The organism is Streptococcus sp. STC1396, assembly GCF_058933875.1.
This window is the reverse complement of sequence record NZ_JBZYCU010000001.1, coordinates 1-57671: the sequence shown is the minus strand read 5'-3', so window position 1 is coordinate 57671 and position 57671 is coordinate 1. Positions and strand designations below refer to the sequence as shown.

At 40.7% G+C, this 57671-nt stretch carries 49 protein-coding genes, 4 pseudogenes and 1 other annotated feature (1 of these 54 running past the window's edge); of the genes and pseudogenes, 7 read left to right on the top strand and 46 right to left on the bottom strand.

The window, feature by feature from the left end; genetic code table 11:
- The 7 genes from metK to AC5FEC_RS00235 form a co-directional block, all read right to left on the bottom strand.
- On the bottom strand, positions 1-456 hold the 5' portion of the coding sequence (gene metK / locus AC5FEC_RS00265; RefSeq protein WP_493660907.1) for a methionine adenosyltransferase. It extends 735 nt beyond the left edge of the window; the window shows 456 of its 1191 coding nt (coding positions 1-456); the start codon lies at positions 454-456; its stop codon lies off the left edge, out of view.
- Positions 457-848: 392 nt separating this feature from the next.
- Complete coding sequence (locus AC5FEC_RS00260) at positions 849-1316, bottom strand: deoxycytidylate deaminase (RefSeq protein WP_037616427.1); 468 nt, start codon at positions 1314-1316, stop codon at positions 849-851.
- A gap of 102 nt (positions 1317-1418) precedes the next feature.
- Complete coding sequence (rplT, locus tag AC5FEC_RS00255) at positions 1419-1778, bottom strand: 50S ribosomal protein L20 (protein WP_003003310.1); 360 nt, start codon at positions 1776-1778, stop codon at positions 1419-1421.
- Between the two features lie 45 nt (positions 1779-1823).
- Entirely contained in the window at positions 1824-2024 is a 201-nt protein-coding gene (gene rpmI, locus AC5FEC_RS00250; RefSeq protein WP_002895038.1) for a 50S ribosomal protein L35, read from the bottom strand.
- 33 nt (positions 2025-2057) lie between these two features.
- On the bottom strand, positions 2058-2588 hold the full coding sequence (gene infC / locus AC5FEC_RS00245; RefSeq protein ID WP_037616322.1) for a translation initiation factor IF-3: 531 nt from the start codon (positions 2586-2588) through the stop codon (positions 2058-2060).
- Positions 2589-2604: 16 nt separating this feature from the next.
- Positions 2605-2735 (bottom strand) — a sequence feature (ribosomal protein L20 leader region).
- Between the two features lie 26 nt (positions 2736-2761).
- The gene (cmk, locus tag AC5FEC_RS00240) at positions 2762-3439 is read right to left on the bottom strand and encodes a (d)CMP kinase (protein WP_493660906.1); all 678 of its coding nucleotides are present in this window, start codon (positions 3437-3439) and stop codon (positions 2762-2764) included.
- 9 nt (positions 3440-3448) lie between these two features.
- Positions 3449-3904 carry an SAG1386/EF1546 family surface-associated protein gene (locus AC5FEC_RS00235; RefSeq protein ID WP_493660905.1) on the bottom strand — a complete coding sequence of 152 codons (456 nt, stop codon included), beginning with the start codon at positions 3902-3904 and terminating at the stop codon, positions 3449-3451.
- Between the two features lie 45 nt (positions 3905-3949).
- On the opposite strand from AC5FEC_RS00235, the gene AC5FEC_RS00230 reads away from it, so the two are divergent.
- Positions 3950-4147, top strand: a complete 198-nt coding sequence (locus AC5FEC_RS00230; protein ID WP_280513234.1) for a ferredoxin — start codon at positions 3950-3952, stop codon at positions 4145-4147.
- Here AC5FEC_RS00230 and AC5FEC_RS00225 read toward each other — a convergent pair.
- The 22 genes and pseudogenes from AC5FEC_RS00225 to pcrA all read right to left on the bottom strand — a co-directional run bounded on the left by AC5FEC_RS00225 (position 4144) and on the right by pcrA (position 31117).
- On the bottom strand, positions 4144-4632 hold the full coding sequence (locus AC5FEC_RS00225) for an EbsA family protein (protein ID WP_037616331.1): 489 nt from the start codon (positions 4630-4632) through the stop codon (positions 4144-4146). The genes AC5FEC_RS00230 and AC5FEC_RS00225 overlap by 4 nt on opposite strands.
- A 70-nt stretch (positions 4633-4702) precedes the next feature.
- Positions 4703-7170: pseudogene (locus AC5FEC_RS00220) on the bottom strand (LTA synthase family protein).
- Positions 7171-7190: 20 nt separating this feature from the next.
- Positions 7191-8840, bottom strand: coding sequence for a rhamnan synthesis F family protein (locus AC5FEC_RS00215; RefSeq protein WP_493660904.1), 1650 nt, complete (start codon positions 8838-8840; stop codon positions 7191-7193).
- A gap of 17 nt (positions 8841-8857) precedes the next feature.
- Positions 8858-10066, bottom strand: coding sequence for an ABC transporter ATP-binding protein (locus AC5FEC_RS00210; protein ID WP_493660903.1), 1209 nt, complete (start codon positions 10064-10066; stop codon positions 8858-8860).
- Complete coding sequence (locus AC5FEC_RS00205; protein WP_037616339.1) at positions 10066-10875, bottom strand: ABC transporter permease; 810 nt, start codon at positions 10873-10875, stop codon at positions 10066-10068. The genes AC5FEC_RS00210 and AC5FEC_RS00205 overlap by 1 nt, the downstream gene beginning before the upstream one ends.
- Positions 10876-10880: 5 nt before the next feature.
- Positions 10881-11816, bottom strand: a complete 936-nt coding sequence (locus tag AC5FEC_RS00200; protein WP_493660902.1) for a glycosyltransferase family 2 protein — start codon at positions 11814-11816, stop codon at positions 10881-10883.
- A complete protein-coding gene (gene cps2T, locus AC5FEC_RS00195; protein WP_493660901.1) occupies positions 11813-12961 on the bottom strand; it encodes a beta 1-4 rhamnosyltransferase Cps2T in 1149 nt (382 codons plus the stop codon). Before cps2T ends, AC5FEC_RS00200 begins: the two co-directional genes overlap by 4 nt.
- Before the next feature lie 171 nt (positions 12962-13132).
- The gene (locus AC5FEC_RS00190) at positions 13133-14377 is read right to left on the bottom strand and encodes a glycosyltransferase family 4 protein (RefSeq protein ID WP_493660900.1); all 1245 of its coding nucleotides are present in this window, start codon (positions 14375-14377) and stop codon (positions 13133-13135) included.
- Between the two features lie 9 nt (positions 14378-14386).
- Complete coding sequence (locus AC5FEC_RS00185; protein WP_493660976.1) at positions 14387-15688, bottom strand: DUF2142 domain-containing protein; 1302 nt, start codon at positions 15686-15688, stop codon at positions 14387-14389.
- Positions 15675-18608, bottom strand: a complete 2934-nt coding sequence (locus tag AC5FEC_RS00180; protein ID WP_493660899.1) for a rhamnan synthesis F family protein — start codon at positions 18606-18608, stop codon at positions 15675-15677. The genes AC5FEC_RS00185 and AC5FEC_RS00180 overlap by 14 nt, the downstream gene beginning before the upstream one ends.
- A 26-nt stretch (positions 18609-18634) precedes the next feature.
- Positions 18635-19414, bottom strand: a complete 780-nt coding sequence (locus AC5FEC_RS00175; RefSeq protein WP_493660898.1) for a glycosyltransferase family 2 protein — start codon at positions 19412-19414, stop codon at positions 18635-18637.
- Positions 19404-19763: a DUF2304 domain-containing protein gene (locus AC5FEC_RS00170; RefSeq protein WP_002912850.1), complete on the bottom strand. Its 360-nt coding sequence runs from the start codon at positions 19761-19763 to the stop codon at positions 19404-19406. The genes AC5FEC_RS00175 and AC5FEC_RS00170 overlap by 11 nt, the downstream gene beginning before the upstream one ends.
- A complete protein-coding gene (locus AC5FEC_RS00165) occupies positions 19763-20479 on the bottom strand; it encodes a glycosyltransferase family 2 protein (RefSeq protein WP_493660897.1) in 717 nt (238 codons plus the stop codon). Before AC5FEC_RS00165 ends, AC5FEC_RS00170 begins: the two co-directional genes overlap by 1 nt.
- Positions 20476-21447: a glycosyltransferase family 2 protein gene (locus AC5FEC_RS00160; RefSeq protein ID WP_493660896.1), complete on the bottom strand. Its 972-nt coding sequence runs from the start codon at positions 21445-21447 to the stop codon at positions 20476-20478. Before AC5FEC_RS00160 ends, AC5FEC_RS00165 begins: the two co-directional genes overlap by 4 nt.
- Positions 21448-21473: 26 nt before the next feature.
- The gene (locus AC5FEC_RS00155) at positions 21474-22448 is read right to left on the bottom strand and encodes a glycosyltransferase family 2 protein (protein WP_493660895.1); all 975 of its coding nucleotides are present in this window, start codon (positions 22446-22448) and stop codon (positions 21474-21476) included.
- A gap of 6 nt (positions 22449-22454) precedes the next feature.
- Positions 22455-23729, bottom strand: a complete 1275-nt coding sequence (locus AC5FEC_RS00150; RefSeq protein WP_493660975.1) for a lipopolysaccharide biosynthesis protein — start codon at positions 23727-23729, stop codon at positions 22455-22457.
- Between the two features lie 71 nt (positions 23730-23800).
- Positions 23801-24655 carry a dTDP-4-dehydrorhamnose reductase gene (gene rfbD, locus AC5FEC_RS00145; protein ID WP_493660894.1) on the bottom strand — a complete coding sequence of 285 codons (855 nt, stop codon included), beginning with the start codon at positions 24653-24655 and terminating at the stop codon, positions 23801-23803.
- Positions 24656-24778: 123 nt separating this feature from the next.
- Positions 24779-25987 (bottom strand): beta-carotene 15,15'-monooxygenase, encoded by a 1209-nt coding sequence (locus tag AC5FEC_RS00140; protein ID WP_493660893.1) that lies wholly within the window; start codon positions 25985-25987, stop codon positions 24779-24781.
- A gap of 42 nt (positions 25988-26029) precedes the next feature.
- Complete coding sequence (locus tag AC5FEC_RS00135) at positions 26030-26956, bottom strand: glycosyltransferase family 2 protein (protein ID WP_148881272.1); 927 nt, start codon at positions 26954-26956, stop codon at positions 26030-26032.
- 98 nt (positions 26957-27054) lie between these two features.
- On the bottom strand, positions 27055-28335 hold the full coding sequence (locus AC5FEC_RS00130; protein ID WP_493660892.1) for an O-acetylhomoserine aminocarboxypropyltransferase/cysteine synthase family protein: 1281 nt from the start codon (positions 28333-28335) through the stop codon (positions 27055-27057).
- A 98-nt stretch (positions 28336-28433) separates the two neighbouring features.
- Positions 28434-28832, bottom strand: a complete 399-nt coding sequence (locus AC5FEC_RS00125) for an NUDIX hydrolase (RefSeq protein WP_217472344.1) — start codon at positions 28830-28832, stop codon at positions 28434-28436.
- Positions 28829-31117 (bottom strand): DNA helicase PcrA, encoded by a 2289-nt coding sequence (pcrA, locus tag AC5FEC_RS00120; RefSeq protein WP_493660891.1) that lies wholly within the window; start codon positions 31115-31117, stop codon positions 28829-28831. Before pcrA ends, AC5FEC_RS00125 begins: the two co-directional genes overlap by 4 nt.
- Before the next feature lie 147 nt (positions 31118-31264).
- Between pcrA and AC5FEC_RS00115 the strand changes: the two genes are divergently transcribed.
- Complete coding sequence (locus tag AC5FEC_RS00115; protein WP_493660890.1) at positions 31265-32455, top strand: cation diffusion facilitator family transporter; 1191 nt, start codon at positions 31265-31267, stop codon at positions 32453-32455.
- 7 nt (positions 32456-32462) lie between these two features.
- Here the strand turns inward: AC5FEC_RS00115 and AC5FEC_RS00110 are convergent.
- The 8 genes and pseudogenes from AC5FEC_RS00110 to ccpA form a co-directional block, all read right to left on the bottom strand.
- Positions 32463-32609, bottom strand: a pseudogene (locus AC5FEC_RS00110) (transporter substrate-binding domain-containing protein); the annotation flags it as partial.
- A gap of 196 nt (positions 32610-32805) precedes the next feature.
- Entirely contained in the window at positions 32806-33363 is a 558-nt protein-coding gene (gene lepB / locus AC5FEC_RS00105) for a signal peptidase I (protein WP_234549967.1), read from the bottom strand.
- A 154-nt stretch (positions 33364-33517) separates the two neighbouring features.
- Positions 33518-35467, bottom strand: a complete 1950-nt coding sequence (thrS, locus tag AC5FEC_RS00100) for a threonine--tRNA ligase (protein WP_493660889.1) — start codon at positions 35465-35467, stop codon at positions 33518-33520.
- Positions 35468-35571: 104 nt separating this feature from the next.
- Positions 35572-35928, bottom strand: coding sequence for a hypothetical protein (locus AC5FEC_RS00095; RefSeq protein ID WP_037616380.1), 357 nt, complete (start codon positions 35926-35928; stop codon positions 35572-35574).
- A gap of 330 nt (positions 35929-36258) precedes the next feature.
- On the bottom strand, positions 36259-36624 hold the full coding sequence (locus tag AC5FEC_RS00090; RefSeq protein ID WP_493660888.1) for a hypothetical protein: 366 nt from the start codon (positions 36622-36624) through the stop codon (positions 36259-36261).
- A gap of 36 nt (positions 36625-36660) precedes the next feature.
- Entirely contained in the window at positions 36661-37974 is a 1314-nt protein-coding gene (locus AC5FEC_RS00085; protein WP_493660887.1) for a glycosyltransferase family 4 protein, read from the bottom strand.
- A gap of 1 nt (position 37975) precedes the next feature.
- Positions 37976-38974: an LTA glycolipid anchor biosynthesis glycosyltransferase, IagA/BgsA family gene (locus AC5FEC_RS00080; RefSeq protein ID WP_493660886.1), complete on the bottom strand. Its 999-nt coding sequence runs from the start codon at positions 38972-38974 to the stop codon at positions 37976-37978.
- A gap of 282 nt (positions 38975-39256) precedes the next feature.
- Positions 39257-40261, bottom strand: a complete 1005-nt coding sequence (ccpA, locus tag AC5FEC_RS00075) for a catabolite control protein A (RefSeq protein ID WP_304948438.1) — start codon at positions 40259-40261, stop codon at positions 39257-39259.
- Positions 40262-40422: 161 nt separating this feature from the next.
- Between ccpA and AC5FEC_RS00070 the strand changes: the two genes are divergently transcribed.
- Positions 40423-41505 carry a M24 family metallopeptidase gene (locus AC5FEC_RS00070; protein WP_493660885.1) on the top strand — a complete coding sequence of 361 codons (1083 nt, stop codon included), beginning with the start codon at positions 40423-40425 and terminating at the stop codon, positions 41503-41505.
- 135 nt (positions 41506-41640) lie between these two features.
- On the opposite strand, the pseudogene AC5FEC_RS00065 reads toward AC5FEC_RS00070, so the two are convergent.
- The 4 genes and pseudogenes from AC5FEC_RS00065 to AC5FEC_RS00050 form a co-directional block, all read right to left on the bottom strand.
- Positions 41641-41919: pseudogene (locus AC5FEC_RS00065) on the bottom strand (type I restriction enzyme endonuclease domain-containing protein); the annotation flags it as partial.
- Positions 41919-42020, bottom strand: a pseudogene (locus AC5FEC_RS00060) (SAM-dependent DNA methyltransferase); the annotation flags it as partial. The pseudogenes AC5FEC_RS00065 and AC5FEC_RS00060, both read right to left, overlap by 1 nt.
- A gap of 404 nt (positions 42021-42424) precedes the next feature.
- Entirely contained in the window at positions 42425-42922 is a 498-nt protein-coding gene (locus AC5FEC_RS00055) for a hypothetical protein (RefSeq protein ID WP_493660884.1), read from the bottom strand.
- Positions 42923-43207: 285 nt separating this feature from the next.
- Positions 43208-43660 (bottom strand): Rrf2 family transcriptional regulator, encoded by a 453-nt coding sequence (locus AC5FEC_RS00050; protein ID WP_493660883.1) that lies wholly within the window; start codon positions 43658-43660, stop codon positions 43208-43210.
- 344 nt (positions 43661-44004) lie between these two features.
- Between AC5FEC_RS00050 and AC5FEC_RS00045 the strand changes: the two genes are divergently transcribed.
- The 3 genes from AC5FEC_RS00045 to AC5FEC_RS00035 are packed head-to-tail and all read left to right on the top strand — an operon-like array spanning position 44005 to position 47672.
- Positions 44005-45339 carry an SPFH domain-containing protein gene (locus tag AC5FEC_RS00045; protein ID WP_493660882.1) on the top strand — a complete coding sequence of 445 codons (1335 nt, stop codon included), beginning with the start codon at positions 44005-44007 and terminating at the stop codon, positions 45337-45339.
- 49 nt (positions 45340-45388) lie between these two features.
- Positions 45389-46474, top strand: coding sequence for a TFIIB-type zinc ribbon-containing protein (locus AC5FEC_RS00040; protein WP_493660881.1), 1086 nt, complete (start codon positions 45389-45391; stop codon positions 46472-46474).
- Between the two features lie 16 nt (positions 46475-46490).
- A complete protein-coding gene (locus tag AC5FEC_RS00035; RefSeq protein WP_493660880.1) occupies positions 46491-47672 on the top strand; it encodes a TPM domain-containing protein in 1182 nt (393 codons plus the stop codon).
- A gap of 90 nt (positions 47673-47762) precedes the next feature.
- Here the strand turns inward: AC5FEC_RS00035 and AC5FEC_RS00030 are convergent, their stop codons facing one another.
- The 3 genes from AC5FEC_RS00030 to AC5FEC_RS00020 all read right to left on the bottom strand — a co-directional run bounded on the left by AC5FEC_RS00030 (position 47763) and on the right by AC5FEC_RS00020 (position 52788).
- Positions 47763-48605 (bottom strand): metallophosphoesterase family protein, encoded by an 843-nt coding sequence (locus AC5FEC_RS00030; RefSeq protein WP_493660879.1) that lies wholly within the window; start codon positions 48603-48605, stop codon positions 47763-47765.
- Between the two features lie 103 nt (positions 48606-48708).
- Complete coding sequence (locus tag AC5FEC_RS00025) at positions 48709-52074, bottom strand: FtsX-like permease family protein (RefSeq protein WP_493660878.1); 3366 nt, start codon at positions 52072-52074, stop codon at positions 48709-48711.
- A 12-nt stretch (positions 52075-52086) separates the two neighbouring features.
- Complete coding sequence (locus tag AC5FEC_RS00020) at positions 52087-52788, bottom strand: ABC transporter ATP-binding protein (protein ID WP_493660877.1); 702 nt, start codon at positions 52786-52788, stop codon at positions 52087-52089.
- Positions 52789-52936: 148 nt separating this feature from the next.
- On the opposite strand from AC5FEC_RS00020, the gene AC5FEC_RS00015 reads away from it, so the two are divergent.
- On the top strand, positions 52937-53491 hold the full coding sequence (locus AC5FEC_RS00015) for a TetR/AcrR family transcriptional regulator (RefSeq protein ID WP_037616420.1): 555 nt from the start codon (positions 52937-52939) through the stop codon (positions 53489-53491).
- Between the two features lie 128 nt (positions 53492-53619).
- Here AC5FEC_RS00015 and AC5FEC_RS00010 read toward each other — a convergent pair whose 3' ends face one another.
- Together AC5FEC_RS00010 and AC5FEC_RS00005 are read right to left on the bottom strand one after the other, a co-directional pair.
- On the bottom strand, positions 53620-55674 hold the full coding sequence (locus AC5FEC_RS00010; protein ID WP_493660876.1) for a C69 family dipeptidase: 2055 nt from the start codon (positions 55672-55674) through the stop codon (positions 53620-53622).
- 195 nt (positions 55675-55869) lie between these two features.
- Positions 55870-57582 (bottom strand): C69 family dipeptidase, encoded by a 1713-nt coding sequence (locus AC5FEC_RS00005; RefSeq protein WP_493660875.1) that lies wholly within the window; start codon positions 57580-57582, stop codon positions 55870-55872.
- Between the last annotated feature and the right edge of the window lie 89 nt (positions 57583-57671).

Sequence of the window (57671 nt, the reverse complement as noted above, 5' to 3'; positions counted from 1 at the left end):
GAGCGAGATAGGAAGCGGCATGAGCTCTGGCGTTTCATCCACTGCAAAGCCAAACATAAGCCCCTGATCTCCAGCTCCAATCAAGTCCAATGGATCTTGGTCTGTATTCCCACGAACCTCCAAAGCTTCATTGACACCCTGAGCAATATCTGGCGACTGCTCCACCAAAGATGGATGCACACCGACTGTCTCTGCCGAAAAGCCATACTCTGTATTGGTGTAGCCAATCTCTGCAATGGTATCACGAACCACACGATTAATGTCTACATAAGCTGTGGTTGAAATTTCCCCAAAAACATGAACTGAGCCCGTATAAACTGCTGTTTCAGCAGCCACATGGGCATCTGGATCCTGACTCAAGACAGCATCCAAAATAGCATCGGAAATTTGGTCTGCAATCTTATCGGGATGTCCCTCCGATACAGACTCAGACGTGAAAAGTTTACGTTCTGACATAAAAATGTCCCCCCTTAAAAAATATTAAACAAATAAACAAACTCCAAAATGATTGCAAATCATATCACCTACGAGTTACGACGCGAAAGAAATAAAACGATACTTTTTTATTTCTGAAGCTAGTAAGACGCATCGGTTGACCGCAATATAGGGGCAACCGTAGAATGACGAGCGACTTTGGAGCCGTCATTGTTTGCGAGTTACAAAGTACTGATAGAAGTTTCCTACCATCTTATCGGGACTATATAACCTTTTCATTATATCACTTTTTAATAAATAATGCTGAATTCTTTTCAAAAGAAAAGTTATAGCCCAAAACTATAACTCAAACTCTATTATTAGCTCAGATGGAACTGGGGATTGCAGGGGCTTTTGTATCACCTCCCACCAGCCTAAACCAAATCCGTCTGAGCAATAGCTTCCTTAACATCTTCCAACGGCAGATGCATCAGTTCCACTTCTTTTTCCTTGTAGAGGTACTGGGCATAGTCATCTATCCGATATTGGTTGATATAGACCACCCGTTTGCAACCTACCTGAAGCAGCTGCTTGGTACAGTTGAGACAGGGGAAATGGGTCACATAAGCCGTAAAACCTTTAGGCACGCCTCGCTCCGCTCCTTGCAAGATAGCATTGACCTCCGCATGCAAGGTCCGTACACAATGCCCGTCAATGACCAAACACTCATGATCGATGCAGTGCTCCGTGCCTGAAACGGATCCATTATAGCCGGTCGAAATAACCTTATTATCCTTGACTAAGACCGTTCCAACCTTAGCCCGTTTGCAGGTCGAACGATTGGCAATCAAAAGTGCCTGCGCCGCAAAATATTCATCCCAAGCTAACCGATTTGACATCATCATTCACTCCTCCATCCATTCTCACTATATTATACTAAAACACTTAGCGATTGTCACCCTAACAAGAAAAAAGCTGAAACATCGTTTCAACTTTTTATCTTCTTATTTAGCAAGTTTAGCTTTAGCTGCATCTGCAAGAGCTGTGAAAGCTGCTGCATCGTTAACAGCTAAGTCAGCAAGCATTTTACGGTTAACTTCGATCTCAGCCAATTTCAAACCATGCATCAATTGTGAGTATGAAAGTCCGTTCATACGAGCTGCCGCATTGATACGAGTGATCCAAAGTTTGCGGAAGTCGCGTTTTTTCTGACGACGGTCACGGTATGCATAGTAGTAAGAGTTCATTACTTGCTCTTTTGCAGTACGGAACAAGATGTGTTTTGCTCCATAGTAACCTTTTGCTAATTTTAAAATACGTTTACGACGTTTGCGTGATACAACGCCACCTTTAACACGTGCCATGTTTATTTTCCTCCAATATTTCCTAGATAAGTGTCACAAAATCTCTTACTTAAGACCTGTAAGCATTGCTTTGATACGTTTGAAATCTCCTGCATGCACCATTCCTGCTTTACGAAGATGACGACGTTGTTTCTTAGTTTTTCCGTGGAAACGGTGAGAAGTGTAAGCACGGAAACGCTTCAAGCCACCAGAACCTGTACGTTTGAAACGTTTAGCTGATGCGCGGTGTGTTTTTTGTTTTGGCATGGTAAAATCTCCTTTTTCTAACTTTCTGACAGTTTATTTTTTGTCACTAATCGGTGCCATTTGCATGAACATCTGACGTCCATCCATTTTAGGTCTTTGCTCAATGATCGCAACATCTTGAGTCGCTTCAGCAAAGTCTGCTAAGACCTTAGCTCCAATCTCTTTGTGGGTAATCATCCGACCTTTAAAGCGAATAGATACCTTAACTTTATTCCCTTTTTCAAGGAACTTGCGTGCGTTACGAAGCTTTGTATCAAAGTCCCCTTTATCAATCGTTGGACTGAGACGTACTTCTTTCACAGTGACAACGCTCTGTTTTTTACGTTGTTCTTTCTGCTTTTTCTGGTACTCAAACTTGAACTTGCCATAGTCCATAATTTTCGCAACAGGTGGTTTAGCTTGTGGCTGAATCAGGACCAAATCGACATTCGCCTCATCCGCAAGAGATTGCGCTTCACTAAGTGGTTTAATACCTAATTGTTCGCCGTCAAGACCGATCAACCGAACTTCACGCACACGAATTTCATCATTGATGAATAAGTCTTGTTTTGCTATGGTTTTCACCTCTTTTTTTATTTTTCGAGAAAAACAAGTGCGGACCTGCTAACGCAAACCCGCACTACATGATAGTATTTCATCACTGAAACTGAATCCTGTAGAGCCAGACAACGTTAGTCGCAAGGCGAGAAGTTCTCACTTCTGCTTTTCTCAACTCTACTATCATATCAAGTTTCTTTTTATTTGTCAATGATTTTTTTCGCTTTTTCTTCAATAAATGCGACAACTTCTGCGATTCCAACACCTGTCGTGTCAAAATGAATCGCATCAGCCGCTGGTTTTAAAGGCGATACAGCGCGATGACTGTCTTTATAGTCCCGCTCAGCAATTTCCTTTTTAAGAGTTTCCAAATCAGCCGGAATACCTTTTGCAAGATTTTCTTTATAACGGCGCTCCGCTCTCTCCTCGACCGATGCAACTAGAAAAATTTTAAGTTCTGCATTTGGCAATACGACCGTTCCAATATCACGACCATCCATGACAATGCCACCTTGAGCAGCAATCAACTGCTGCAAATAAACTAGTTTTTCACGTACTTCTGGGATAGCCGACACCCACGACACATTATTGGTAACTTCATTTTCACGAATCGGATGGGTCACATCTACATCCCCAACAAACACCAGCTGCTCACCGTTATCTGCACGACCAAAACTGACCGAATAAGTCTCAAGCAGTTCCACAATCTCTGCTGCGTCATTTTCAGTCAAATGATTTCGCAAAGCCAAATATGTCGCTGCACGGTACATGGCTCCAGTATCTAAATAGGTATAATTAAAATCTTTTGCAATGATTTTTGCAACAGTGGATTTCCCACTTGAAGCAGGTCCATCAATAGCAATTTGAATCTGTTTCATAACCCGCTCCTACTGAATCTTAACAACATCACCTGGATTGGCGTACCAGGAACCAGTGGACATGTGCGATGGATTTAGCTGCTCTAATTTTGCAATAGAAATGCCTGCACGCGCAGCAATAGCCGCCTCACCTTCACCAGGCTGAACCGTCAAAGTCCCTTCAGATGATTCTGTCGTTTCTCCTTCAGGTGTAGCCGCCGCCTCTGTTGAAGCAGGTTGCTCCGTACTACTTGACGAGGCAACAGCAGCAGAAGTCCCATAAAAGCCTTCCATACTCGTCTTCTTATTACTTCCACCAATAGAAAGGTAGACCAAGAAGCACGTAACTGCAATGACCAATATCAAAAAAACAGTTACTAAAACCGTCAAAATACGATCTACTCGACTCGCTTGAACTTTTTTAATTCTTTTCAATTTCTCTTCTCCATTATCGTATACATCTGCTTCCCATGGTTCTTTTTCCATGACTTCCTCCTTGAGTTTTTCTAAAAATCTTATTACAATATGAGTATGAAAATTACACTCATTCCCGAACGCTGCATTGCCTGTGGGCTCTGCCAAACTTACTCAGACATCTTTGACTATCACGATAATGGCATTGTCAAATTTTATCAAGATGACCAACTGTTAGAAAAAGAAGTCCCTGACCATCCCGATATTCTCGAAGCCATCAAAAATTGTCCAACCAGAGCACTGCTAAAAGATTAGTTTTTCTTAGCCTTATCACCATAATAGACTTCAAAATAATCTAGAAGAGTAAAATTATCTACCAATTCGACTTCCCCTTTAAAATGCTCATTCAGAGCCAAGGCGTTGACAAAATATTTTTTTGGCCATTTGCGCATACAGAAGGTTCTGCTACGACTTTTCCCTGTAAAATGAAGAGTGATTGAGGTCTTTGTTACTTCTAACTTCTCGATAGTTGAAATGTCAATCTTGATTGGCGTAAAAGGATTTGCCGTAATAATCCGCAAGATCCCATCATCATATATGGTGAAATATCGATGCACACCAATGCCCAACAAAACCATAAATAAGAAGAAGGAAAAGAGAACAAGAGTTGGTACTCTAGAACTTTCATACATTAAGGCCAGCCCTATAAAGATCGGGATAACCGACAAAGACCAATAAATAACTAAAACCGACATTTCTGGTTGCCAATGATAGCGTACTTTCCCAAAAATCTTTATCATATCTTCACCCCCTTACTACTAGTTTAGCATAAAATAATAAAAAATAGAATTGGTAAACCTATTCTATTTTTTATTTCGCTGGCATAGCGAAGAAATCCTTTGAAAGATAGCCTTTTCCGCCAACCATATCATATTCGATCAATTTCAAATCATCTGCAATTTCTTGTGCTAATGGCTCCAGTGCCTTCTTGTCCACACTAGCCTTATGAAGAACTTCGGTCAATAAAGCATAGTAAGGAGATACTTTAGAATTGGTCTGCTCAAGCAACAAGGCAGAAAAATCACTAGAGTTAACCAAAGGATAGTCCAGCTTGGGTGTCTCATAATTACTCCAGATAAAGTAATCTGTTAGAAATTGGTTTTCAGGATGATCCTTAAAAGCTGATTGAGGATATAAGCCTGGTAAATGATCACCATAAAAGACCACTGTTATCTTTTTATCAATCTTAGAAAGCTTATCCAAAAAATCCTTGGTCGCATTGTCTGTGTGGTAGAGCATCCTTACATAGCTGGATAAGGATTTATTTCCTGCCTCCGTGAAACCTGGGTAACTAGCAGACATATAAATCGGATTGACTTCCGTCCAAGGCATATGATTTTGCATCGTCATAACTGAGAAAAATTGACTTTGGTCTGTTTTTAGGCGATCTAAGACTTGATTATAGGTCGTTTTATCACTATAGTTTCCACCAATATGATCTCCCTGCAACCCTTGAGTTCCATAATGAATAAAGGTATCATATCCCAGATCTTTATAAATGATGTCTCTGGAATAATTACTTGGTGAGGCCAAATGAATCACGGTACGATTTTGAGAAGTGTAAAAATCACTGATAGCCGGAAGTTTGTTCATCTTTGGCACTACTTCCGTATAAATAACTGAAACAGATGGTGACAAATTATAAAATGGCAGACCGGTCAACGTTTGAAACTCCATATTTGCTGTTCCACCGCCATAACCGTCTGACTGCATCAACCCACTGGTTGTCTTAGACATAATTTCCTGAATATTTGGAATTGGATTTTCTGACATAGACACGCCGTCAATCCGGGCAGGATCAGAAAAACTTTCACTGAGGACATAAATGACAGTCTGCTGTTCAATGTTATGTTGACGTTCCTGATTAATGGAATCAGCAAGTTCTCCATATTTTTTTCTATTTCCTGAATTTTTTCTTTGGAATATCCTGCCGGCTGGATCATAGCCTTATCTGATAATTGAGTAAACCAAACAAAAGAGATAGACCTCATTTGCGAATTAACTGTATTACCAAACCAAGTCAAGTCATGATAATTATTTAAAATAGAGATAACGGGGATGTTGTCAGCTACTTTACCATTTTCTTTCGAAGAGAATATCTGTAAAATACCTAGAAAAAAAATAATAGGAAAAGCCAGTAACATAAGCTGCATTTTTATCATCGATAAAATTTTCCCAGGTAAAATCCTTCTACGGAAAAACCAATAGAAAGCTCCAAGAGCTGCCAATCCTGCAATAGTATAGATTCCATAATTGCCACCAAGAAAATCAAATAAAATTTTTGGATTTTTTAGCCAGCTAACATCACTTGGCAGAATAGGTTCGTGACGATATTGAAATTTCAAACTACTGGCAATGGTTGCAAGAATAATCGTAGCCAATATGACAATGCTTGCTAAGAAAATTTGATTGAAAACAAGGTAGATAAAAATAAATGCTGCAAAAAATACTGCTATCTGAAAGAGACTTGCCCCTGCAAATAAATGCAGTTCTAAAACCGAAACATCTCCTCGAATACTATTTTGAATAGTATAGTTGAAAATGACAGAAAGAACTGCGCTGCATAAAACAGCAACTGAAAAACTGCCTCTGTTTTTCGAAATATCTTTTAATCCCTTTATCCCTAAAAAGCTAGGGATCAAAAATAAAAGAAAGAGTAAAATAATAAAACCAATTAATTTTAAAATAGAATCTTGAGAGATTTCAAATCCTTTATCTGTAAGATAAGTCGTCAGCAAACTTTGGTGCTGAAAAACACCTGTCATCTTATCATCTGTTAAAGACAAGAAAATAAGGGACTGAGACAGAAAGAGTTTCTCTAGAAAATATTTATTGTATTTATCAACAATAAAATAGTCCAGAGAATTATATTTTTTTAAAGAAGGGAAATAGTTTATAAGATAGGCGAAGAAAAAAATAAGGAGCAAATAAGGTAGGCCGTTCACTTGAAAAAAGTGATTACTAAGTAAATTTTCTGTCTTAAAGTCAAAATCATTAATATGCTGAGTAACCGTTAGCAAGTAAGAAAATAGTATGTAAGAAGCATAGACGATAGCAGACCATATTAGCAGCTTTCGACTTAGCAGTTGGGATACAATCTGCCCTAAGCCAAATAGAGCCACGATTAAACCAAGAAAAACAAACCCTAAGCTACTGTAATTTTCTATGTTCTTATTTACTTGAAGTAAAAATAGAGTGGTGACGGCTGTAATATCTAAAAATAAAAAGCTGATAAGCAAATAAGAAATCTGCTTATAATAATTAATCAAAAGTTTCATTTTTCTTTCTAAGAAACAGATTATCGTGCCTTTAAAAGACTCGATAAATAAGTTCTAACTTTTTTTGCTAGGCTCTTATGAACCAGTTTCCCTTTCTGCTGGATTAATTGTTCTGCTTCTCTTTGCAAGTCTAATAGAGCAGGCAATGGGGTTTTAGGCATGATTTTAAAATCATAGTCCTGATCCCAAGCCAAATAAACCAATAAACTTTCTAAAACTTGAGGTTCTATTTGAGCTGATAACTGGTACTCATTTTGAAAAAGACCAGTCAATACGGAAGGTTTAAACCAAAAAAAGCCACCATACACTCTGGCAAAAACAGGATGTTGTTCAAAATCAAACGGTTTCTGGCAATGGAGCTCCTGCCAAATTGCAGCCATTTCTTTCCGAAATATTTTTTGCTCAAACAATCCATATCTGACTAAACTTGGAAGATCTGGTATAACGATCCCAAGCTTAGCATCTTGTTCCAAGACTTTAATACTAGCATTGGCATTTTCAAACATCATCTCCATCAAATCTCTACGCATCGCTTTATCAAGCTGAGGCATTCCATCTACTAAAATTGCAGTAGAAATATGCCCAACGAAAGCAAATTGCTGCAGCAACTCACTCTGTTCAAGCATCGCCTTCATAGGATTTTCTTCTTTTCCAAAAAGAACCTGATAGCGGTCTGATACGTTTCCCAAAAGCTGAGCAAAGATTGCTTCGTCAGCTGTCGTCACCACAAATTGGTATTGTAGAGGAAGAATTTCCCAATTTTCTTTAAATTGCTCAAAGATTTGAAGATCTGTCACATGAATATGAAGCGCCACCGGCTTTTCTGGTGAGTCATTCTTATCATCTATCAAAAGCTGCTTATCCTGCAAAAGGCAGGGTACATCTGGACCAACATATTCAAATATATGCTCAGAAATTAAAGAAACAGGATAAGAAGTTCTCTCTTTGATTTCTTCCAGCAGATACCTCGCAGAAAAAGGATTGCCACTGATAGCTTTCACTTTCAAAAAGGGAACCTTTTTCTCAAGAATAGTAAAAGGCTTATAATAAGTAAAGTCTGGATGAATTAAATCCGCTGCTTCTTCTAGACGAGTATCAAAGGCAGCCTGATAGGTAAAACCTGCCTCTGTAAAATATTGGGTGAATTTCGTCTCGTAGTGGTCAATTACATCTTGAACATCAGTAAAATCTTTTACCTGTTCCCAAAATTCTTGAAAAGAAATTGACCTCAATATCTGCTGCTTAAAGGTAACAAAGTAACTCTGCAGATGTTCTTCAAAATACTTTGTTTTTCGAAAGTTGGTCATGCCCCAAAAATCAACCTGGGTATCGTCCTCAAACCTCTTATAAATAGCCTCCAAATCCCAGAGCGGACCAAAACAAGTATCATTCATCAGAGTCAGAGAGTCGTAGGTTTTGAGCTCCTCAAAACCTATGGCGCTCATTCCATCCCGCCAAGCCGCAAAATCATAACCTTGATTGTCCCGCTCCAACACATTGCTTATCCCAAATTCGTCGTGCAACTTTTTCTTAATTGCTTCTTCGATATGACTATTTGAAATAAAAATAATTTTGGAAAACAGGGGCTTGAGCTGTTCTAATTGGTAGAAGACATGATTACTCACGCGCTTATATTTATTAAAATGAACATAGAGTAATATTCGTTCCATGAAAACACCTTATCATTTTATTGAGAGATTTCCCAGACCCCATTGCGCTGAATCAAGCCCGTTGCTGAGTCTTTTGCAGAGATATCGTCATCTTTAAGATCCCGTCGGCTGATGATAAGGACTGGAGTATTCTTAGAATCTGCAAAGGCTAAAATCTGATTCTCTTCATCACGCACAGAAACCTGCAATTTCAATTTTGCATGATTGATTTGGGAAAGATGGCATTTGTATTTAAGTGTCTTTTTTCCTGTTCCTTCTGTCAAATTATCCATTGAATTATCATTATACAACCAAATGGTACGGTCGATATCAGTCAGTGAAAAGGCTATGTAGGTTGGCATATCCTGATTGACTTGATAGCTAATTTCAAATTCAATTTCTTCAGTTGGTGCTGTCTGAGGAGAGCTTAGTAGACGAACCTCTAAATCAGAGACTGCCTCAGATTCCTTTTCAGCGACATAATCTTCGTTCATAGCTTTGGTGTCAGTTGCATTATCCAAACTGTATTGGTTAGCTACATCATCTGGATTTCCGACAACTTTGACTAAGCCATTTTCAATCAAAACAGCCTTATTACAATACTTTTTGACGGCATTCATGTCGTGAGTTACTAAAATAGTTGTCTTTCCCGAATGCTTCCGTTCCATAAAATAATTATTGCACTTGCGCTGGAAGGCTTCATCCCCGACAGCCAGAACCTCATCCAAAATCAGAATGTCTCCCTGTGCCTTGATCGCAACTGAAAAGGCCAAGCGAACCTGCATCCCGCTAGAATAATTTTTGAGTTTTTGATTCATAAACTCACCCAACTCAGCAAACTCCACGATATCATCGTACATGGCATCTACTTCTTCAGTTGAGAAGCCCAGCATAGCGCCATTCATATAGACATTTTCGCGGCCGGTCAGCTCTGGATTGAAGCCAACACCTAGCTCGATAAAGGAAACCAACTTGCCATCAATGGTCACTGTGCCCTTTTCGGGAATATAAATCTCTGAGATAATTTTCAGAAGAGTGGACTTGCCAGAACCATTACGGCCAACAATTCCATAAAAATCTCCCTTTTCCACTTCAAAAGAAATATCCTTAAGAATGTTCTGCTCTTTGTAACCTTTGATTCCTCGAAAGCGGTTAACTAGGCTTGTTCTTAAACTTTGTGTTGACTCTGTTGGCAGTTTAAAAAACTTACTGACATGGTCAACTTTTACTGCAATATTATTTGACATTATAAAATCTCCGCAAATCTCTTAGCATTTTTATTAAAGATATAATATCCAAGCCCAAATATCACTATTGGCAATAAATAAGGAATCAGCGCAATCCAATAATGGTCCATCAAATCCCAGCCTCGAGTACTGCCTGAGAAAACGATAAAATGACGAAGATCTTGAATAATCTGAGCCATTGGATTGAGCATCATCAGCTTAGCGACCAAAACATGCCCACCCTTCAGGATATAAGTCAGTGAATAAATAATCGGTGTCGCATACAGGCCTGCCTGCAGCACTACTTCCCAAATGGGTCCAATATCACGATATTTAACAAAAAGTGTCGCCAACATAAAGGCAAAACCAGCTGAAATCAAAACTAATTCCAGAAAAAGCGGGATAATAACTAGCCATCCTAGCGTGATTGATACTCCATTAATCAGAGCAAAAGCAAAAACAACCAACAAATTGATCGCATAGTTGATCGCTGCACCAGTAATAGCTGAAAAAACGATAATTGATTTAGAAAAATTCAGTTTTCGCAGTAAGTCCCCTCGCGCAACAATGGACATCATGCCCATATTGGTCGCTTCTGAGAAAAAATTCCAAGTCACCATCCCTAAGAGAAGCGATACTGCATAATGAGGCGTTCCATCATCAAAACGCAGGAAACGAACGAAAACAAGATACATAATGGTAAAAAGCATTAAGGGTTTTAAAATCGACCACAAATGCCCAATGAAACTGCCTTGATAACGCAATTTGAAATCTGTTTTAACCAATTCTCTCAAGAGAATCCAGTTTTTTTGGCTAAAATAATCTAGCATGCATATTACTCCTTATAAGCAAATTTTGTGAGAATGAGTGTCGTGAAAACCAAAGTATGAAAGGCACGATTTTTTCTGTAGCCATACTTTCGAATACGTCGCAGCCGCTCTGCAAAAGGGGCTTCCATGATTGTCACAAAATTGTCAATAATTTCTCTATTTTCAGCTGTCAGAGGCTGGCTGAGAAGGTTGCGGGCCTGAGTCTGACTGTCTTTTATCAATTTCCAATATTTAGCAAATAGACGGCTAGGATGAATCCAGTTCTTCATCCGCTTACGTAAGGTTCGGGCTCCTAAAACATTATTGGAATGTTGGCGGTAAAGTTCTCCTGGCTGATCTAGATAAACGAGTTGCCCAAAGGCCGAAGCCAACAAGCCCAGATACCAATCGTGCATGAGCAGTTCATGCTCCTCCTGCCCTGTCCACAAATCAGCCAGAGCTTGGTTGATCATCGAAACGCCGCCTGTCACTGTATTTTCCGTCAATTCCTGAATCAATTCGGTATTGGCATGGTCAGACTGCGTCCGAATCATACTTTCGTGAACAATATTTAGCTCCTGATCCACCACTTTTAGATCCGTATAGACCAACAAAGGTAAGGAAGCATCGTATTTCTCTGCTGCTGCTAACTGAATCGCCAACTTATCTGGCAACCAGACATCATCCTGATCACTAAAAAAGTAAAAATCCGAATCCTGATATTTAAGCAAGCTATGAAAACTCTTAATGACGCCCAAATTTTGAGGTTCTTTTGGATTGATAAAGAAGATCCGGCTATCTTGGCGACAAAAATCCTCAATAATAGCTCGCGTCCTATCGCTAGATCCGTCATCTCGAATCAAGAGCTGCCAATCCCTATAAGTTTGAGCTTGAATACTTTCGATCTGCTCTACCAGAAACTGCTCACCATTATAGGTTGACAGAAGAATAGTCACTCTCATGATAAAAATAGCTCCTCGTATTCACCCACAATTTTTTCCCAAGTGTAGTTTTCTTTCATGTTTTTTTTGGCTGCCTGACCGAGCTCAGAAAAGTCAATTTGACCATCTACTCTGTTAATCAGCTGAGCCAACTGTCCCTCTTCTTTTTTCCAGTAAAGAGCGGCTTCTTTGGCTACTTGATGGTTGAAGTCCACATCCAAAACCAAATTGGCATCGGTCTGCGCTAGTGCCTCCAAAAGTCCAGGATTGGTCCCGCCGACTTCGTGTCCATGCAAATAGGCAAAGGCTTGATTGCGGATATATTTGAGCAGTTCCTGATCATAGACTGTCCCGACAAACTTAATCCGAGCATCCTTGTCAAATCCGGTTTTCTGCTTGAGTTCTTCAAAATAGGGATTGCCTTCATGATTGCAGATAATCAGCAAGTCACGTTGGGTTTTGGATTTCATAAATTCCCGAATGATGGTCTCGTAGTTGTTTTCTGGCACAAAACGGCCAACAATCAAATAATATTCCTTTTCTCTGCTCTGCCATTTCTCAAAAAAACCACGCACGCGAGTATCCTGAGAGTCAAGAGAAGATAGCTGGAGGTCTGTCCCATAAGCAATGAAAGCCGTCTTAGACCAAGGATAGGAATGTTTTATATAGCTTGCAATGCCTTGATTGTCCGCAATGACCAGATCAGCATGCTTGGTCATAACCTTCTCAGAATATTTGAGATAGGCTTGAACTGGCTTAGGCCACTTGGCCCGCTTCCATTCCAGACCATCTGGATTGATAAAGAAAATCCCGCCTGCTTTTTGAATTTTATGTGCAAAAGGCGCCACAAAGGTTCCAATCGTATTGCCTAAAATATAAAAAATTGGACACTCAATCTGTTGCTCTTGCACTAGCTTTAAAGAATAATGGATGGCCATCATATCATAAGCGATCACCCGAGCCGGTCCTAACTTAGGAGCCTTAACCGTGAAGCAATCTACTCCCTTGTAATCGAAATGATGAAAAGCTTCATCATCTGATAAACAAGCTACATGATACTGGATTTCAGAAGAAACCTTATTTTCTACTAATTTCTCAACAAAGGTTTCAAATCCGCCATATTTAGCAGGAAGCCCGCGACTTCCGATGATGAAGACATGTCTCATGTTTTTCCTCTATTCAAAGATTTACAATCTAGTCTATTATATCATTTTATTGGTGGTTTGTGGGCAACAGACAAAAAAATCGAACAAATCATAATATCGCCTAAGCAAAATTATTGTTTGATTCGACTTTTATATCATCCGTTGTAGGCTACTACCACTTAAAAAGATTCTTTAATTTTTTAAGAAAATTATTTTTCTCTTTACTTTATTCAAGAAAGTACTTATTGGCGAAGCAGAAGGACGCGGTTCAAATAAAAATTTTATGTGTCGCAAAGAATGACCGCTATTTGTATCAGAATGATCGATTTCTTCTAATATGTCATGATAAACACTGGAAACCTTGTAAAGATTCTTTACTCTTTCTATGTTATCTATAGAGCGCTTTTTCAAGTATTTGAAATCCTCTAAACATTGCTGGATTTGATCTGTTAATTCATCTACATCTCCCGTAGGATAGAGTTGACCCTCCTCGAACATTTCATAAGCCGATAGATGGCCAGGATTATCTGATAGGATGGTTGGCAGACCATTCATAATGGATTCTATATAAACTAGGCCAAAGGTCTCCATAGCAGATGGAAATACTGCTATATCAGCCGTTGTTGCTTCAGCCCAAGGATTATCACGATATCCTAAAAACTGGACACCTTGCAACTGATGTTCAACTATATAGGACTCGCACTTATTCTTATATTCGTCGTCCCAAGCCCCAATAAAGACTAGTTCTGGTCTTGGCTGAGGGAGTTGTGCATAAGCTTGAAGGAGTTCTAGTTGATTTTTTCTCTCTGTCAGACGACCAACTGACAGGATACGACACTCAGCCCCAGCAAGTTTTTGCTCCTTTTCCGATACAATCTCTGTAAAAGGGGCAAAGGAACGAATTTCCCTATGAGGGAGAAGCTGGGCTAAGCTTTTTTGTAGAGAACCTGTCACCGCAAAAATCTCCTGAGAATATTCATCTACAAAATCAATTTTCTCTTTATAATAACCAAATTCTCCTTCAGGAAATTCATGAATCAGCCAAAAATGCGGAATATCCTCACAAGCTGCTGCTACTGCTCCTTGAAACATATTAACTGTATTTGTAATGACCAAGTCAATATGGCTATCTACCATTAACTTTCTCAGCGCAGCAATATTTTCTTGGTAAGAATTTACCCTCTCTTCATGAGTTCCAGGAAGACCACCTGGTGCATCCTCCCACCACCATTTGACAGATGGCAGAGCAATGGTTCTAATTCCTTCTTTTGCAAGAGTAGAAATATAGTCTTGCTGGACTTGGACATGATAATCTGGTATCGCATTGATAACGTGATAGCCATCTTGAACCAAATACTTCATCAGATGGAAAATAGAAATCTCTGCTCCATTATCCAAGGTTCCAGTCGGCGAAATGAATAAAATATTTTTCTTCATAGCTTATCCTTACCAATTCCAATAGAATGGAATCATTAAATAGATTGAAATTAAAAAGTTAGCTGACAAAGTTCCTATAAGCAAGTTTTTAACTGTTCGCTCCTGAATCTCCAACTTGCCTAAATTTGCAAGAAGGGGTAAGAAGAGAATTAGGAAAGGCGTAAAATAGCGGCCCTGAGTTCCAACGGATATCTGAGCACCTTTTCCTAAAACAATCGGAGTCCACTCTAGATACATGATGGTGACAACGGAAATGACCTGCAAAAGGAAAAGATAAGCGGAGACAGTTGCATAGGACTTCGTCATAAAATCCTTCTTAGACTGTAAGAAGATGATAGTCAGTACCGCTACATCAAGAAAGATTAGCCACAGGGGCAACTGAATGGTGAAATTACCCAAAAATCCAAAGAGACCAATGGTCAATATGGTATTGAGGTCACCGTTCATGCGCTGTTTAAACAAGGTGTTAAGCAGAACCCTACTGTAGTGGAAGAGCCCTCCTTGATGACGAAAAAGCAAATGCAAGGCTAAGAAAACAGCAACAAAAGCCAAACTGTAAAAAACATAGCGATGACGACCGATAAATGCCTTGGTCGCAAGAAAAGGCTTGTTCAAAACAGCTAAGAACCCTTCAATTTCAAAATCAATGAAAGGCAATAAGCCTAGCAATAAGACATTGTTCAGTTTGGTTGCAAAGAGACCGATGGATATGACCAAAAGCTGGATGACATTTTTATTGGTAAATTTCTTGCTGGAAGCAATGTTAGTGAAAAAACCAATAACCAGCATAATCTCCAAATAGTTCATCACATCATAAGAGAGAGAAGCTGCCTGCTGAACCATAATTGGCAGAAGCGAAATGAAAAAGAGAGCTTTCTTGCCATACTTAAAATACTTAATCAGGAAGTAAACACCCAAAATATAGGCTAGGCCGTTAAAAAATCGTCCCATCATGAGAATAACTCCTACTGATGGATAGATAAACGTTCCCAAAGCCATGCCGATTAGCTGCGGTAAAAAGGAAAGAGTTTTGAGATTAATCCCCAAAGTAGACTCTTCCTGAGATAAATCCAATTTTTCCGTAAAAAGCTTCTTATACTCTGCTGGGGAAACATTCGGTTCCGCAGAGATATTTTCCATCCACTTGTAGGTTTTCTCTGTTGGCTTATGGAAAATCTCCCAAGTCATGCGGGCGTGATTCGTTTCATCTGGAACACGGTTGATCGGTTGAACCACCATAAATGTCATGACAAAGACCGTCGCCAAGACCAAAAAGATATTTTCTATTTTTATCGTCTTACTTCTTTTCAAAATCATTCACCATTTCATCTTTACTATCTAAACTGCAGTTTTCAAGAACAAAATCATAGGCATTTTCTGCTAATTCCTGACGTAGGTCAGACGAAAGAATTAAACGCTCTAACTTTTCTTTCCACTCCCCGTCTTTAGCCAGAAGACCAGTCTGCCCATCTTTAACCATATCAGAGAAAGCTCCAATGTGACTGGCAACTGTAGGAACTTTTACTAAGGCAGCCTCCATCCATTTGATTTCCGACTTGGCCCGATTAAAGACCGAGTCAACCAGCGGAGCTAGATTGATATCCACCCGACTAATCAGCTGAGGTAAATCCTTCCAGTCAACATAGTCATGGACAACAATCTGCTGCTGATAGGCCTTCATATCCTCTGGAATATCCAAATGGCCGACGATATGAAGCTCCACATTTTTGTAAATTTCAAGCAAGGACTGGATGGCTGGTTTTATCAATTCAAAATTTTCATTATGACTGATAGAACCTGAAAAATAGCCAATCTTGACTTTAGGGTTCTGCTGACTATAATCTTTGATAAAGTGAGAACTGATTTCAATCAAGTCACTGGAAGCTCGGTTTCTGTTCAGCAACACCTTATCTTGATATTTGAGCAATTCTTCCTGCAATTGGAGTGTTGAAGTAATCGCTCCATCACAGGCAGCTAACATCTTGCCATAATTTTTGACACCAGCATCATAGTTGCCCTTCTCCTTCTCTGATAAGCCTTGAGTATAGCTCAACTGATCTGTATAAACTGTATCAAAAACCAAATCATCAATGTCAAAATAAACTGGCTTTTTATCTCTTCTAGCTGTATCGCACAAGAATTGAAGTTGATAAGACCAGGGAGCACGATAGATAATAATATGACTAGCATGCTGAGCCTGAGAAATCTCAAACTCTGATAAATTTACTACTTTGACCGTGAAGCCGTTTTTTCGCAACTGTTCTGCTTTGTTCAGCACTCGGTAGCGCGTACATTGCGGAATGATGTTTTCAACCCCATCTATAATCAAGATATATTGTTCTCTAGAGATTGATTTGAATTTTTGTACAATGTTTTCCAATATTTCAACTGGATAATCTGTTTCTTTTCGCACATAATTGAGCAAATCAGGTACTTCTGTTCGTCTTTCTAGCCCCTGCCAACAAAACTGCTGCTCATTGTAATTTTGTAATGAGGTGTATTTAACCAAAGGACTACCAGCCCTAAGCATTCTCAAAGGATGGATATACATAGCACTATCTTTGTTTTCAGGGACCAAGGCATCATAGCGATAGCCTAAATCTGCAAAATACTTAGTAAAAGTTGTTTCGTGTTTTCCAATAGCCTTATCACGTGAATCCGTATCGGTTAGGTTATTCCAATAGTCGAAAAACTCCTCTGACCGAAGCAATAAAGACTCAATTACGAGAAAATAAGATTGTAGATGCTCTGGAATATAGCCGTATTGATTGAAATTCGTGGCATCTTCTTGTGCTTCACCAAAGGAAATCCCCCAAAAATCAAGATTTCTCTCCGCCATTGTTTGGAAGACCTCATTCAAATCTCGCATTGGACCAATATTCGTATCATTGACTAGCAAGAGTTGAGAATAAGTTTGCAACTTTTCCTTACCAAAGGTCAAAATCCCTTCCCTAAATGCCGCGGCATCATAACCTGTATTATCCCTTACCAGAACTTGCCCATATTGTTCTAAGGTAGATAAATCCTCTGATTTCAATCCTCCATTTACCACAATCAGCGTTTCATCTACCAAAGATGCTAATTTCTCTAAAAACAGAACCTTGTAGCGCTGAAGATTCTCTTCTGCCTCAAAAATGACATAGACTAGGCACTTTTTGCCACTCATATGTTGAAGCTGCTTTCGCTGAGAATGACGTAAAACCCGATAATAATAGGTTTTTGGCGATTTGATATTTCTTTTTATGGAGATGCACTGGTGTTTCAACTGAGATAAGAGCGCTCTGATACGCCGCGGATTCTTGACAACCTGTCCTACTTGTTTAATCGGTGTCACAATAGCATTCCCAACACGATAAGAAAGTGAGTTACGTAATTCATCAATGTCATCCTGATATTGATAAATCAATTCGCTATCACGTTCCCAGTTTCCCTTTAGCTCTTGGATATAGTCAGATACCCTGTCCATATGCTGAATCAAATTATCCAGCCGGCCTTCCAGAGTAAAGATATTTTCAGACAAAGCGTGGTAAATCTCATTAGGAAGTTTATCCATGTACTTCTTTATAATTTGCAAATATATTTCGTAATGGTATCTAGTAGAATCTCGCTTAGAGACAGACTCTTTATCAAAGACCCGATAATTCAACTTTGTTTTTTCATCATAAACAGGTTTCGCCCCTTGATTGATAATTAAGTTTAGAAGAAAATCATAGTCTTCTAATTTTTTATAATTAAGCGCCTCGTCATAATAAATACCATCAGCGATTGAGCGACGAATGAGAGAACAATTGGAGATATAATTATCTGTTAAAAAAGCCTGCTTGTCATATGGCTGTGATTTAAGATACACTTCCTTTTTATCAGGGTCGTATAAATCACCATAGACAATATCTGCCTCCTCTTGCACCATGGTTGTGTAGAAGCTCTCAATATAGTCAGCATCTAGAAAATCATCGCTATCTACAAAAATAAAATAAGTACCTTGAATTTGTTGCAATGCCTTATTTCTTGTCTTGACGACCCCCATATTTTCATGACTTTCAAAGCTCGTCGGGAAAGGGGAATCTTGCAAAGTTTCTTGGATAATCTGGGCGGACTTGTCTGTGGAACCATCATCCAATACCAGTAACTCGATATTTTGATAGGTCTGCCTAAAAATACTGCGCAAACACTGTTCAATGTAGTCTTGATGGTTGTAACATGTTACAACAACAGATATTAAATCTTTCATACACTTTCCTTATAAATAACCTATTATTAGTTCGAATTAGAGTCTTGACTCTTCATATATGCTTTATTTATTAGATTAGCCACCCACTTAGGCCAGAAAAGCTGGTACATGAACAAATCTTCTTTGGTTCGAGTATTATCTGAAATAGTTTTGGTTGTTTCAGACTCTCCGTGAATCCGGTGGCACATGAGCTTCTTAGAAATATAAGCAAAGCAACCCTTATAGGCACTAATCTTGTACCAAGCATACCAATCTAGACTCACACGCATTTCCTCATCAAATCGGAAATCGCTTAATGCCTCTAAGTTGTAAGTCACAGCCGGACAGGAAATGGGATTGCCAAAAGCCAGCACCCGATTTCTCCAAAAACGGCTGGCTGGCATCAGGTTCAGTGTTTTGAGCATGAGAGTCTTGATTTTCAGATTGGTGTTAGCTGGAATTTTGACCCCATTTTTCTCTTCAAAATAGTCTGTATAGGCAATGAGAATGTCCTTAGACTGCTCTATTTTCTGCATCACAGCCTCTAGGTAAGCAGGCTCATAGTAGTCATCCTGATGGGCAATGGTAGCATAAGAAGTCTCAACAAAGGAAAGGGCATTGTTCCAGTCCCTGCCAATACCACCGCCTTCTTTCGTATAAAAAGGAATACCATACTTCTGGCACAGCTGCTTGATTGAATCCAGCGGTGTTGAGCTATAGCAGATAATCTTTGATGACAAAGTTTGAGCTTGCAGAGACAAGATACAATCTTCTAAGAATTCACTTTCGCCATAGGCGCAAATCACCCAGGTATGGTTATTTTTCATCTTTTTCACTCTCTAACTTGGACATTCTTTGTTTCATGATGGACAGTTCTTGCACCAACTGCTTGATTTGCTCCTTTTGCTTGGAAATGGAAATAGTATGTAAAAAAACAATAACCAGCAGGAAAAAAATGGCCAAGGACATGACAAAGTTTGAGGTCAGTTCAAAGCCTAACAATTTGGCAATCGAAACTGGAATCCAATCAAAAATAGAGATAACAATCAGTACAAAGCCAATAATAATCCACATAAAGGCTTGCTCAAACAAAATATTGTTTTGATTGATATTCCGAAAGACAAAATATAGGAACAGGACTGAAGCCACTAGCATAACAATAGATAAAATGGACATTATTCACTCTCTTTCATAAAAGCAGCAATCAAGATTGAAGAGCAGACTTCGATCATATAACGAATGGACTTAATCGGAGTAATCGAAGAGACTCCTCCTGCACGCTCAAACATATTGGCCGGTGCTTCCACCACTGTATATTTCCGCTTCAAGAGATGGACGATTGATTCTGGCTCAGGATACTTGATAGGATAGCGCGCAGCGAATTGTCGAATAATGTCTCGATTGGCCAAACGATAGCCTGATGTGGCATCAAGAATTCTTTTACCAGTTGTTAATTTAATAAAGGCTGAGATAATAGTAATGCCAAAACGACGCATAAAAGTGGTCTGAAATTCTGAAGCCTTGTCACCAATAAAACGAGAACCAACAACCAAATCTGCCTGCTGACGACGAATAGGCTCCAGCAAAGCAGCTAGTGACTCAATATCATGCTGACCATCTCCGTCAAACTGTACGGCTACATCATATTCCTTCTCAAGTGCATACTTGTAACCCGTCTGAACAGCACCGCCAATCCCCAGATTCATCACCAAGTGAATGGCGTTCAGATGATGACTATCCAAAATTTCTTTCGTTCTGTCAATCGACCCATCATTGATAACGACATAGTCCAAGTCAAAATCAACTTTCTTCCGATATTCTATAATGCTCAAAACCGTATTTAAAATACTTTCCTCCTCATTATAAGCAGGAATAATCATTAAAACTTTCAATTATCTTTCTTCCCTTTACAATAAATTTTAGCAAATAATGGAACTAACCTTAACTTCTCTAAGCTCAAAAAAACAATAAGTGAAATTTTAGTCTGAAACCTTTCACCCTGAACCTTCTTAGACAAGGGAGAAATCGTACTGATGAGTTTATTCTCTTTTAACCATTTTTTAATCCTAATATACTGATGAATAAACTCCTGATCTGATGAGGCTCTCCCTGAAAAAAGTAAGTACCAAACGTAATACCTTTTCAAGTAATATACTACTAACTCAGATGGCTGACCCAACTCTAATATTTTTGCAAAAAGAACTAAAATATCAATTTCAGGAGAAAAACCTCTCTGAGAAGTATTAGAAATACTCTGACTATTGTAATACCAATTATATCCTTTATAGTCCAACAATCCTATTTTATCCGTTGTCTTATAGGCAGTTAGATTAAAAATAATATCTTCTCCTATACCATAGTCAAAAAATTCTAGATTGTTTTTTCTCAAGAACTCAGTCCGGTAAATTTTGGCCCAAGGAGCCATTATAATATATTTGGACCACTCTGATTGTTGTATGTCTTGACTAAAGATAATTTGATTATCCTGATTAACGCGCTTGTAGCCACCAATAACTAAGTCTAGCCTTTTCTCATGGATAGCCTGATAAAAAGTTTCAATATAATCATTATCAACAAAATCATCATTGTCCATGAACATAATATATTCTCCCTCAGCTAGAAGAATTCCCTTATTTCTAGTTACTGCCACTCCTTCGTTTTGTTTATCAATTACTCTTATAAAACTATACTTCAATTCATAGTCTTTTAAAATATTTAAAGAGTTATCTTTCGAACCATCGTTTAGAAAAATAATTTCAAAATTCTTAAATGATTGATTCAAAAGAGAATCTACACAGCGTTTAATTCCATCTTGTGCATTATAAACTGGAACAATAACTGAAATAGCTGGTTTAGACATATTTCCCCTTTCGTAACTGGACTAATCTATTTATAAAACTTCAATAAAACAGGAAATAGTTTTATCGAAAACTTTATCCCAAATAACTTGGTTACTAGGCCTGTTAACTTAAATGCTCGGTTCTCTATATAATTTGCATACTTTAGCAAATATTTATACTGGTAAAGCAACTCCTTAATTTTCAAATTATCAATGTATTGATTTACATAAGGTAATATAGAGATATATGAGATTGCAAAATAGATATTTAAAGCTTGGCGCAGATTGTTATTATATTGAGTATTATCATCCATTCCTTTTTTAATGCTTTCCAAAATATCTATTACATTTTTCTCTTTTACAATATTTGTTATACTTCCATCTCTATTTTGTCTATACATGTAACACTGTATATTTAGAATAGAGTAAGAATTCATTTGTTTTAATAAATCCGCACAATACAAACAATCTTCCGATAATAAGCCAACAGGAAAACTCAAGCCCCTATCAAACAGCTCTTTTTTTACACACTTATTCCAAGCTGGTGCTATCATCACCTCATTAGAAACCAATTGTATAACATTTTCATAATAGCTATTATAATCAAAATTAGTTTTTAAAGTAGTCGTTTTATAGTTATCTATACCATAATATTTGGAATACGGGAAAATAATGACATCACTTTTATTTTTTTTCAACTGAACTGATAAAATTGATAAAAAATCCTTATTACTCCAAAAATCATCCCCATCTACAAAAAGAATGTACTCTCCTTGACTATTTTTAATTCCAGTATTCCTTGCAGAAGAAAGACCTTGATTCTCTTGATGTATAACCTTCACAACACTATATTTATCAGACAAATCATCACAAATTTTACTAGTCTTTTGATCAGTAGATCCGTCATCAATTAGTATAACTTCAAAATTCGAAGCATCAAAATCTTGATTTGCAATACTATCAACACATTCATTCAGATATTCTGCAACATTATATGCAGCAACTACAATAGAAAATTTCATACTTCTCTATCTTCTCCTTCTCAAAAAAGTATACGGATTGGTCATAAAATAAATAATTAGCGAGACACTCAACCAAGCAATCATCGAAACAAGGAAAGACAAGGAGGCTCCAAAGATTCCATATCGAGATACTAGTGGCTCGGCTGTAAGAATGGATACAAGATAACCTGCCAAGAATGAGATTATCAAATAATGATGTTTTCTAAAAACAGTTAAAATATTATCACATACTGTAGAAAACGTACTAGCAATGCCACCTAACAACAGTATAAAGAAACTCATTTGATATTGATCCAATCTTGTCCCATAAATGATATTTAAAATAGGTATGGCAGCAATCGCCCCACCAAGACAAATCAAAACACTTGTTCCCCATAAAATCTTAAACAAGTTATTTTTATACGTAATAAAATGGGAAGTTTTATTCTCTTCCTTGAAAATTGCTAGTTGTGTGACCATAGGGCGTAAAAAAACAATCATTAGATTCATTGCAAAAATTGGAGTGAATAAAATACTAAAGTCTCTCTGTACTCCCGCTTCAATCAATCCTTTGTTAAAAATATCGTTTAATGCATACTTGGGTTGGTTATAGATTGAAACTAATAAAAAAGCATTTATAAATAAAGGTAAACAGTCCTTTAAAATACTATAAATATCTTTTAGCTTTACTGTAGCGATATTAATACGATGAAACAACTTAGATTTTGGAAAATCAAAAAAAAGAACTACTGTGAAAGAGGCGAGCGTTTGAAACACAACAGATAAAAGAAGATTTTTAGAAAACAATAACAAAAAAGCAAATGTTATAGTTGAAATTATATTTCTAAAAAATAATGATTGACCGGCTATATCTAATCGTTCTTTCTGTTGGAACAAGCCTTGAAATACATCCGAAAGCGCCTCGCTAACTCTAAAAAATGATACCCAAAATATAATCCAAAAATTTGCATGAGTAGAAGAATTTAAAATTAAATATCCTAATAAAATTAGTATCATTAAAATATTAGTTAAAACTCTGGTAGTCAAATAGGCATCAAATGAATATTTTTCTTTAATATCTGTCGCTTGAAAATCCCTAACCTGAAACCCTGCAACAATAACTAGTAAATTCGCAATTGCATAAGCAAAGCTATATAGATCGGCCGACTCACTAGATAAAGTACGAGTAACTATAAATAATAAAATAACAGATACAGCTGCTGAAGATAGACTCCCCAGAATATTCCAAAAGAAAATTTTTTGCGGCGACACCACTTTCAATATAATCAAACTCTCTTTCAATATAAATAAAACTTTATCCAATTATACCATAAATCCCCTTTAAAAAAGCAACCTCAAGGTTGCTTCTTTATTTATTTTTTCACTTCCTGCTTGTAAAACTCTTTCAAGGCATCCTGCCAAGTCGGAATGACAAAGTCTGTAGCCTTGGCCTTGGTCAAGCTCATAGTCGAGTTGAAAGGCCGCTTAGCCTTGGCTGGGAACTTGCTGGAATCAACCGGTTGGACTTCCACATCTGTATCTTTGAGAATTTCCACTGCAAAGTCATACCATGTCGTGTCCTCTGCCGCATCATTAGACAGATGGTAATAACCAAATTCCTTTTGATTTTCCGCCAGATGAGTCATAAATTCAGCCAGCGTACGAGTCCAAGTCGGACGACCATGCTGGTCATTGACTACAGTCAGAGTTTTGTGCGTCTTGGCAAGATTTTGCATGGTAAAGACAAAGTTTTTACCGTAGTTACCAAAGACCCAAGCAGTACGGATAATATAGAAACGGCTGGAATATTTCTCGACCAGTTCCTCTCCCATGCGCTTGGTACGGCCATACTCAGTCTGCGGGTCCGGCCGGTCATCTACTTCCCACTCCTCACCGACAGGTTTTTGTCCGTCAAAGACATAGTCTGTTGAGATGTAGACCATGGTCGCCCCGTGTTCTTCTGCTGCTTTTGCCACATTTTCGGTACCGGTCACATTGATGGCATAGTCCAGCTCTTTTCCTTCGTCCTCAGCCGCATCAACTGCAGTATAGGCTGCGCAGTGATAGACCAAGCTTGGCTTGACTTCCGCAAAGACCTTGTCCACCATTTGGGCATTAGTAATATCCATTTCTGCCACATCGACAGCCACATACTCTTCATTACGCTCATCCAAAAGATAGCGAAGCTCTGTTCCCAACTGTCCATTCGCGCCTGTAATTAAAATCATTTGTTTTTCCTTTCAGATCATAAATATTCGATGAATTTATTATACCAAAAAAAGCAGGAAAAATCTGCTTGATCGAATCACTATCGGAAAATCTATTCAGTAGGAGCACAAAAGAATAGTTTCTTATGCCTTTTGATACTCTGTATATAAATGATACAATAATCTGCAAGTAATAATTAATAGACTTATCATCAATGGCAAAAAGGTTCGAGTGCTTGAAGCGTAGAGAGTGGGAGATAATGAAATGACCATGCGGCCAATAAAGCCAATTACAAATAAATAGGTCAGCCATATTTTTTCTTTACAGTCAGAAACTACAAGCCACAAAGCGTAAAGAATCATTAATAGCAGCAAGCCATAAAAAGCGACCGCGCTCAGATAAGTAATATTAAAAGAAAATGTCCCTGATTCTCTGGCTGCTTTACTGATACCTGTTAAGGTACCAAAAATAGTATTCCAGCCCATTTTTTGTGAAAAAATATTGAGTATGACAAAACCGCTCAGAGCTATGGCTGTTACATTTTTCTTGTGAAGAGCATAAACAAAGAGCACAAGCAAGAAGACCATCACAAAGGCAAAGGACATGGAAAGCATATTATCCCCTGTCTCCAGAAAGCCCAACCCAAGCTTTTGAAAGATATTCAAGTTCGGAAAGTTGGGGAACCAACTGACAATATTCTTTTCAAAACGTAGGACATTCCCTGGAGACAACTTAGCTGATAAGATTCCTACACCGCTCAATGCCAAATAGCATAAATTACCCAGTAAAGGTTTTTTATCTTTCTTTGCAAGGACAGTTTCAAACAGAAGCCACAAAAAAGCATAGACTGCTAATTGTTCTTGCATGATAGCAACTAAAAAGCACAAAAGGCTAGCCATACTAATCCAAATATTTTTAGATTCTCTGAAAAAAAGTGCGAAAAGCAACAAGGAAGCAGGGAAAATGTAATTGACATAGGTCGGAATAGAGCCCGCGCTTAAAAATTCAGTTGCCGGAAGGAATATAAAAATTAGTAAAGCTGGCAGCCAAGGCAAGGAAGGGGTCAGCTTCCTTAAAGCATAGACCAAAAGCAAAGTTGCCAGAAAGGCTGCTGCTATAAACAGCTTTTCGTGAACGGAAAATAATAAGGTGGCTGACTCAATGAGCAGTCTACTGCTCCATGTAAAATAACGATCAATCCCAAAGAATAAATAATTGTAATGAAATTCCTTAGCATATTCTAAAAAGGCTGTTTGGTCTCCTACTGGGGTGATTTTATTATTGATGTAAAACTGTATCGCATAAATAAACGAAGACAAGCATAAGACAATATTAATTTTTTTATTTTTCACAATCTCTCCTCAGCTATATAAGAGTCACTTAAGCTCAAAGACTCACTTACTCTTCTCCTTAATCACATAAATCGGCCGATGCTTAGTTTCCATAAACACTTTTCCGATGTATTTACCGAGTATGCCGATGGTTAGCAGCTGGAAGCCTCCGAGAAGGAGAATAACGGTCATGAGCGACGGCCAGCCCGATGTCGGGTCACCAAAAACCAAGGTACGGATAATAATCACCGCCATTAGGATAAAGGCTAAAATCCAAGACAGGATGCCGCCTAAAAAAGCGATGTTCAGCGGTGCATCAGAGAAATTGACAATACCTTCCAAGGAATAGTTGAAGAGGGACCAGAAATTCCAAGAGGTCTTGCCAGCCACTCGTTCGACATTTTTGTATTCCAAGTACTCGGTATTGAAGCCAACCCAGGCAAAAATCCCCTTGGAGAAGCGATTGTACTCTGAAACATCCAGAATGGCCTCTACCATTTGGCGGCGCATCAGTCGGAAGTCACGCGCACCATCCACCATCTCTACCTGACTAATCTTATTAATCAGTTTATAAAACAGATTGGCAAAAAAGCTCCGGATAGGTGGCTCTCCCTCTCGAGTAGTGCGACGGGTCCCCACACAATCCAGTTCTGGATTCATGTCCAACATAGCTTTCATCTCAATTAGAAGCTCGGGCGGATCCTGCAAGTCCACATCCATGACCGTCACAAAATCCCCGCTTGCCTCTTGGAGCCCAGCATAGAGCGCTGCTTCTTTTCCGAAATTACGAGAAAAGGACAGATAGTGCACATCTGGACAGCGTCTGCTGAGCTCACGCAAAACAGCCAAAGTCCGATCCGTCGATCCATCATTGACAAAAATATATTCAAACTGGTCACGGATTTGATATTTGACCGCTTCCATGGCTTCATGAAACAAAGGAATAGACTCTTCTTCATTGAAGCACGGAACAATCACTGAAATTGTCATTTTAATTACCTGCTATTTTTTAATATCTCTCATTATAACAAAAAACTAGGCGAAAACCTAGTTTTATTCTTATTTACTCTGTCTAGAAATATTAAAAATCAAATAGATTCCAAGGAGATTCTCAAATCCTCAATCAAGTCATCCACATTTTCCAGGCCGATAGAGAGACGAATTTGATTTGGTGTAATGCCTGCTGCCAGCTGATCTTCTGGGGACATCTGTCCGTGAGTCGTCGTAGCTGGATGGACAACCAGAGACTTAGCATCTGCTACATTGGCCAAGTCAGAGAAAATCTCCAGGCTGTCAATAACCTTACGAGCTTCTTTCTCTCCACCTTTGACATTAAAGGTGAAGATAGAGCCCACGCCTTTAGGGAAATATTTTTCTGCCAAAGCATGATAAGGACTGTCAGTAAGTTTGGGATAATTGACCTGCTCAACCTTAGGATGCCCTGCTAGGAAATCTACAATCTTCTCCGCATTGGACACATGACGCTCTACGCGCAAAGAGAGAGTTTCTAACCCCTGCAAGAAGAGAAAGGCATTGAAGGGAGACATGGCTGCGCCCGTATCGCGCAAGAGCTGGGTCCGGACAGCAGTGACAAAGGCTGCTGCTCCGACATCGCGCGTATAACTGATATTATGATAGCTCGGGTCCGGATCAACAAACTGCGGAAACTTGCCAGAAGCTTCCCAGTCGAAACGACCGCTGTCCACAATCACACCTCCGATGCTGGTTCCGTGACCGCCGATAAACTTGGTCGCAGAATGCACCGCAATGTCCACTCCGTGAGAAAAGACATTGATCAGATAAGGTGTAGCAAAGGTATTGTCAGAAATCAGCGGAATTTTATGAGCATGAACCAGCTCTGCCAAAGCTTCAAAGTCAGGGATATTAATCAGAGGATTGCCCAAGCTTTCAATCAAAACCAACTTGGTATTGTCCTGAATGGCCGCTTCTACTTCAGACAGATTTTCAATATCGACAAAAGTCGTGGTAATGCCATAGCGAGGCAGGGTTTCCTTGAGCAGATTAAAGGTGCCACCGTAGATGGTGGAAGCTGCCACTACATGGTCGCCAGCATGCGCCAAGGCTAGAATAGTGTAGGTAAGGGCCGCCATACCAGAAGCTGTCGCTAGTGCTCCGACTCCACCCTCCAAAGCCGCAATCCGCTCCTCAAAAGCAGACAGGGTCGGATTGGTAATCCGAGTGTAGATATTTCCCGGTTTGCGTAGGGCAAAGAGATCTTCTCCCTCCTGAGTATCGTCAAACACATAGGAAGTTGTCTGGTAAATAGGCAGAGCCCGCGACTTAGTTGTCGGGTCCACTGTCTGTCCGGCATGAAGCTGCAGAGTTTCAAATTTAAATTCACGTGTCATAAGGTCACCTCACTATAGTTATGTGATAAGTCTACCACTAAACGTCTCGCTTGACTAATAGAATTTCTTTATCAAAAGAAATAAAGAGAAGCTATATCTTATAGCTTCTCAGATATAATCTCAAAAGTCGCTTGATTGCTGGGCCAGTACAACTGCGACGAAACTGTGTCTAAAGCTACCCACTGAGCTCCCACATGCTCATCTGAAAGCTGGATGTCCTTCTGTTCTGTCAGAACTAGAAAAAGATTTTTGTGGATGGTCAGATTTTCATCAATCTTTACCATAAAATCTCCAAGACCCGTCAGGTTTGAACAAGCTAAGAGCAAGCCGGTCTCCTCTTTTATTTCACGAAGGCAGGCTTCTTCTGGACTCTCACCACTCTCAATCCCACCAGTAATGGGCTGCCAAAAGGAAACTTTCTCATCCTCAACTCTCAAGAGCAAGATTTTTCGTTCCTCTGGATGATAGATCCAGGCTTCAATCGACTGTCTCATCATGATTTTTTCTCAATCGGTGCTATGCTAGCCAGCACTTTCTTCAGACCAACTTCTGGGAAATTGATCTTAAGCTCTTGACTATTTCCACTGCCAGAGACTGCCAAAACTGTCCCATCGCCCCATTTCTTATGATGGGCAATATCTCCGATAGCCCAAGCAACTTCTGGATTAGATGGCTGGCTCTGACTGCTCTTTCCAAAAGGCAAAATGCCTGCAGAAATGGAACTAGGAGCTGCCTGACGCTTCCGTTCTTGTAGAGCCTGGGCTAAACTCATGCCCTGACCAAATTTGCTAGTATCGCTATTGGTATAGCTAACCTTAAAGGAGCTATTTGCTGGTCGAGCCAGTCCCTGATAGTCTAGCAAGTCTGAGCTGATTTCTCTCAAAAAGCGAGTAGGATGATTATAGTTAGTTTTACCATAAAGCATCCGAGAATTGGCATTAGTCAGATAGAGAATCTTCTCTGCTCGGGTAATGCCGACATAGGCCAGACGCCGCTCTTCTTCTAGCTCATCCTCATCTTCAGATGCCCGACTTAGAGGGAAGACATTTTCCTCCATACCAACCAGAAAGACGACTGGAAATTCCAATCCCTTGGCCGCATGGAGGGTCATCAGCGTCACTTCAGAACTCTCCTGATCACCGTCATCTGTGTCCGCGATCAAGGCTAATTCATTGAGAAAACGGCTGAGCTTGTCAAGGCCAGACTCATCAGCAGAATTGTCTGGACTTTCGTCAAAGTTCTTGGTCACAGACAGAAATTCTTCGATATTTTCAATCCGTGCTTGGCTCTCCAAGGTTGCCTGGGCTGCCAAGGCCGCAGAATAGCCTGTCTTTTCCAATACGGCTTCTACCAGCTCCGTCACTGTATAGTCGTCCAAGCGCTCCCGCAAATCGAGAAGCATATTGGCAAAATCATAGACCGCCTGAGCCGCCTTACCCTTGACCGGCGACAGCAGGATATTGGCCGACGCATCCAGTAAAGAGACTTCCTGACTGGACGCAAAATCCCGAATTTTCTCCACCGTTCCTGGACCGACACCACGCTTGGGCTCATTGACCACGCGCTCATAACTGATATTATCGCTAGGATTGGCGATGAGATTGAGGTAAGAAATAACATCGCGGATTTCCTTGCGGCTGTAGAACTTGGTGCCCCCGACCATGGTGTAGGGAATATTGGACTTGAGCAGGGCTTCCTCCACCGTCCGTGACTGGGCATTGGTCCGGTAAAGGACTGCAAAATCCCTATGACTGTAGCCTTCTCGGCTCAGCTGATCAATGGTCCGAGCGACAAAAAGGGCCTCATCCTGCTCGTCATTAGCCCGATAGTAGACAATTTCCTCACCGTCTTCGTTTTGAGTCCAGAGATTTTTAGGACGGCGGTTGCGGTTGTTTCGGATGACTTCATTAGCTGCCTGAAGGATGGTTTTAGTCGAGCGATAGTTTTCCTCTAATAGAACTACTTTAGCTTCTGGATAATCCTTTTCAAAGTCCAAGATATTCTGCATATCGGCTCCCCGCCAGCCATAGATAGACTGGTCAGCATCCCCGACCACGCAGATATTCTTAAAGCGAGAAGCCAAGAGCTTGACCAGCTGGTACTGGGCATGGTTGGTATCCTGATACTCGTCCACATGGATGTACTGGTAACGTTGCTGATAGTAGGTCAGGACATCAGGATTTTGGTCAAAAAGCCGTAGCGTCAGCATGATCAAATCATCAAAGTCCATGGCCTCAGACTGACGCAGTTCTTTTTGATAGGCTGTGTAGCACTTGGCCACAATCTCCGTGTACATATCACCTGCTAGATTCGCATAGGCCACCTCATCAATCAGGTCGTTCTTGGCGTTGGAAATCGTACCCAGAATAGCGCGCTCATTCCACTTTTTAGGATCCAGATTAAGATTTTTGAGAATCCGTTTCATCAGGGTCCGCTGCTCGCTCGGATCGACGATGGTGAAATTACGGTTGTAGCCAATATGGTCTGCTTCTCGGCGCAGGATTCGCACGCACATGGAGTGGAAAGTGGCGATTAAACAATCTTGGGTAGCTGGATTGAGCACTGCTGCCCGCTCTTTCATCTCCCGCGCTGCCTTATTGGTAAAGGTAATGGCTAGGATATTCCATGGATGGACCATCTTCTCGTCAATCAAATAGGCAATACGGTGGGTCAGGACACGGGTCTTTCCCGAACCAGCCCCCGCCATAATCAACAAGGGGCCTTCTGTCGTCTGGACAGCCTCAGCCTGACGGTCATTCATACCGTTTAATAAGGGATTCATCTTCTATCCTTTCAATATAAAATCAAACTGAAAATCAATGCTTCCATTATATCAAAATTCAAGTGAATTTGTTATCGAAAAGACAATTGTCCTTCATTGAAATTTAAGTGCGAAAAAGCTATAATAGTAGTCTAGAAAGGAGCAGCCATGAACAATCATCCAAGCGACAATCTCAAACTTGCCGAACGAGGCGCCCTCCTAGCAATTGCCACCTACATTGGCCTATCCGTTACAAAAATCATTGTAGGTGCAGCACTGACATCCTCCAGTTTGACGGCGGATGGTTTCAACAACGTCTCCGATATTGTTGCCAATCTAGCAGTCTTAATCGGCCTGCGCATGGCCCGAAAACCAGCGGATAAGGATCATCGCTTCGGCCATTGGAAGATTGAAGATCTGGCCAGTCTGATTACTTCTTTCATCATGTTTTTTGTCGGTTTCAATGTCCTCATTGATACGGCTCAAAAAATTATTAACAAGGAAGAAACCTTGATTGATCCTGTGGGAGCCATTGTCGGGATTGTATCAGCCATCATCATGTTTGGTGTTTATCTTTACAATAAAAGCCTAGCCAAAAGGGTGAAATCCAAAGCTCTGGATGCTGCTGCCAAGGACAATCTATCGGACGCTATCACTTCTCTGGGCACATCGGTTGCTATTATTGCTAGCTCCCTGAAGTTTCCTATCGTTGACAAGCTAGCAGCCATCATTATTACTTTTTTCATTCTGAAAACGGCCTATGATATTTTCATGGAGTCCTCCTTCAGCCTATCAGACGGCTTTGACCAGGACCTTTTAGACGACTATAAGCGTGCCATTCTGGAAATTCCTAAAATCACACGCGTCAAGTCCCAGCGTGGCCGGACCTATGGCAGCAATATCTATCTGGATATTATACTGGAAATGAATCCTGACCTTTCTGTCTTTGAAAGTCACGAAATCGCTGATCAGGTGGAGGATATGCTCAAGGAAGACTTTGGCGTCTTCGACATTGATATTCATATTGAGCCAGCTCCGATTCCTGAAGATGAGATTCTGGATAATGTCTATCAAAAACTCCTGATGCGTGAGCAATTAGTCGATCAAGGTAGTCAATTGGATACTCTCTTATCTTCCGATTTTGTCTACATTTCCCAAGATGGTCGCCAGCTGAACAAAGAGGAATTTCAACTAGAGAGAGCCCAAACTTCTCCTATCAAAAATTTAGAAATTACATCCGTCAGCCAAAAAACCAAGCTGATTCGCTATCAAATCGGAGATGTCATCCATACCAGCCTCTGGCGCCGCCACGAAGTCTGGCAAAATATCTTCCACCAAGAAACACGAAAAAACAACTAGTTTTCTGCTAGTTGTTTTTATATACTTTCACTTGGTCTGTTGCAATATCTTCTCCAAACCACTTTTCAGCGATTTTATGGACTTGTCCTTCTTGGTATAATTTCCCGAAAGCAGCATTTACTTTTTCCACTAAAGTACGGTCCGCCTTTCTAGCTCGACCGCAAAGTCCTTACTAACAATTGCAACTCAAAAATAGTATGCTCCTCTAAGATTTCTTCTGGCAAATAACAATGAGTTTACACGTGATTCATCAAAAGAGCACGAATCAGAGCCACGTTAGCAGCACCTCATCATTTTTATACAATCCCTCTGGCTACTACAAAGCCATAATAAAAACGAAATAACTCATGTTACTTCGTTTCTACAAAACCAAATTTATCTAATGGAGAAATCCGGAATTCCACAACTCCCTTAATCTGAGTCATTTTTATCAGACCAAATTCTCGACTGTCTTTTGTATTCTCCCGCCGATCGTTTAAAATCAAAAAGGATTTTTCTGGGATGGTATCGGACTCTGCACCTTTTAAATCCATAATCGAAAAATCGTGAGTATAATAGCCTGTGCTTGCAGCAGAAGCCAAGTATTTTTCCCGCATCTTTTCGATATATTCCTCTGACTGCACCTGATCGTTCAGATAGAGAAGATTATCCATGTAGGTCACCTTGTCATTTTCCTTAGCGATGACGCGGCCAACATAATATTTGCCATTGACTTCATAGAGCACAAATTCCCCCCGCGGAATTTTCTCTGTCTTTTCAGCCAGCACCAAATCATCTTCCGCTAAGAAAGAATTGGCATCTTGCTTGGTGATGCGATAAGGTGTATAGACAAACAAACGCAATCCCACTAAAATAGCAAGAAGAACCGCAACAATGATAACATTTCTCAGTAAATCTCTTTTTAACATCTCTCTCCCCTGTTCTTTTATTTCATTATACCATTTTTTGAGAAATTAGACAAAACACAGGGAGAAGAAATAGTTTTCCTTAGATAAACTTGTGAAAAAGAAAAAGGCAAAATCATTTTGAGGAAGTTCCTCAGTCGGATTTGCCTTTCTTATTTTAATCTTCTTTAGCCACGCGTGATTTGTTGGCGATGTCAGCTAGGATAGCTTCCACAAACTCGTCAACTGGAACGGTTTGCGTTTCTTTTTGACCGTAGCGGCGAACGTTGACAGTACTGTCTTCTACTTCCTTGTCACCAACGATTAGCTGATAAGGAATCTTGCTGGTTTGTGAAGCACGAATCTTGTATTGCATCTTTTCATTGCGCTCATCCACATCAGCACGGACACCCTTGTCACGCAGCTTCTTAGCCACTTGCCAAGCGTAGTCAATATGTGCTTCATTGGAAACTGGAATCAAGGTCACTTGATGCGGAGCAAGCCAAGTCGGAAAGGCTCCCTTGTAATTTTCAATCAGGATAGCTGTGAAGCGCTCCATGGTTGAGATAACTCCACGGTGAATCATAACTGGGCGATGCTCTTCACCATCAGCTCCGATATACTTGAGGTCAAAGCGCTCTGGCAAGAGGAAGTCCAGCTGGATAGTTGACAGAGTTTCTTCATTTCCAAGGGCTGTTTTAACCTGGATATCCAGTTTCGGACCGTAGAAGGCTGCTTCTCCTTCTGCTTCAAAGTAGTCCACACCCATTTCGTCCAAGGCTGCTCGCAGCATGGTTTGGGCATTTTCCCACATCTCATCGTTATCAAAATACTTATGCGTATCCTGAGGATCACGAAGAGAAAGACGGAAACGATATTCGGTCAAGTTGAAATCTTCGTAAACATCGATAATCAACTGCAAGGCGCGTTGGAACTCTTCTTGAATTTGCTCTGGCGTGACAAAGAGGTGACCGTCGTTGAGAGACATTTCGCGCACACGTTGGAGACCAGTCAAGGCACCGGATTTTTCATAGCGGTGCATCATCCCAATCTCAGCAATACGGATTGGCAGCTCACGGTAAGAGTGAATATGGTGTTTGTAGACTTGAATGTGGTGCGGACAGTTCATCGGACGAAGAACAAATTCTTCCCCGTCGCCCATGTCCATGGTTGGGAACATGTCCTCTTGGTAGTGATCCCAGTGACCAGAAGTCTTATAAAGCTCCACAGAAGCCAACGGCGGAGTGTAGACGTGTTGGTAACCAGAAGCCAGCTCTTTGTCAACGATGTATCGCTCCAGCTCACGACGGACGGTTGCACCATTTGGCAGCCAGAACGGCAAACCTTGACCCACTTCTTGAGAAATCATGAAGAGGTCAAGTTCTTTACCAAGTTTACGGTGGTCACGTTCTTTGGCTTCTTCACGCATTTGAAGGTAGTTCTTCAAGTCTTTCTTGTCAAACCAAGCTGTACCGTAGATCCGTTGCATCATAGCATTGTCGCTATTCCCACGCCAGTAAGCACCAGCCACATGGAGAAGGTGGAAGATTTGGATTCGACCTGTTGATGGGACGTGCGGACCACGGCAGAGGTCAACATATTCACCCTGACGGTAGATGGTCAAACCACCCTCATCTTCAGAGTGTTCTTCAATCAATTCCAATTTATAAGGGTCGCTTTTGAAGATTTCACGTGCCTCATCTTTCGTTACTTCCTCACGAATAGATGGGAAGTTTTCTTTGACGATCTTTTGCATTTCTTCTTCGATACGAGGCAGGTCTTCGTTAGAGATTTGACCAGCAGTATTGTCGGTATCATAGTAGAAACCATCTTCGATAGCTGGACCAACACCCAAGTGAATGTCTGGGAAAAGGCGACGAGCTGCTTGGGCAAACAAGTGAGCAGCAGAGTGACGCAAAATCGGAAGAGCGTCTTCGTGATCAGGTGTCACGATTTCAATGGCACCATCTTCAGTGATAGCACGAGTCGTATCGATGAGTTTGCCGTTGAATTTACCAGCCAAAGCTTTTTTAGCTAGGGAATTGCTGATGCTTTGCGCAATTTCAAAAGTAGTAACGCCAGATTCGAATTCACGCACAGCGCCATCTGGGAAAGTAATCTTAATCATGTGTTTTCTCCTTAAAAATTTATCATATTTTATAACTGAGGTTTGAAGAACTGGGAAACTGGCTATCAACAAAGAATGATAACAATCGATTGGCTAAATCAATTTCATTTTAGCTTTTTCATTCTGAAAATAAAGAAAAGCGTAGAAATACATAGATAGCATATCAAGGAAAGAATGAGAGACAGGTATTCCTCCTGAGTCATCTCACCTCTCATGTATATCCTTATAGGATAGCTTTTTATCGCATTGACCAAATAGATAATAGCTGTCAAACTTAAAAGATATCCTGTTATAATGAGTTTCTTGTTGTTGAAAAACATTAAGATACCAAGAAAGGGAGCAAGGAATGGCAAGAGAGGAATGAATAGAAAAAATGAAAAGACGACAATATTTTCCGTTCCCCATAGACTGAGCGTATTCATTAGCCAGACATAGACTAATAGGAAGGTACAAGTCATCATCCAAGATAATATTTTCTTCAAATCTATCACCTCATTCAGCTCTTGGCTAAATTCATTTTAACTTTGTTGTAACTATTTTCCATACAAAAAACGACATCCTCAAAAGGACGTCGCAACGTGGTTCCACCTTCATTTATGCAAGTCAAAAGACTCACACCTCGAATCGGCTCTAACGTAGCCACCGTTTTATGTTTGCATAAAAGCTAATAGAGTAGTCCCAACTGCATCCTCTACGCGATTTCCAGCTCCACGCGCTCTCTAAAAGATTTCCTGCAGGTGATATGTCTCTAAAAATTATTATAGCACGATTGAAAAAATTTGCAAGAACTTTTACTGATTTCCAGCTCTGCTATTTTTCCTACTAAATCGATAAATCACATGTCCCAAGCCATTTCCAGCTAGTGAGAAAAGGAAATAGGCGGCATGATAAAGAGGAATCCACTCCCCAAAGGTGAAAATGGTCAGGAAAAATAAGAGGGAAACCAAGAAAGAAAAGCGCAAAGAAAATCCATGAAAAGCTGCATAGAGCAAGGAGACCAACAAGGTTGCCAGAGGAGAATAGATGAGAACATTTCCAACTACCAGCCCCTTACTTAACATGGAATCCATGGGCAAATACCGTAACAGTATATAAAAGACAAAATAGAAAAAGACAAGGGGGAGCAAAAAGAAAATTTCTTTTTTGTAACCTTTCATAGGAGCACCTCCGATCATTAGGTCTCACGACGATGTTTATTCCAAATATTTCCGAATATTTTTTATCTGTTTCTTAGATGCCTTCATGATTCGTGTAGAACCACTTACTGGCAGAGAAATAATCTTACCTGGTAAATAGACAATGGTCTTGGCTAAACGTTTGGCGACAGTTTCTTCGGGATTGAGATCATTATGAAAATCCTTGGTAATGGTCAAATCTAAGTAGAATTCATAAACACGACGGCCAAAATTCTCTGCGGAAATCTCGTATAATTTATCGGCTAACTTTTTCTCGTCCATATCTGGTGTTGCGAGGATGGCTTCCAAAATAGCCCCTGCCAAATCCCGATTTTCATAATAGAGTGTACCGAAAGTTTTATCGCTGATTACATTGTCCAGATAAGGATTACCATGAGCAATGACCGGCGTACCGCTGGCTAGACTTTCCAGATAGGTCAGACCCTGCGTCTCACTGGTTGAGGCTGAGATAAAGAAATCTGCCGCTTTATAATAGAGGGCTGTATCGCTTGGCGCAATCATTCCTGTGAAAATGACAGCATCCTCAATATGGAGCTGGGCTACCAAGGCTTTTAAGTCCTCAGCATAAGGCCCATCTCCGACAATGACTAGTTTAACCTTATCATTCTCTTCGAGAACCGTTGGCATCGCTTGAACAATCGCCTGGATATTTTTCTCGTAGGAAATTCTGGATAAACTGAGCAACATGATTTCATCTTCTGCTACTCCCAACTTAAAGCGCAATTTCTTGATGTCTTCCCGAGATAGTTCTGGTCGGTCAAACTTGGCCAACTCGATTCCTGTCGGAATAACCCGTTTTTCTGCCTTGATTTTATAACTAACTAAAAGGTCGTAGACAATCTCAGAAGGACAAATGACACCATCCAAATCACTCATGAAACCACGTACGATGTACTTGACCATACTCGGGCGAATCACCATGCCCTTGGCAAGATAGTGCACATAGTCCTCATACTGGGTATGGTAGGTATGAACCACTGGAATCCGCAATTCCTTGGCAATCCAGATTCCCAAAAGGCCCAGAGAAAACTCTGTCTGGGTATGGATGATATCCAGCTGGTACTGACGGGCAATTTCCAATGCATTGGAAAAACCACGATAAGCTACACGCCGATCCTTAAAAGCGAAGAAAGGCACGCTGGGAATACGGATAATTTGCCAATCTTCATAGCGGTTGACATCCTTGTCCGTCGTAGTAAAAATAAAGACTGTGTGACCTAGTTTCTCTAGCTCAGTCTTGAGGGTACGGATACTCGTCGCAACCCCGGAAACCTGAGGAAAATAGGTATCTGTAAAAAGACCAATCCGCATATCACATCTCCAAAACTGTTTGGTAAGCCTTGACTAACTGAAGTGCGACATCATCAATAGAGCGACTCTCCGCAACGTGATAACCTGCTTCACGTTTGTCCACTTTTCCGTCAAGAACCTTACGAAGCGATTCAACAAACTCATCTACATTATGACAAAGCTCCGCCGACTCTTCATCAATCCAGCCATTATAAACAGGAATATCACGCAGGACCACATGTTGACCACTGGCCAGCGCTTCTAGAACCACAATCCCTTCTGTCTCTTCATAAGATGGGAAAAAGAAAGCGTCACTACCTGACATAGCTCCTTGAAAGACCGCACCTTTGAAATAACCTGGAAATTCCACATTTTCTGGATGATTAAAGAGGACAAGCTCTCGAATCTTACGCGGAATAATCCAGAGATTGATTGAGCCCAGCCAGATAAAGCGGACATCTGGCATTCTGCGAGCCACTTCGACAAAATCTTCGATTCCTTTTCGTCTGAAATAAAGACCTGCACAAACCACGACTTTCTGTCCATCCGCAATCTGAAAATGTTTTTTAAAGACTTCTTCCTTACGTTTGTCTTTTTTGTATTTAGACAGCTCAATGCCATTTGATACAGCTATGATGGGCGTCGTCACACCGTAGGATTGGATCAATTTCTTTGAATACTCAGACGGAGTAATGATAAAATCCGCCATTTTATACATGTGAGCTAAATATTTGCCAAATAAGGGCGCAAAAAGATTAGAGCCAATAAAAGAGTTTTCAAAATCTTCTTTGGTCGAATGTCCGTGCATGATGACTTTTTTGCCCCTTCGCTTGGCCGCGTGAAGAAGAAGAAAACTACGGGGGCCGTAGGTATTAATGTGCACGACATCATAATCTCCTAAAACATCTGTTGTATAAGGAATTCCTGCTAGATCCAGTGCATGCATTTGGTGCTGCAAGGCACGTCCGATGCCTGATTTTTCTAAAACAGACTTTCCTTCTAGATATAGTAATACTTTCATATTTTCTATTATACCCAAAAGATGAAAAAAAGGGAATCACCAAGGGAAGAATGAAATAAAAATCAATCCTTGTCCTGCCTCCTCATAAAACCAAAGGAAGGCTTAGATTTGTTTTCAGGATGATATTTCTGAAATAGACAGGCTCAGACTTAATCAAAAAAGAACACTCTCAAGAACTGTACATCCTGAGAGTTTACAATTTAGTGGATTTTAGTCTAGAGCATCTTCTCTACAGCCATCATTTGGTGACAAGATGAGAAAAGATCTTGCGGTCTTTTCGGCTTATTTACGGGTCGATTTGCGCTCACTAATGCTATGAGCGAGAAGAACTTCACGTTCCTCTAAATCCTCTTTGTGCATAATCTTAGTCAGCATGCGCATACTAATCGCACCAATATCATAAAGAGGTTGACTGATGGTGGAAAGGTTAGGGCGAGTAAAGCGAGCTATTTGCGAATCATCGCTGGTAATGATTTCAAAATCTTCTGGAATCTTGACTCCTTGGTCTGACAAGCCATTGAGCAGACCAGCCGCCAATTCATCACCTGTCACAAAAGCTGCAGTAGCTTTTGAGGCAATCAGGCGTTCAGCTAGATGGTAACCATCGTCGTAGCTATACTTGGACTCGAAGACCAGCCCTTCACTGTAAGGGAGTTTTTTGCTTTTCAGGGCTTCTTTGTAGCCAGACAAACGAATCTTACCATTGATGTCATCGACCAAAGGGCCACTAACAAAGGCAATCTTCTTGTTACGATCAGCTAAAAGGCTCACCGCATCCATTGTTGCCTGCTTATAGTCAATATTGACACTTGGTAGTTGATGCTCTACATCTACCGTTCCTGCAAGGACTACTGGTGTCCGTGAACGTGAAAATTCAGAGCGAATTTTTTCAGTCAGATGATAACCCATGAAAATGATACCATCCACCTGCTTAGAGAAAAGCGTATTGACAACAGAAACTTCCTTGTCGTCATCTTCGTCGCTGTTTGCTAAGACAATGTTGTATTTATACATCTCAGCAATATCATCAATTCCCTTGGCCAGAGTTGAGAAGTAACTATTGGTAATATTTGGAATCACAACGCCAACAGTAGTTGTTTTTTTACTAGCCAGACCACGTGCAACGGCATTTGGACGGTAGTCAAGGCGATCAATCACTTCCAACACTTTTTTACGCGTGTTTTCCTTTACATTTTTGTTTCCATTTACGACTCGGCTAACTGTCGCCATTGAAACTCCCGCTTCACGGGCGACATCATAAATGGTTACTGTGTCGTCTGTGTTCATATGGTTTCCTTTCTTTTATTGAAAATTTCGCTTTCACTTTCCTACACACACCATTTTATCACTTATTGTAAACACTTTCAAGTATTTTGATAAGTTTTTGAAAACTCTTGATTTTTTTTGTTTTTTTTGCCAAAATAGAGGCATAGAAAGAAGGTCGAAACATGACAAAAATCAATCAAATCATCACTTATCTTGAAAATGAAAAAAAAGATGTGGCTGTCATATCCGATCCTGTAACGATTCAGTACCTAACTGATTTTTACAGCGACCCTCATGAACGCCAAATGTTTCTACTCGTCTACACCGACCATGAGCCGCTTCTTTTCGTACCTGCACTTGAGGTTGAGCGCGCTTCATCCATCGTGGATTTTAAGGTTGTAGGCTATGTTGATTCTGAAAATCCTTGGGAAAAGATCAAAACTTCCCTACCATCTCAAATCTTCAAACAAGTAGCGGTCGAGTTTGACAATCTCATTTTAACCAAATATCACGGCCTGCGTACCGTTTTTGACGGGGCTGAATTTGTCAATCTAACTCCTTATATCAACCGCTTGCGCTTGATCAAATCAGCCGACGAAATCCAGAAAATGCTGGTAGCTGGCCAGTATGCCGACAAGGCTGTCAATATTGGTTTTGACAATATTTCACTGGATAATACCGAAACAGACATCATCGCTCAAATTGATTTTGCTATCAAGCGAGAAGGCTATGAGATGAGCTTTGAAACCATGGTTCTGACAGGCAATAACGCAGCCAATCCTCATGGCATTCCCGGAGCTAACAAAGTAGAAAATAATGCCCTCCTCCTCTTTGACCTGGGTTGCATGGTTAATGGCTATGCCAGTGATATGACACGGACCGTCGCTGTCGGGCAACCGGACCAGTTCAAAAAAGATATCTACCATCTGACATTGGAAGCCCAGCAAGCAGCGCTTGACTTTATCAAACCAGGCGTCACAGCTCATGAAGTGGATCGAGCGGCTCGCGAGGTCATCGAAAAAGCTGGCTATGGTGAGTATTTCAACCACCGTCTGGGTCACGGCATCGGTATGGATGTCCACGAATTCCCATCCATCATGGAGGGCAACGACATGGTCATCGAGGAAGGCATGTGCTTCTCTGTCGAGCCCGGTATCTACATCCCTGGCAAGGTTGGTGTCCGCATTGAAGACTGCGGTCACGTCACTAAGAATGGTTTTGAACTCTTCACCGAAACCAGCAAGGACTTGCTGTATTTTAATTAACATAGCAAAAAAGCACCGAATTTGGTGCTTTTTTGCTTACACGGGTTCTTATTTTTACTTTCTGGAATGGTGAAAATATTGTAACAAAACATCTTCGAAAGATTCTCAAAAAATGACTGATATTTTGAGTAAATATTATTTTTCAGCAACCATCAGTTGGTCATAAAATGAATAGGACTCATAATTATTATCAGGATTATCTGTCCACATTTCACATTGTTTGATAACAGTCACAATAGCGTCTTCAACACCCTCCGGTGGATATTTGTATTTCCTAAGGAGCCGTTTAACAAGCATGCGCATACGAGCACGCGCAGAATGTTTTTTCTGCCAATCAATAGTTCTGCTTTTGCGCAATGTCTCCGTTAATTCATGAGTCATTGCAACAAGCTCATCATTTTCATAAAAGTTTTTACTTTTCTATACTCTGATGCTGAAATGTGTCCTCGAAGTGAATCTGCAGCATTCCATAGTTCCTTTTCAAATCCAATATTTGCGTTTGATTTTTTCGCCATTTTATACTCTTTCCATATTTTAATCATATCTATTTTATCATATTTAAAGTAAGTTAAAAAGCACTGGATTTGGTACTTTTATATGCTTGCTCCGTCTATAAAATTCTCTAAAATTACACCTCGTCCTATCAGTCTGGGATTTATATTTTGTCTTCAATGCTCGATATTTTCTAATTAGCTTTTCCCTGTTTTTAAGTTGGACATCTTTTTCGTACTTCTCTAAGTCCTCCTGTTTAGCTTCTATTTCTGACTTTATTTCTGTTGATGTATTTTATTATTCATAAGGGTATTCTCTTTTTCTAATTTTGTGCAATAAAAAAACAGTAAATCATTTGGACTTACTGTTTGATGAATGATTATGTAGTAGAATTGTATTTAATTGTTTCGGTTAGACAATCTGCAAGTTATTTTCCACTAAGTTCTTTAGCTAATCTACTCTTTGACAATTTCCCGTTTTTAATACGTCTCAATAAAACGAAAGGATTCGCACTGTAAGATAATCGTACTTTGTAATAGTTTATCCACTCAATTACTGCAAAGGTCAAGATGAAACTTGCGAACATCATTACAGGAACATTTACAAAACAGAGTATAATCATAGGGACGCCGAAGCATAATAAAATCAAATCAATCATTTTAAAGATGCTGTATATCTTTCTTGTATTTGTTCTGGCAAATTGCGGCTTGGATAATCTCTTTAACAAAATCAGCCAATATAAGGAACCCTGAATAAGAATTAAACTCAATACAGTTAGTGGATATAAAATAGAAATCAACATCATTGTATTTAAGAGCCAGTCTTTTAAAGCAAAAAAACATAGCCAAAATGATACAACAGCCATCAGCTCCCCAGTCCATAATTTTGTAAGTTCATGCTTTGTCTTATTTTGGGGTAATCTCATGCTTTTTCCTCTGTACATTCAAATTTTCTCTATTCTTAGTCATCATCAAAAAGAATATTTGCGTATATTTTTTTCGCCATTTTATACTCTTTTCATGATTTGATTCTATCCATTTTACCATATTTAAAGTAAGTTAAAAAGCACCGAATTTGGTACTTTTTAACTGCTTTCCTCATCTTCAGAGTGTCTGTCCACTCGTTCTGTTTTTCACAGCGACCTTCTCAAAATATATCAATGTTTGTTACTATAAACAAAGCCATTGGAAATTGCAAAACAACAAGCTGATTATTGGGAAACAGCTTGTTGTTGAATTTCTTTTTCCGCAGCCGCAACGACTTGGGCCAGATTGGTTTGAGCTAATTCTGCTTCCATGGCTGTCTGGATAGCAGCCAAGCGGTCGTCTAAAACAGTGTGAATGTTCTTGCCGATCGGACAGTCTGGATTAGGCTTATCATGGAAACTAAAGAGCTGCCCGCTCTTGCCCAGGCATTCTACTGCCTGATAGATATCCAAGAGCGTGATATCTTTTAAATCCTTAGCAAGCTCTGCTCCTCCTGTTCCGCGGGCAACGGTAATCAAGCCAGCCTTCTTAAGTTGGGACAAGGTCTTGCGGATAATAACTGGATTGACTCCGACACTGCCTGCCAACAAATCGCTCGTTATTTTTTCATTTTTACATTCTAGAGCGATAACCACTAGGATGTGAGTCGCCATAGTAAAACGGCTAGAAATTTGCATTTCATTCTCCTCTCTGCTCTTATTCTCCTTTATTATATATTAAAAACGTTGTAACTTCAAGTGTTACTTATATATTCTTGTCTTCACTTTTGCTTCCTGTCTGCATGTTTTCTCCTATAAATTATTGTAATCTTCCAAAAATATGATATAATAGTTTATATAGGAAAGCGTTTTCAAAACTTCGAGTCAAGCAAATTATAAAATTAGAAAATATAAAAGTGTGTTCATCAGCACACGATTTTTTGCTATACTCAAAATTCACTGTCAAAAGAGATGAGGTGATTTATCAGGAATCTTTAAATTAATGCCAATCAGCGTGTTTTGTAAAAAGAAAGGAGATTCTTATGGGCCTTATTAAAGCAGGAATTGGCGCCGTAGGAGGCGTCTTAGCCGATCAATGGAAGGAATTTTTTTACTGTGATGCCATGGACAAGTCCGTTATGGTGGTCAAAGGGCAAAAACAAATATCTGGACGTTCTTCCAACACTAAGGGCAACGACAACATTATTTCAAACGGATCTGGAATTGCTGTGGCAGACGGTCAATGTATGATGATTGTCGAACAAGGAAAAATTGTTGAAGTCTGTGCTGAGCCTGGTCAATTTACTTACGACACCTCTAGTGAGCCTAGCATTTTTACAGGCAATTTAGGTGAATCCATCAAGGAAACCTTCAAACAAATCGGTAAACGGTTTACTTATGGTGGTGATACAGGCAAAGACCAGCGTGTTTACTATTTCAATACCAAGGAACTTATCGATAATAAGTTTGGCACCCCAAACCCAATTCCATTTCGGGTAGTGGACTCCAAAATCGGTCTGGATATAGATGTTTCTGTCCGCTGCTCTGGCGTTTATTCTTACAAGATTGCTGACCCGCTTCTTTTCTACACCAATGTCTGCGGAAACGTAGAAAGAGAATATCTGCGGGAAGAACTCGAATCACAACTGAAAACTGAATTTATCAGCGCTCTTCAACCAGCTTTTGCTCAATTATCTGACTTAGAATTGCGGCCAAATCAAATCGTGAGCCACAATACAGAGCTGGAAAATGCCATGAACGAAGCCTTATCTAGCAAATGGGGCGAGCTCCGTGGGCTGAAAGTCATTAGCGTAGCTCTGGGTTCTGTCACTCTTCCAGAAGAAGATGCTGAAATGATCAAGCAAGCGCAACGTACGGCCATTATGAAAGATACAACAATGGCAGCTGCTACTTTGGTTGGAGCACAGGCAGATGCTATGAAAGCAGCCGCTAATAATCCTGGCGGTGCTATGACCGGCTTCATGGGACTAGGCATGGCTACAGGCGCGGGCGGCGGTATGAATGCTCAAAATCTTTTTGCCATGGGACAGCAAGAACAAGCCGCCAAACAATCGGCACAAGCAGCGTCTGCAGCTTCTCAAAGTCCAACAGATAAATGGACTTGCCCAAATGGACATGAAGCTTCCGGGAAATTCTGTCCCGAATGCGGTTCGCCAAAACCTGTTCAGGATAGTTGGACCTGTTCTTGTGGCACTGTCAACAAGGGCAAATTCTGCTCAAATTGCGGCCAACCGAAACCTGAAGCCAAGCGCCAATACCGTTGCAGCAACTGTGGCTGGCAGCCTGAAGATCCATACAATCCACCAAAATTCTGCCCTGAATGTGGTAATGTTTTTGATGAACATGACCTTATTTAAAACTTTTTTCTCTATCTCATAGACCGATGACAGTAGAAAGGAGGTCATCATGGCAGAATTACAAGAATATAAATGTCCGAATTGCGGCGGTGCTCTTGAATTTAACAGTTCTATCCAAAAAATGAAGTGTCCTTATTGTGATACCGAGTTGAATATGGATAGTTTGCAGGCATTAGATGAAGCATTAAAAAATCAAGCCGATGAAGATCTAACGTGGACTTCTCAAGCTGGTGGTGAATGGGAAAGTGGCGAGACAGATAACATGTCCGTCTATGTCTGTAAGTCTTGTGGCGGTGAAATCGTTGGTGATGAATCAACGGCAGCCACATCCTGCCCATTCTGTGACAATCCTGTCGTTATGATGGGACGCTTTTCTGGTGATTTAAAGCCAGACTATGTCATTCCCTTTAAATTGGACAAAAAAGCAGCCAAGGAAAAACTAAGTAAACACCTTATGGGGAAAATCCTCCTTCCCAAGGTCTTTAAAGACCAAAATCACATTGATGAAGTCAAAGGACTTTATGTCCCATTCTGGCTTTTTGATACAGAAGCGGATGCCGATATTCAGTATCAAGCCACTAGAGTGAGAAGCTGGAGTGATAAGGACTACAACTACACCGAAACGAACTACTTTTCTGTTCTTCGTTCTGGTCAGTTAGGTTTTGAGCGAATCCCAGTTGATGGTTCAAGCAAATTAGATAATCAATTGATGGAATCCATTGAACCCTTTGATTTTTCAGAAGCTGTTAATTTTCAGACTGCATACTTAGCAGGTTATCTGGCAGACAAGTATGATGTTGGTGCTGAGGAAGGTCTTTCTCATGCCAATCGCCGTGTCAAGCAAAGTACAGAAACTGTCTTTGCAAACACGGTCACCAATTTCGATACCGTTGTTGCAGAATCATCAAATATCCGACTTAAAAATGGCTCGACCAAGTATGTGCTTTATCCAGTTTGGATCTTAAATACAACTTGGAATGGTAAAAAATTTGTCTTTGCCATGAATGGTCAGACTGGTAAATTCGTCGGCGACCTGCCATTAGACAAACAAGCTTATAGATGTTGGCTGATTGGTATTGGCGTGGCGGCAAGTTTAGTTAGTTATGCGGTAGCATGGCTAATCAACTTACTGTGAGAAGGAGGATCAGACTATGTTGAAGAAATTCATAACTTTACTGACAACCCTTCTGCTTTCCTTGCTCATGATTGGAACCGTCTGTGCAGAAGAAGAAACCAGCTATATTCGCGATGAAGTTTCCGCCTTTTCCAGTGAGGAAATTGCCGAGATTAATAAAGCCGCCAAAGAGATTGATGAGCGCTATCACTTCAAAGTCTACTTTCTGGCAGCCAAGTCAGCAGGTGAAGATGGCATTCAAGCCTATGCTGAAAAGATTTATCAAGAAGCTGCAGGGACAGCCGAAGGCGTTCTCCTTGCTGTCGATGAGGAAAAGGACGAGTGGACCGTCTATTATGCTGGAAATGCTGAAGAAAAGCTAGGCGAAAAGAGTGACGACATACTTTGGGAAGCTTTTGAGAGCGGTGAAAACAATTATAGCTGTGTCCGGTATTATCTCAATAAGGTACTCAAGCTTCTCGATTCATCAGCCAATAAGTTATTGGTAGATGATGCCGACTTGCTAAAGCCAGAGCAAGAAAAAGTCTTGCTAGAAAAGCTCGAAGACATTAGTCAGCGCCAAAAATGCGATGTCGTTGTCGTAACCGTCAAGAGTCTGGAAGGAAAGAGTGCCCAAGACTTTGCAGATGATTACTTCGATTACAACGGCTACGGCCAAGGGAAAAACCACGATGGTCTTCTTCTCTTAGTCAGTATGACAGAACGAAAATGGCACATTTCAACAACAGGCTACGGCATCACTGCTTTTACCGATGCTGGCTTAGATTATCTATCAAAGCAGTTCTTGCCTGATTTAAAAGATGGTGACTACAATGCTGCTTTTACAACCTACGCTGAGCAGTGCGATGACTTTCTGACGCAAGCCAGAAAAGGACAGCCTTATGATGTGCATAATCTCCCCAAGGAACCTTTAGATTGGTACTGGATTCCTGGGGCTCTGGCTATCGGTTTTGGTATCGCCTATCTCATCGTAACAGGAATGAAAGGTCAGCTCAAATCCGTCCATTATCAAACCGGAGCCGCTGATTACATCAAGAAAAACAGCCTTCAGATTACCAATTCTCAAGAATTCTTCCTCTTCTCAAAGGTAAGCAAGCAACCAAAACCAGAACCTAGCAGCAACTCTAGTTCTGGTGGTAGCACCACACATACATCTTCATCAGGCAGAAGTCACGGAGGAAGTGGCGGAGGATTTTAGAATCATGTCAATAGATAAAGCGGTCGAAGCAAGAATCTTCGACCGCTTATTTAATTGACAAAAAAACATTGTTCTGCAGGCGCTGCAAGTTTATAAAGGGTCTCTCAAGAACTCCTTAACCGAGGCAAAATAGTCTTCCCGCTCACTGATTTCTCGCAAGAGATCGTGATTGTGGGTATGGTGAATGCCATTGACTATGCTTTCCTCATAAATTTCGTAATAGGGCAACTGGAGCTCACGCGCTATTTCCAACTCCTGCTCAACATCGTAGGCGACTCTACACAAGTCCACATCCTTCAGACCGGTCTCATCAATTTCGATGATAGCATACTGGGCTCGCAGATCCTGCCGCAAAGTCGCGTCCAAAAAGAAGGGCTGTCCGATGGAGCCTGGATTGATAACCAGCTGGCCCTTAGTCCCATAGCGAAGAAATTGCTGGTGGATGTGGCCGTAGATGGCAATGGCCGCTTCATTTCCCTCAAAGAGTCGGTCAAAATCAACCTGATCACCGATATGAATCAGCTCCCGACCCCAGTTTTTATCCGGCAAGTGGTGGCTGACTGCAATTTTCAAACCTTCTACTTCTGTCAAAACTTGCAGAGGTAACTCTTGCATACGGTCAATTTCTTCTGGACGAATTTCCTCCAAGATAAAATGGCAGAGCCTTGTCAAGTAAAGATGGCTAGGGCGAGACAAGTCCAGCTTGCCATGCAGGGCACGCCAAAGGCTATCTTCCCAATTTCCCCGAACCTGTAGGCTGATAGGCAGCTGATTCAGTCTGTCCAGAACATTGCGCCGACCAGTCCCTGGCATGAGTAGATCACCCAAAAACCAATAATCTGTCACCTGCTTGCTTTCCGCATCCGCCAGTACTGCTTCCAAGGCTGTGCTATTCCCATGCACATCTGATAATAAGGCAATTTTTCTTTTCATCGTATCTTTCTCTTTCTATACAAGAAATATTATAACAAAGATCAAAAAAACTTCCACTCAAAAAACAAAACATTGAGGGAAGTTTTATATATACAAACGAGCATTAATCCACCGACTTGAGAGCTTCTAGCATATCTACCCGTCTGAGATTGTAATTGACCATATAACCTAAAAGGATTAGGATGCCCATGATGGAAATGACTGGAATCAGGTAAACCGTAAAGGACACTTCTGGATTGAAAAGAACATTTTCCGGTGCAATCATCTGCAACAGGAAGCTGTGGAGCGCCTTCCCAGCAAAGATTCCGACCACAATGCCAATCAGTGAGAGGACTATCGTTTCACGATAGATGTACAGAGTTACTTCCTTGTTATGGAAGCCCAGTACCTTGATGGTAGACAACTCTCGAATCCGCTCAGAGACATTGATCGTAGTCAAATTATAAAGGATGACCACTGCTAAGAGAATGGAGACCAGAGTTAGAATCTGCATGACCAAGCCCAAAGACTTGACAGCTGCATTAATCGACTCTATCACTTCAATATCCTGTACGACGGTTTGAACACCGGTCTCTTTCATAAAATCAGCGGCTCTAGCCTGAATATTCTTGTTTGAAGGATTTTTGAGCTTGACCAGATAGGCATTAATCGCAAAATCTCGGGCAAAAACCTTTTCATAATAGGTTTGATTCAGGAAAATAAAGTGGCCTGCATACATTTCTGAGATACCTGAAACCTTTAGTTTGTAGGCCTTCCCTTCATCAGATGTCAGTTCAATGCTGTCTCCGACCGATACATTTAAAACAGTCGCCAGTTTTCTTGAAAGAACAATGCCATTATCTGAAAGGGTCAATTTTTGCCCACTTTGACTATCGTAGAGCTCCATAAAACCTTTAAAATCATTGGTTTTTGACACAAACATAGCAATGGACTGCTCATCTTTGAGACCCTTGATGGTTTTGGTAAAAGTCTCACGGTAAATGCCTTGGGAGCCAGATACTTTGTCTGATTTCAAGGCTTGAATCAGAGACTGTTCTTCTGCTTGACTGTTACGATTCTTTTCCACAACAATCATATCATACTGAAAAATTTCTCCGAATTGCCGCTCTGCAATTCCTCCCAGAGAGGAAGAAATGCCCAGTCCTGCAAAGAGCAAAGCGACGGAACCAGCCACCCCAAAGATGGTCATAAACATACGCAACTTGTAGCGAAAAATGTTGCGGGCAGTCACTTTTTGAGCGAAGCTGAGACGACGCCAGATAAAGCCGATTTTTTCCAATAAAATGCTTGAACCCTTGCTTGGAGGCTTGGGTAAAAGCAGCTGAGCCGGCTTTTCTTTCAACTCCTTGTGAGCAATGTAAAGTGCTGGTACAACACTGCAGATAAGAGAGAGGACTAGGGCAGCCAAACTAATCTGCCAGTAGAAATCCAGTCTAATCGCTGGATAGGTAGAGGTTTGGAAGAGTGACTTCCCAAGGATATAGGGCAGAAAGTAGGTTCCCGCAAGAATACCCAAAATCGTTCCCAAGACACCTGCAATTAAGCCATAGACAACAAACTTTTTGATGACGTCTCTGTTTTCGTAGCCTAAGGCCCGAAGAATTCCTGCGTTCATGCGCTCCTCACTCACAAAACGTGTCATCGTCGTCATGGTTACTAAAGCCGCCACTAAGTAAAGTACGATTGGAAAGACATTTCCGACCGAGGACATACCGCTGGCACGAGTTGCCGTTATCTGATACTCTGTGTCTCCCGGAAAGTTGCGTCGGGTATAGACATGGTAACTTGGAAGCGATAGACCAGCAGCTTCTTCTTTAGCTTTTTGAATCTCTACCTGTCCCGTTTTAATCTTGCTCTCTGCCTCTCTCTTTTGCTGATCAAACTCAGATTTTTTCTCATCTAGGCTTGCTTGAGCTTGGTCAATCTGCTGCTGGCCTGCTGCTAACTGTTCTTTGGCTTGGGCCAGCTGATTGACACCTGACCGATATTCAGCTTTTTTACTTTCAAGACTGGCTAATCCTGTCTGATATTGATTTAAGCCAGCATTATAGGCCGCTTTTTTACTTTCAAACTGGGCGGCAGCCTCCTGATACTGGCTTAAGCCAGATTGATAGGAAGCTTCCTGAGCTTGGTAGGTTGTAAGTGCCGTCTGATATTGGACATTGCCAGCTTCTAGTGCCTGCTGGGCAGCAGCCAATTCTGTTTCCTTAGCGGCAATTTCTTGCTGGGCAGCAGCAATTTCTGGAAAATCAGCAGGATTGCCACCTTGAGCCTCAATAACCGCAAGCTGCGCCTGCAGCTGAGATTTGGCAGCTTCCAATTCTGCCTGACCTTGGCTGAGACTGGCTTGGGCTGTATCCAAGTCCGCCTTTTTGCCCTCTAAGATTTGCTGAGCTGCCATCAGGGATGCAAGTGCCGCATCTAATTGTGCCTTGTTTTGATTCAGCTGATTTTGACCTACGGCAATTTGCGGAGCTACTGCATCCAACTGAGCTTTTGAAGCGGCAAGTGCCTGTTCAGCTTCAGCAAGCTGGGTAGTAGCCTGACTTAATTTTCCTTCATTTTCAGCAATTTGCGACTGAGCCTGGTTTAAATCAGCTTGTTTCTGATTGATTTGATTTTGCCCATCCGCCAGCTGATTTTCAGCATCTATCAGACTTTGCTGAGCTTTTTGCAAATCGGCCTCACCGTCCTGAATCTTCTTCTTAGCTGCTGACTGGATTTCTTCTAAACGATTTTCTGCATTATCTGCGACCAGTTTTTCCAAGTCTTTTTGATGCTTTTCCAGTTTGGTCCGATAGTTAGGCCCAAAAGAATTCAGCCCCTTTAAATCCGTATAAGTCAAACGGGCAAGAGTATAGACTTGGCTATTGAAAGCTTGAGGCAGCACAAGGGCATAGCCAGACAAGGTCCCGTTGCCGACGTTGGTATTGCCAAAATTAACAGTGGAACCCAGCTCTCCTGAGTTAACAAATCCAGTAATGGTAAAGCTGTGCTGAGTCAAAAGTTGATTTCCACCACTCTTTTCGTTTACAGTGATCTTATCTCCGATTTTGTAACGGTCCTGAAAAGAGCTGAGCAGTGCAATTTCTCGGTTATTTCTTGGATATTTACCAGAAACCAGCTTAAATTTAGAAATATTATCTGGCTTAGAAAAGACCCGAAGGGCTTGGTAGGATTCGCCAATCACAGCATCTGTAAAATAACCGTACTCCACCTGAGTACCATCTATCCCATCTAGCTCTTTCTGGTCTTCCTTACTAATCCCATAGTCAGAAATAAGAGCTAGATCCATGGTGTTAAGACTGGATAGATAGCGACTGGCAGACCGCTCAATATCAGGACCAGATGTCTTGAGCCCAACCAAAGCAAAAGCGCCCAGCATCATCAGACTCATAATAGAAATAAAGCGTCCTCTTGACTGACGAAAGGAGAGCCAGATATCTTTATTAAGAATTGATTTTCTCATATACTCACCCCGCTAATACTCCAGACTGGCAATATCCTGAGGCCTAGCATTTAAAGTAACAGACTGGATTCGGGCATCGTGCATACGGATAACCCGATCAGCAATAGGAGCCAAAGCAGCATTGTGGGTTACGATGATGACGGTCGCCCCTTGCTTGCAGGACATGTCCTGAAGAATCTGAAGAACCTGCTTACCAGTCTTATAATCCAAGGCTCCGGTCGGCTCATCGCAGAGCAAAAGCTTAGGATTTTTGGCCACTGCCCGAGCGATAGAGACCCGCTGCTGCTCTCCACCTGAGAGCTGGGCGGGGAAATTATTGATTCGTTTCTCCAAACCAACTGCCGTCAAAGCCGCTATCGGATCCTGGGCATCCTTGACAATTTCAGAAGCTAGCTCCACATTTTCCTTGGCTGTCAGATTGGGAACCAGATTGTAAAACTGAAAGACAAAACCCACATCATTGCGGCGGTAGTCAGTCAACTGATGAGAGGTGTAATCAGCAATATTCTGGCCGTCTATCAAAATCTGCCCTTCATCATTGGTATCCATCCCCCCCAAGATATTGAGGACGGTTGACTTGCCAGCACCAGACGCTCCTAAAATAATAACCAGCTCTCCTTTTTCAATTTCAAAAGAAATATCATTGTTCGCAATAATTTCTGTATCGCCTGTTTGATAGCGTTTAAAACTATTTTTTAACTCAATGTAAGCCATTTCCTCATCCCTTTCATTCTTTATAACTAGCAGATTTTATTAAATGAACAACATGTTGATTATTTATCAAAGATATTATATAATGGAAACAAGTGAATTGCAATAGTCAGAAATCAACAAAGTGTTGATTTAATAAAAAGGAGCAAAGATGGCCCAAAAACGCCAAACATCCACCAAGGAAGACATCAAGGAAGCTCTGATCCAGCTACTTTCAGAAGAAAAATTCGAAAATATTTCTGTCAGTAAACTCTGCAAGCGAGCCGGTATTAATCGCGGAACTTTTTATCTGCATTACATTGATAAGTATGATATGATGGAGCGCCTCAAAGAGGAAATTATCTCCCAGCTGCGCAGCCTTTTTGAAGAACATGCAACATCTCCCCGAGAGCTGATGATGGCAAATTTCCAAAATCTCAAGGAAAATGAGCGCCTGATCAATGCCGTGGCAAAAAGCAAATATATCAACTTTCGGGAAACCATTCGAGAATTCATGACTAGCATTATCCTCAGTGAGCAACAAACTGCCAGTACCGAGGCCTTTCTCCGAGAAAATTTCCGAGCTCCAGAGAAATATGCCCTGGAGATTTTCCTATCCAGCATCGAGGGAATTGTCTCTCTCTGGATTACAAGCGGCGCTCAGGAAAGCCCGCAAGAAATCACTGACATCATCCTCAATACTTATGACTACAGTCAGTGGTACTGAGATAGGCATTCAGTTTATTTTTTATTATAGGCTTAGCTTCACTCAGAATATGTGTGAACTAAAAAATCTAGTAAGTTCATCATTTGTAAAAATCCCTTCAATCATTCGATTGAGGGGATTTCTGGCTTCTATTTCTTTTTAGATTTTTTCAAAACGTAGATAACAACACCCAAAAGAATAATACCTATAATTCCTAAGAATGTGACTTGCTCACCTGTTGATGGCAGGTCTTTTTTCTTGGCCTTGACGGACTGCTCATTTCGGTACTGCACTTGATAAACAGAGAAATGATTGGTCGTGAAGCTGATGGTCTGGTTTTGATTAACCGTTACATCAAATTTCTCAACCTGCTTGCCATTTTCATCAAGGGCATAGACTCCTTCTACAGTCGCTCCCTTGCGGATCGGCATGGTCACCAGAGTAGGGCTGACCTGATGGACTGGCTGACCTTGCGGGTCTGTCAGCTTGATGTCATAAGTATCTGCATTTTGGTCGTCTGTGTTTACTTTAGTCACAGATAGTTTCAGGCCTGCCTTGACCAAGTCAGCATTTTTCAGACTGATACCTGTCGCATCGTCTACCAAACTATCGATAACCTGCTGATCAGTAGAAGGTTGGGAGCTGGAACTGCTGGTGCTGGAGGTAGATGAGCTGCTGGAAGAAGTGCTCGTCTCTGCAGAAGAGCTAGATGATGAACTGCTGGAATCAGACGGTTTTGTCTCAGCTTCTTTAATCTTAGCTTCCATTTCTGCTTCCAGAGCTTTCATTTCTTTGAATACAGCTTCTGCTCTGGCTATGCTTTCAGCAGTCACTTGAGCAGATGAATCTTCTAATCCCGCATTGGCAAGGTCCAAACCGGCCTGTTCTTCAATCATTTTGGCTTCTAAAGCCTTCCACTTATCCTGTATAGAAGTGCCAAAGAGCTCCTGATGTTTAGCCGCCATATCATAGATATGAGATGCTACCCAGTACCAAGAGTCTGGACTGTAGGAAGTTGTTGGCACCTTATAAGCTGAGTAGGTGTCAGTGATATTCCCATTATAAGGCAAGTAAGGGGAGAAGCGCGGACTGCCTACTGCCAGCCACATAGTACCGCCACCCATGCTGGCAGGCATATTGTCTTTGAGTTGGAAAACATGGGCTTCCATAACGTTCGGATTGCCTAGTGGATATTTGTAAACGGGATCTACTGAACCGCGCTGAGGGATGCCCTTACCGTCCAGTTCCATCTGATCTAAAGGCTTGAACTGAGTGCCTTCAAAACGGTTGCGCTGCATTTTCATGACATCAGCTACTGAGATTTTCTTATTCGTGCTGTGCATGAGATCAAAGTAGGCATCGTTATAAGAAATCGGTGCATCCGGATCTAGGCTGGTAATCCCTGCCCAAGCGCGAGAACGGTCTGCTTCTGCCATAGGAGGATTGTAGGATTGAGAAATGTGGAATTTCCCGTCGATTTCCTTATAAGAATCGGCCTTCTTGGCTACTTCTTCTACACCTTCAGAGGCAATAACATTTTCTGTATCAGCAAAGTCGACACTGCCTAAGAAGAAGGTATTAGGAAAGACTGCGTATTTGTCATCTGGAAACTTAATCGCTACATACTGGTGTCCAGACAAGATTTCCATATACCAGACGCCGGTCTTATCTGCGATGGTGATGATATTGCCCTCAGCAGCACCTTGCTCAGTTACAATTTTCCCCATCAGCTCTACCCCTTCGCGAGCCGTCTTGACATGAGGCAGGACTACAGTGGTTAAGATAGACTCGGCCAATCCCTTCTCCACATAAGGATCCACCTTTTGAATAGCCTTATTGGCCTTAGCTGAGACAGTCGCTGAGATGGAGACACCATACTCATTAAAACCAACCTCATCGTAGATTCCATCTGCAGGGGTCACATCTGAAACAGAAGTATATTTATAGCTTTCAGCAGGCAGGGTCCATTCAAACCCATTGACCTGATCGACTAATTTTTCGCCTGCTGCATTAGTCTTTCGCTCATGAACCAGAAAAACCTTGTTATGGTTTGGCTCCAAATCTTCTGTCCGGCCATAAAGAGTTGAGCCGTCTGTTGTTAAGTTCTTACCGACGATAAAGCCTGTACAGGCCTCTACTATCTGAAAAGGAAGCAGGAAAATCGTCAAGAGAGCAAGAAGTGAACGAAAAAGCACTTTTTTCATACATTTCTCCTTTATTTTGTTTATTTTTTGTAGAATTATAATACCACACTTAGTATACTATTTATAATATTATAATGCAAGCGGTTTCAAGAAATCTATTCTCAATTTTTTTGATAACTAGCCAATTGACTTTTTCTTAAAAAAATAAATATCTAAAAAAGCCAGAAATCAACATTTCCGGCTTGAGTTTAAAATTTAGTTTTGATCTTTTTTCTTGTTAGATCGTCTGAATGCAATAAATCCAGGAATAATCACCACTAAAGCGATAATCAGCCACATACCATACTGATTAGAATCGTTTTTCTTGGTTTCAGATTGTTCTGATTGACTATCTTTCTTGTTATTTTTGTATTCTGCTAACAAGTTTGCTTTGTTATAACCCTCATAAACCAGATCCGCATCTTCACCTTTTTCCTTCTTAATCTTTTCTTCCATCTCTGCTTCAATAGCTTTGATTTCTTTAAAGATTTTTTCTGAGCGTTCCAGAGCTTCTTTGGTCACTTCGGGACCAGCCTCTTTCGCTTGTTCATCAGTATAGCCTGCATATTTGGCATCGCGTTCGATTTGTTCTTTATCCCACTCGGCTTCTTTTTCTTTCCATTTTTCTTGGATACTATTGCCAAAGATTTCTGGATATTTCATAGCCATTTGGTCAATATGCCAAACAGACCAGTACCAAGATTTACCGTCATATTTGGTTGAGCGGTTTTTGAAAGCTTCATAGGTATCTTCGACATTACCGTAGAATGACACATACGGAGTATTGCGGCTTTGGGCAAGACCTAGCCACATGATACCACCGAAGGCCGTTGGTAGGTTGGGCTTGATTTGATAAACGTGAGCATCAATTACGTTTTCGTTACCTAGCGCATATTTGTAGACATTGCCATCGATCTTCTTACCGACTTCAACTAAGTCATCTGCTTTATATTCTGGCAAGTGTTCAAAACGATTTCTTTGTTCCGCGATCACATCATGAACCGTGTATTTCTTATTTGGATCAGTTGGTTCGCGCAAGAGATCAAAAGCTTCATCGTCATAATTTACTTTTGCTTGTGGATCCATCCACTTGATACCTGCATAGGTCCGTGAACGGTTACGTTCCATGTATTCATCAGGTCCGTAAGATTTAGCAATCATAAAGTTGCCATCTTTATCAGTCTTATAGTTATCTGCTTTTTTAGCTACTTCTTCCACGTCTTTAGAAGCAATGACATTTTCCTTATCGTTCAAGTCAACGTGACCAAGATAGTAAGTATTTGCAAAGACAGCATACTTATTCGTTGGGAACTTGATAGCTACGTATTGGTGACCAGACAGGATTTCCATGTACCACAGTTCATTCTTATCTGCTGCAACGATTATATTTCCTTCTGCTGATCCTTTTTCATCCAGAACTTTCGCAACTGTCTCAATAACTTCACGTGCTGTTTTTGCACGAGGCAAAGCAAGGTCAACTAATGATGCTTCTGGAAGACCATCTTTTACAAGTGGATCTTCTTTTAGCACTTTATCATTTGGTGTTGCTGAAACGGTCGCTGTCATAGCTACACCAAGTTCATTAAAGCCATGCGCAGCGAAGTTTCCGTTACTTCCGTTGTCACGATCAGAGTCGTAGACAGCTGTGTATTTCATTTCATTCGCCAAATGCGGATAGGTAAAGCCATTTGACTCATCTTCTATCTTATCGCCATCTTTATAGGTCTTAGCTGGCACAACTACATAGTTTTGATTGTGCCGACCACCGTCAGGGGCGTATGGATAGTCCTCTGTCCGACCAAATAGAGTAGAGCCATCTGCTGTCAGATCTTTACCGACAATAAAAGCAGAACACGCTTGTGCCACATGAACAGGCAAAAGAGCAACTAACATTGCAAGGAACATTAGTCTGAGCAGTATTTTCTTCATAGTCTATCTCCTTTTGACTATCTGCGGGGCTGGAATCAACTCCCAGTCTAAACAACATAAACCGTAATACCTTAACATTCCTACTTTAG

Bases quoted from the DNA above. Each gene is read 5' to 3' on its own strand.
- AC5FEC_RS00260 (WP_037616427.1), bottom strand. From the start codon at position 1,316: ATGATGTCAAATCGGTTAGCTTGGGATGAATATTTTGCGGCGCAGGCA.
- rplT (WP_003003310.1), bottom strand. From the start codon at position 1,778: ATGGCACGTGTTAAAGGTGGCGTTGTATCACGCAAACGTCGTAAACGT.
- rpmI (WP_002895038.1), bottom strand. From the start codon at position 2,024: ATGCCAAAACAAAAAACACACCGCGCATCAGCTAAACGTTTCAAACGT.
- cmk (WP_493660906.1), bottom strand. From the start codon at position 3,439: ATGAAACAGATTCAAATTGCTATTGATGGACCTGCTTCAAGTGGGAAA.
- AC5FEC_RS00235 (WP_493660905.1), bottom strand. From the start codon at position 3,904: ATGGAAAAAGAACCATGGGAAGCAGATGTATACGATAATGGAGAAGAG.
- AC5FEC_RS00230 (WP_280513234.1), top strand. From the start codon at position 3,950: ATGAAAATTACACTCATTCCCGAACGCTGCATTGCCTGTGGGCTCTGC.
- AC5FEC_RS00225 (WP_037616331.1), bottom strand. From the start codon at position 4,632: ATGATAAAGATTTTTGGGAAAGTACGCTATCATTGGCAACCAGAAATG.
- AC5FEC_RS00215 (WP_493660904.1), bottom strand. From the start codon at position 8,840: ATGGAACGAATATTACTCTATGTTCATTTTAATAAATATAAGCGCGTG.
- AC5FEC_RS00210 (WP_493660903.1), bottom strand. From the start codon at position 10,066: ATGTCAAATAATATTGCAGTAAAAGTTGACCATGTCAGTAAGTTTTTT.
- AC5FEC_RS00205 (WP_037616339.1), bottom strand. From the start codon at position 10,875: ATGCTAGATTATTTTAGCCAAAAAAACTGGATTCTCTTGAGAGAATTG.
- AC5FEC_RS00200 (WP_493660902.1), bottom strand. From the start codon at position 11,816: ATGAGAGTGACTATTCTTCTGTCAACCTATAATGGTGAGCAGTTTCTG.
- cps2T (WP_493660901.1), bottom strand. From the start codon at position 12,961: ATGAGACATGTCTTCATCATCGGAAGTCGCGGGCTTCCTGCTAAATAT.
- AC5FEC_RS00190 (WP_493660900.1), bottom strand. From the start codon at position 14,377: ATGAAGAAAAATATTTTATTCATTTCGCCGACTGGAACCTTGGATAAT.
- AC5FEC_RS00180 (WP_493660899.1), bottom strand. From the start codon at position 18,608: ATGAAAGATTTAATATCTGTTGTTGTAACATGTTACAACCATCAAGAC.
- AC5FEC_RS00175 (WP_493660898.1), bottom strand. From the start codon at position 19,414: ATGAAAAATAACCATACCTGGGTGATTTGCGCCTATGGCGAAAGTGAA.
- AC5FEC_RS00170 (WP_002912850.1), bottom strand. From the start codon at position 19,763: ATGTCCATTTTATCTATTGTTATGCTAGTGGCTTCAGTCCTGTTCCTA.
- AC5FEC_RS00160 (WP_493660896.1), bottom strand. From the start codon at position 21,447: ATGTCTAAACCAGCTATTTCAGTTATTGTTCCAGTTTATAATGCACAA.
- AC5FEC_RS00155 (WP_493660895.1), bottom strand. From the start codon at position 22,448: ATGAAATTTTCTATTGTAGTTGCTGCATATAATGTTGCAGAATATCTG.
- rfbD (WP_493660894.1), bottom strand. From the start codon at position 24,655: ATGATTTTAATTACAGGCGCGAATGGACAGTTGGGAACAGAGCTTCGC.
- AC5FEC_RS00135 (WP_148881272.1), bottom strand. From the start codon at position 26,956: ATGACAATTTCAGTGATTGTTCCGTGCTTCAATGAAGAAGAGTCTATT.
- AC5FEC_RS00130 (WP_493660892.1), bottom strand. From the start codon at position 28,335: ATGACACGTGAATTTAAATTTGAAACTCTGCAGCTTCATGCCGGACAG.
- AC5FEC_RS00125 (WP_217472344.1), bottom strand. From the start codon at position 28,832: ATGATGAGACAGTCGATTGAAGCCTGGATCTATCATCCAGAGGAACGA.
- pcrA (WP_493660891.1), bottom strand. From the start codon at position 31,117: ATGAATCCCTTATTAAACGGTATGAATGACCGTCAGGCTGAGGCTGTC.
- AC5FEC_RS00115 (WP_493660890.1), top strand. From the start codon at position 31,265: ATGAACAATCATCCAAGCGACAATCTCAAACTTGCCGAACGAGGCGCC.
- lepB (WP_234549967.1), bottom strand. From the start codon at position 33,363: ATGTTAAAAAGAGATTTACTGAGAAATGTTATCATTGTTGCGGTTCTT.
- thrS (WP_493660889.1), bottom strand. From the start codon at position 35,467: ATGATTAAGATTACTTTCCCAGATGGCGCTGTGCGTGAATTCGAATCT.
- AC5FEC_RS00095 (WP_037616380.1), bottom strand. From the start codon at position 35,928: ATGATGACTTGTACCTTCCTATTAGTCTATGTCTGGCTAATGAATACG.
- AC5FEC_RS00090 (WP_493660888.1), bottom strand. From the start codon at position 36,624: ATGAAAGGTTACAAAAAAGAAATTTTCTTTTTGCTCCCCCTTGTCTTT.
- AC5FEC_RS00085 (WP_493660887.1), bottom strand. From the start codon at position 37,974: ATGCGGATTGGTCTTTTTACAGATACCTATTTTCCTCAGGTTTCCGGG.
- AC5FEC_RS00080 (WP_493660886.1), bottom strand. From the start codon at position 38,974: ATGAAAGTATTACTATATCTAGAAGGAAAGTCTGTTTTAGAAAAATCA.
- ccpA (WP_304948438.1), bottom strand. From the start codon at position 40,261: ATGAACACAGACGACACAGTAACCATTTATGATGTCGCCCGTGAAGCG.
- AC5FEC_RS00070 (WP_493660885.1), top strand. From the start codon at position 40,423: ATGACAAAAATCAATCAAATCATCACTTATCTTGAAAATGAAAAAAAA.
- AC5FEC_RS00055 (WP_493660884.1), bottom strand. From the start codon at position 42,922: ATGAGATTACCCCAAAATAAGACAAAGCATGAACTTACAAAATTATGG.
- AC5FEC_RS00050 (WP_493660883.1), bottom strand. From the start codon at position 43,660: ATGCAAATTTCTAGCCGTTTTACTATGGCGACTCACATCCTAGTGGTT.
- AC5FEC_RS00045 (WP_493660882.1), top strand. From the start codon at position 44,005: ATGGGCCTTATTAAAGCAGGAATTGGCGCCGTAGGAGGCGTCTTAGCC.
- AC5FEC_RS00040 (WP_493660881.1), top strand. From the start codon at position 45,389: ATGGCAGAATTACAAGAATATAAATGTCCGAATTGCGGCGGTGCTCTT.
- AC5FEC_RS00035 (WP_493660880.1), top strand. From the start codon at position 46,491: ATGTTGAAGAAATTCATAACTTTACTGACAACCCTTCTGCTTTCCTTG.
- AC5FEC_RS00030 (WP_493660879.1), bottom strand. From the start codon at position 48,605: ATGAAAAGAAAAATTGCCTTATTATCAGATGTGCATGGGAATAGCACA.
- AC5FEC_RS00025 (WP_493660878.1), bottom strand. From the start codon at position 52,074: ATGAGAAAATCAATTCTTAATAAAGATATCTGGCTCTCCTTTCGTCAG.
- AC5FEC_RS00020 (WP_493660877.1), bottom strand. From the start codon at position 52,788: ATGGCTTACATTGAGTTAAAAAATAGTTTTAAACGCTATCAAACAGGC.
- AC5FEC_RS00015 (WP_037616420.1), top strand. From the start codon at position 52,937: ATGGCCCAAAAACGCCAAACATCCACCAAGGAAGACATCAAGGAAGCT.
- AC5FEC_RS00010 (WP_493660876.1), bottom strand. From the start codon at position 55,674: ATGAAAAAAGTGCTTTTTCGTTCACTTCTTGCTCTCTTGACGATTTTC.
- AC5FEC_RS00005 (WP_493660875.1), bottom strand. From the start codon at position 57,582: ATGAAGAAAATACTGCTCAGACTAATGTTCCTTGCAATGTTAGTTGCT.